General features: G+C 38.9%; 54 protein-coding genes, 4 pseudogenes and 1 other annotated feature (2 of these 59 only partly in view). Of the genes and pseudogenes, 15 read left to right on the forward strand and 43 right to left on the reverse strand.

Annotated features, from left to right (window positions below; genetic code table 11):
• From atzF to NQU59_RS13255, 4 genes are all read right to left on the reverse strand, one after another.
• Positions 1–639, reverse strand: partial view of an allophanate hydrolase gene (atzF, locus tag NQU59_RS13240; protein ID WP_257063760.1) — the beginning only. 1,188 nt of this gene lie to the left of the window's left edge; 639 of the gene's 1,827 nt are visible here — the first part of the coding sequence; the start codon lies at positions 637–639; its stop codon lies off the left edge, out of view.
• A 248-nt stretch (positions 640–887) separates the two neighbouring features.
• A complete protein-coding gene (locus tag NQU59_RS13245) occupies positions 888–1,244 on the reverse strand; it encodes a winged helix-turn-helix domain-containing protein (RefSeq protein WP_043970628.1) in 357 nt (118 codons plus the stop codon).
• Positions 1,245–1,302: 58 nt separating this feature from the next.
• A complete protein-coding gene (locus NQU59_RS13250; protein ID WP_026040171.1) occupies positions 1,303–2,412 on the reverse strand; it encodes an S-(hydroxymethyl)glutathione dehydrogenase/class III alcohol dehydrogenase in 1,110 nt (369 codons plus the stop codon).
• Positions 2,413–2,462: 50 nt separating this feature from the next.
• Entirely contained in the window at positions 2,463–2,738 is a 276-nt protein-coding gene (locus NQU59_RS13255; protein ID WP_043970625.1) for a metal/formaldehyde-sensitive transcriptional repressor, read from the reverse strand.
• A gap of 293 nt (positions 2,739–3,031) precedes the next feature.
• Here NQU59_RS13255 and NQU59_RS13260 point away from each other — a divergent pair, with 293 nt between their 5' ends.
• The gene (locus tag NQU59_RS13260; RefSeq protein ID WP_257066277.1) at positions 3,032–4,540 is read left to right on the forward strand and encodes a phospholipase D family protein; all 1,509 of its coding nucleotides are present in this window, start codon (positions 3,032–3,034) and stop codon (positions 4,538–4,540) included.
• 20 nt (positions 4,541–4,560) lie between these two features.
• Here NQU59_RS13260 and NQU59_RS13265 read toward each other — a convergent pair whose 3' ends face one another.
• The 4 genes from NQU59_RS13265 to NQU59_RS13280 all read right to left on the reverse strand — a co-directional run bounded on the left by NQU59_RS13265 (position 4,561) and on the right by NQU59_RS13280 (position 7,369).
• Positions 4,561–5,151, reverse strand: coding sequence for a uracil-DNA glycosylase family protein (locus NQU59_RS13265; protein ID WP_257063761.1), 591 nt, complete (start codon positions 5,149–5,151; stop codon positions 4,561–4,563).
• A gap of 404 nt (positions 5,152–5,555) precedes the next feature.
• Positions 5,556–6,775, reverse strand: a protein-coding gene (locus NQU59_RS13270; protein ID WP_107114716.1) for an IS3 family transposase whose coding sequence is annotated in 2 segments (ribosomal slippage) — positions 5,556–6,499 and positions 6,499–6,775 — 1,221 coding nt in all. Because the reading frame shifts where the segments join, the coding sequence is not laid out codon by codon here.
• Positions 6,384–6,500: a sequence feature (AL1L pseudoknot), on the reverse strand. Its footprint overlaps the gene before it by 117 nt.
• A gap of 172 nt (positions 6,776–6,947) precedes the next feature.
• Positions 6,948–7,166, reverse strand: a complete 219-nt coding sequence (locus tag NQU59_RS13275) for a hypothetical protein (protein ID WP_257063762.1) — start codon at positions 7,164–7,166, stop codon at positions 6,948–6,950.
• Positions 7,163–7,369, reverse strand: coding sequence for a hypothetical protein (locus NQU59_RS13280; protein ID WP_257063764.1), 207 nt, complete (start codon positions 7,367–7,369; stop codon positions 7,163–7,165). Before NQU59_RS13280 ends, NQU59_RS13275 begins: the two co-directional genes overlap by 4 nt.
• An 18-nt stretch (positions 7,370–7,387) precedes the next feature.
• Between NQU59_RS13280 and NQU59_RS13285 the strand changes: the two are divergent.
• Positions 7,388–8,338, forward strand: a pseudogene (locus tag NQU59_RS13285) (molybdenum cofactor biosysnthesis protein MoeA); the annotation flags it as partial.
• A gap of 173 nt (positions 8,339–8,511) precedes the next feature.
• On the opposite strand, the pseudogene NQU59_RS13290 reads toward NQU59_RS13285, so the two are convergent.
• Positions 8,512–8,640, reverse strand: a pseudogene (locus NQU59_RS13290) (glycoside hydrolase family protein); the annotation flags it as partial.
• 180 nt (positions 8,641–8,820) lie between these two features.
• On the opposite strand from NQU59_RS13290, the gene NQU59_RS13295 reads away from it, so the two are divergent.
• Positions 8,821–9,621 carry a GNAT family N-acetyltransferase gene (locus NQU59_RS13295; protein WP_257063765.1) on the forward strand — a complete coding sequence of 267 codons (801 nt, stop codon included), beginning with the start codon at positions 8,821–8,823 and terminating at the stop codon, positions 9,619–9,621.
• Between the two features lie 59 nt (positions 9,622–9,680).
• Here the strand turns inward: NQU59_RS13295 and bla are convergent, their stop codons facing one another.
• The 4 genes from bla to NQU59_RS13315 all read right to left on the reverse strand — a co-directional run bounded on the left by bla (position 9,681) and on the right by NQU59_RS13315 (position 14,198).
• Positions 9,681–10,538: a class A beta-lactamase gene (gene bla / locus NQU59_RS13300; RefSeq protein WP_257063766.1), complete on the reverse strand. Its 858-nt coding sequence runs from the start codon at positions 10,536–10,538 to the stop codon at positions 9,681–9,683.
• 205 nt (positions 10,539–10,743) lie between these two features.
• The gene (locus tag NQU59_RS13305; RefSeq protein ID WP_043970599.1) at positions 10,744–11,856 is read right to left on the reverse strand and encodes an OmpW/AlkL family protein; all 1,113 of its coding nucleotides are present in this window, start codon (positions 11,854–11,856) and stop codon (positions 10,744–10,746) included.
• A gap of 801 nt (positions 11,857–12,657) precedes the next feature.
• Entirely contained in the window at positions 12,658–12,918 is a 261-nt protein-coding gene (locus NQU59_RS13310) for a hypothetical protein (protein ID WP_005241707.1), read from the reverse strand.
• 182 nt (positions 12,919–13,100) lie between these two features.
• Positions 13,101–14,198, reverse strand: a complete 1,098-nt coding sequence (locus NQU59_RS13315) for an LLM class flavin-dependent oxidoreductase (RefSeq protein ID WP_005241708.1) — start codon at positions 14,196–14,198, stop codon at positions 13,101–13,103.
• 303 nt (positions 14,199–14,501) lie between these two features.
• Between NQU59_RS13315 and NQU59_RS13320 the strand changes: the two genes are divergently transcribed.
• A complete protein-coding gene (locus tag NQU59_RS13320; protein ID WP_257063767.1) occupies positions 14,502–14,987 on the forward strand; it encodes a DUF2867 domain-containing protein in 486 nt (161 codons plus the stop codon).
• 82 nt (positions 14,988–15,069) lie between these two features.
• Here NQU59_RS13320 and NQU59_RS13325 read toward each other — a convergent pair whose 3' ends face one another.
• The 12 genes from NQU59_RS13325 to NQU59_RS13380 form a co-directional block, all read right to left on the reverse strand.
• A complete protein-coding gene (locus NQU59_RS13325) occupies positions 15,070–17,400 on the reverse strand; it encodes a TonB-dependent receptor (RefSeq protein ID WP_257063768.1) in 2,331 nt (776 codons plus the stop codon).
• Between the two features lie 163 nt (positions 17,401–17,563).
• Positions 17,564–18,436 carry an MBL fold metallo-hydrolase gene (locus NQU59_RS13330; protein ID WP_005241714.1) on the reverse strand — a complete coding sequence of 291 codons (873 nt, stop codon included), beginning with the start codon at positions 18,434–18,436 and terminating at the stop codon, positions 17,564–17,566.
• On the reverse strand, positions 18,417–18,857 hold the full coding sequence (locus NQU59_RS13335) for a YeeE/YedE family protein (RefSeq protein WP_257063769.1): 441 nt from the start codon (positions 18,855–18,857) through the stop codon (positions 18,417–18,419). The genes NQU59_RS13330 and NQU59_RS13335 overlap by 20 nt, the downstream gene beginning before the upstream one ends.
• Entirely contained in the window at positions 18,857–19,273 is a 417-nt protein-coding gene (locus NQU59_RS13340; protein ID WP_010590017.1) for a YeeE/YedE family protein, read from the reverse strand. The genes NQU59_RS13335 and NQU59_RS13340 overlap by 1 nt, the downstream gene beginning before the upstream one ends.
• Positions 19,274–19,477: 204 nt before the next feature.
• Positions 19,478–20,230 carry a hypothetical protein gene (locus NQU59_RS13345; RefSeq protein WP_005241718.1) on the reverse strand — a complete coding sequence of 251 codons (753 nt, stop codon included), beginning with the start codon at positions 20,228–20,230 and terminating at the stop codon, positions 19,478–19,480.
• A gap of 4 nt (positions 20,231–20,234) precedes the next feature.
• Positions 20,235–20,489 (reverse strand): hypothetical protein, encoded by a 255-nt coding sequence (locus NQU59_RS13350; RefSeq protein ID WP_005241725.1) that lies wholly within the window; start codon positions 20,487–20,489, stop codon positions 20,235–20,237.
• A 78-nt stretch (positions 20,490–20,567) separates the two neighbouring features.
• The gene (locus NQU59_RS13355) at positions 20,568–21,044 is read right to left on the reverse strand and encodes a DUF6438 domain-containing protein (protein ID WP_005241726.1); all 477 of its coding nucleotides are present in this window, start codon (positions 21,042–21,044) and stop codon (positions 20,568–20,570) included.
• 148 nt (positions 21,045–21,192) lie between these two features.
• Entirely contained in the window at positions 21,193–21,897 is a 705-nt protein-coding gene (gene ispD / locus NQU59_RS13360) for a 2-C-methyl-D-erythritol 4-phosphate cytidylyltransferase (RefSeq protein WP_043970579.1), read from the reverse strand.
• The gene (gene ftsB / locus NQU59_RS13365) at positions 21,881–22,252 is read right to left on the reverse strand and encodes a cell division protein FtsB (protein ID WP_005241728.1); all 372 of its coding nucleotides are present in this window, start codon (positions 22,250–22,252) and stop codon (positions 21,881–21,883) included. Before ftsB ends, ispD begins: the two co-directional genes overlap by 17 nt.
• A 125-nt stretch (positions 22,253–22,377) precedes the next feature.
• Entirely contained in the window at positions 22,378–23,667 is a 1,290-nt protein-coding gene (gene eno, locus NQU59_RS13370; protein ID WP_005241729.1) for a phosphopyruvate hydratase, read from the reverse strand.
• 45 nt (positions 23,668–23,712) lie between these two features.
• On the reverse strand, positions 23,713–24,570 hold the full coding sequence (gene kdsA, locus NQU59_RS13375) for a 3-deoxy-8-phosphooctulonate synthase (RefSeq protein WP_005241730.1): 858 nt from the start codon (positions 24,568–24,570) through the stop codon (positions 23,713–23,715).
• A gap of 33 nt (positions 24,571–24,603) precedes the next feature.
• Positions 24,604–26,235, reverse strand: coding sequence for a CTP synthase (locus NQU59_RS13380; RefSeq protein ID WP_005241732.1), 1,632 nt, complete (start codon positions 26,233–26,235; stop codon positions 24,604–24,606).
• Between the two features lie 367 nt (positions 26,236–26,602).
• Here NQU59_RS13380 and NQU59_RS13385 point away from each other — a divergent pair, with 367 nt between their 5' ends.
• A complete protein-coding gene (locus NQU59_RS13385; protein WP_257063770.1) occupies positions 26,603–27,085 on the forward strand; it encodes an internalin in 483 nt (160 codons plus the stop codon).
• Between the two features lie 58 nt (positions 27,086–27,143).
• Here the strand turns inward: NQU59_RS13385 and NQU59_RS13390 are convergent, their stop codons facing one another.
• The 4 genes and pseudogenes from NQU59_RS13390 to NQU59_RS13405 all read right to left on the reverse strand — a co-directional run bounded on the left by NQU59_RS13390 (position 27,144) and on the right by NQU59_RS13405 (position 31,510).
• A complete protein-coding gene (locus tag NQU59_RS13390) occupies positions 27,144–28,229 on the reverse strand; it encodes a YheT family hydrolase (RefSeq protein ID WP_005241735.1) in 1,086 nt (361 codons plus the stop codon).
• Between the two features lie 15 nt (positions 28,230–28,244).
• Positions 28,245–28,965, reverse strand: a pseudogene (locus tag NQU59_RS13395) (SGNH/GDSL hydrolase family protein).
• 39 nt (positions 28,966–29,004) lie between these two features.
• Positions 29,005–29,412 carry a nuclear transport factor 2 family protein gene (locus NQU59_RS13400; protein ID WP_005241738.1) on the reverse strand — a complete coding sequence of 136 codons (408 nt, stop codon included), beginning with the start codon at positions 29,410–29,412 and terminating at the stop codon, positions 29,005–29,007.
• A 73-nt stretch (positions 29,413–29,485) separates the two neighbouring features.
• Positions 29,486–31,510: an NADPH-dependent 2,4-dienoyl-CoA reductase gene (locus NQU59_RS13405; RefSeq protein WP_005241746.1), complete on the reverse strand. Its 2,025-nt coding sequence runs from the start codon at positions 31,508–31,510 to the stop codon at positions 29,486–29,488.
• A gap of 124 nt (positions 31,511–31,634) precedes the next feature.
• Here NQU59_RS13405 and NQU59_RS13410 point away from each other — a divergent pair, with 124 nt between their 5' ends.
• Together NQU59_RS13410 and NQU59_RS13415 are read left to right on the forward strand one after the other, a co-directional pair.
• Entirely contained in the window at positions 31,635–32,195 is a 561-nt protein-coding gene (locus tag NQU59_RS13410) for a PadR family transcriptional regulator (RefSeq protein WP_043970570.1), read from the forward strand.
• Positions 32,195–33,100 (forward strand): alpha/beta fold hydrolase, encoded by a 906-nt coding sequence (locus NQU59_RS13415; RefSeq protein WP_257063774.1) that lies wholly within the window; start codon positions 32,195–32,197, stop codon positions 33,098–33,100. Before NQU59_RS13410 ends, NQU59_RS13415 begins: the two co-directional genes overlap by 1 nt.
• Before the next feature lie 199 nt (positions 33,101–33,299).
• Here NQU59_RS13415 and NQU59_RS13420 read toward each other — a convergent pair whose 3' ends face one another.
• The 3 genes from NQU59_RS13420 to NQU59_RS13430 all read right to left on the reverse strand — a co-directional run bounded on the left by NQU59_RS13420 (position 33,300) and on the right by NQU59_RS13430 (position 35,371).
• The gene (locus NQU59_RS13420) at positions 33,300–33,557 is read right to left on the reverse strand and encodes a hypothetical protein (RefSeq protein WP_257063775.1); all 258 of its coding nucleotides are present in this window, start codon (positions 33,555–33,557) and stop codon (positions 33,300–33,302) included.
• 230 nt (positions 33,558–33,787) lie between these two features.
• Positions 33,788–34,114: a polymorphic toxin-type HINT domain-containing protein gene (locus tag NQU59_RS13425; RefSeq protein WP_257063776.1), complete on the reverse strand. Its 327-nt coding sequence runs from the start codon at positions 34,112–34,114 to the stop codon at positions 33,788–33,790.
• 219 nt (positions 34,115–34,333) lie between these two features.
• Complete coding sequence (locus NQU59_RS13430; RefSeq protein ID WP_257063777.1) at positions 34,334–35,371, reverse strand: 3-deoxy-7-phosphoheptulonate synthase; 1,038 nt, start codon at positions 35,369–35,371, stop codon at positions 34,334–34,336.
• 617 nt (positions 35,372–35,988) lie between these two features.
• On the opposite strand from NQU59_RS13430, the gene NQU59_RS13435 reads away from it, so the two are divergent.
• Together NQU59_RS13435 and NQU59_RS13440 are read left to right on the forward strand one after the other, a co-directional pair.
• The gene (locus NQU59_RS13435; RefSeq protein WP_257063778.1) at positions 35,989–37,563 is read left to right on the forward strand and encodes an ATP-binding cassette domain-containing protein; all 1,575 of its coding nucleotides are present in this window, start codon (positions 35,989–35,991) and stop codon (positions 37,561–37,563) included.
• A gap of 208 nt (positions 37,564–37,771) precedes the next feature.
• Positions 37,772–38,979: pseudogene (locus NQU59_RS13440) on the forward strand (IS256-like element ISAba26 family transposase).
• A 10-nt stretch (positions 38,980–38,989) separates the two neighbouring features.
• On the opposite strand, the gene NQU59_RS13445 reads toward NQU59_RS13440, so the two are convergent.
• From NQU59_RS13445 to argC, 7 genes are all read right to left on the reverse strand, one after another.
• Positions 38,990–41,092, reverse strand: coding sequence for a TonB-dependent siderophore receptor (locus tag NQU59_RS13445; RefSeq protein WP_257063779.1), 2,103 nt, complete (start codon positions 41,090–41,092; stop codon positions 38,990–38,992).
• Positions 41,093–41,401: 309 nt separating this feature from the next.
• Complete coding sequence (locus tag NQU59_RS13450) at positions 41,402–41,764, reverse strand: YnfA family protein (RefSeq protein WP_257063781.1); 363 nt, start codon at positions 41,762–41,764, stop codon at positions 41,402–41,404.
• Positions 41,764–44,049, reverse strand: coding sequence for an ATP-dependent Clp protease ATP-binding subunit ClpA (clpA, locus tag NQU59_RS13455; protein WP_016652355.1), 2,286 nt, complete (start codon positions 44,047–44,049; stop codon positions 41,764–41,766). The genes NQU59_RS13450 and clpA overlap by 1 nt, the downstream gene beginning before the upstream one ends.
• Positions 44,050–44,137: 88 nt before the next feature.
• Complete coding sequence (locus NQU59_RS13460; protein WP_245106440.1) at positions 44,138–44,284, reverse strand: ATP-dependent Clp protease adaptor ClpS; 147 nt, start codon at positions 44,282–44,284, stop codon at positions 44,138–44,140.
• Between the two features lie 366 nt (positions 44,285–44,650).
• Entirely contained in the window at positions 44,651–45,064 is a 414-nt protein-coding gene (clpS, locus tag NQU59_RS13465) for an ATP-dependent Clp protease adapter ClpS (protein WP_168926869.1), read from the reverse strand.
• Between the two features lie 23 nt (positions 45,065–45,087).
• Positions 45,088–45,837, reverse strand: a complete 750-nt coding sequence (locus tag NQU59_RS13470) for a DUF6776 family protein (RefSeq protein WP_005241765.1) — start codon at positions 45,835–45,837, stop codon at positions 45,088–45,090.
• 81 nt (positions 45,838–45,918) lie between these two features.
• Positions 45,919–46,968 (reverse strand): N-acetyl-gamma-glutamyl-phosphate reductase, encoded by a 1,050-nt coding sequence (argC, locus tag NQU59_RS13475; protein ID WP_043969803.1) that lies wholly within the window; start codon positions 46,966–46,968, stop codon positions 45,919–45,921.
• 273 nt (positions 46,969–47,241) lie between these two features.
• Here argC and NQU59_RS13480 point away from each other — a divergent pair, with 273 nt between their 5' ends.
• The 3 genes from NQU59_RS13480 to NQU59_RS13490 all read left to right on the forward strand — a co-directional run bounded on the left by NQU59_RS13480 (position 47,242) and on the right by NQU59_RS13490 (position 51,127).
• Positions 47,242–48,759: a hypothetical protein gene (locus NQU59_RS13480; protein WP_257063783.1), complete on the forward strand. Its 1,518-nt coding sequence runs from the start codon at positions 47,242–47,244 to the stop codon at positions 48,757–48,759.
• Positions 48,760–48,903: 144 nt separating this feature from the next.
• Positions 48,904–50,388, forward strand: a complete 1,485-nt coding sequence (phoA, locus tag NQU59_RS13485; RefSeq protein ID WP_257063784.1) for an alkaline phosphatase — start codon at positions 48,904–48,906, stop codon at positions 50,386–50,388.
• A 127-nt stretch (positions 50,389–50,515) separates the two neighbouring features.
• Entirely contained in the window at positions 50,516–51,127 is a 612-nt protein-coding gene (locus NQU59_RS13490) for a CDP-alcohol phosphatidyltransferase family protein (RefSeq protein ID WP_043969800.1), read from the forward strand.
• Between the two features lie 17 nt (positions 51,128–51,144).
• Here the strand turns inward: NQU59_RS13490 and NQU59_RS13495 are convergent, their stop codons facing one another.
• Together NQU59_RS13495 and rpiA are read right to left on the reverse strand one after the other, a co-directional pair.
• Entirely contained in the window at positions 51,145–51,840 is a 696-nt protein-coding gene (locus NQU59_RS13495; protein ID WP_043969799.1) for a M48 family metallopeptidase, read from the reverse strand.
• Positions 51,840–52,511 carry a ribose-5-phosphate isomerase RpiA gene (gene rpiA, locus NQU59_RS13500; protein ID WP_005275181.1) on the reverse strand — a complete coding sequence of 224 codons (672 nt, stop codon included), beginning with the start codon at positions 52,509–52,511 and terminating at the stop codon, positions 51,840–51,842. Before rpiA ends, NQU59_RS13495 begins: the two co-directional genes overlap by 1 nt.
• A gap of 103 nt (positions 52,512–52,614) precedes the next feature.
• On the opposite strand from rpiA, the gene ilvA reads away from it, so the two are divergent.
• The 3 genes from ilvA to NQU59_RS13515 all read left to right on the forward strand — a co-directional run bounded on the left by ilvA (position 52,615) and on the right by NQU59_RS13515 (position 56,300).
• Positions 52,615–54,153 carry a threonine ammonia-lyase, biosynthetic gene (ilvA, locus tag NQU59_RS13505; RefSeq protein WP_257063785.1) on the forward strand — a complete coding sequence of 513 codons (1,539 nt, stop codon included), beginning with the start codon at positions 52,615–52,617 and terminating at the stop codon, positions 54,151–54,153.
• Between the two features lie 157 nt (positions 54,154–54,310).
• Positions 54,311–54,961 carry a potassium channel family protein gene (locus NQU59_RS13510; protein ID WP_257063786.1) on the forward strand — a complete coding sequence of 217 codons (651 nt, stop codon included), beginning with the start codon at positions 54,311–54,313 and terminating at the stop codon, positions 54,959–54,961.
• 1 nt (position 54,962) lies between these two features.
• Positions 54,963–56,300, forward strand: a complete 1,338-nt coding sequence (locus tag NQU59_RS13515; protein ID WP_257063787.1) for a TrkH family potassium uptake protein — start codon at positions 54,963–54,965, stop codon at positions 56,298–56,300.
• Here the strand turns inward: NQU59_RS13515 and NQU59_RS13520 are convergent.
• Positions 56,288–56,815, reverse strand: a complete 528-nt coding sequence (locus NQU59_RS13520; RefSeq protein ID WP_096911320.1) for a cysteine peptidase family C39 domain-containing protein — start codon at positions 56,813–56,815, stop codon at positions 56,288–56,290. The two genes, NQU59_RS13515 and NQU59_RS13520, sit on opposite strands and share 13 nt — an antisense overlap.
• Positions 56,816–57,671, reverse strand: partial view of a phospholipase A gene (locus NQU59_RS13525; RefSeq protein WP_005241783.1) — the 3' portion only. It continues 314 nt past the right edge of the window; 856 of the gene's 1,170 nt are visible here — the last part of the coding sequence; its start codon lies beyond the right edge, outside the window; its stop codon occupies positions 56,816–56,818.

Raw genomic sequence — 57,671 nt, forward strand, 5'->3', positions numbered from 1 at the left:
ATCGATACTTTTTACTGCGGGTAATAGGCCGCGATTGGAAAAACGACCTTTGGTCGGCTTTAAACCCACAATATTATTGAAGGCTGCAGGTACACGGCCTGATCCTGCAGTATCTGTACCCAGTGAAAATGGAACTAAACCACGTGCGACCACACTGGCTGAGCCCGAGCTTGACCCCCCACTGACATATTCAGGTTTGAAACTATTCGGTACTGCTCCAAAGGGTGAACGTGTTCCAACCAATCCTGTTGCAAATTGATCAAGGTTAGTTTTACCAATGACTATCGCACCCGCTTGTTTGAGTAGACGTACTGTTTCGGCATCTTGGGTGGCAACTGTAGTGAGTGCCTTACAAGCTGCTGTGGTGACAAAACCAGCCACATCAATATTGTCTTTAACGGCAAATGGTATACCGTAAAGCGGAAATTGTTTTTGCAGGTTATCCGTATCTTGGGTTCGTTGCGTTAAGGATTGGATTTGTTGTTGCAACAAATCGCTGCTTGCAACAGAAATCCAAGCAACATCATTAGGATCAATCGCTGCAACCAGTTCTTTTAAAATATCCAGCTGGATCTCTTGTTTTGAATACGCCGTTTGCCATTCAGAAATTGTCCAGCCTAAAGTTTTTAGTTCGCTCACTTTATGAATCCTATCTTGTATACAAGTTTGCATAGATAGAAGCAGAAAGTGTGCCAGTTTTATTTTTTATAAAATAATCAGAGACTTAATCGTTTAATTGGATTATTGATAACTTACATGGCTCAACACGGGTGACAAAACACGTACCACAATAATGCCTATGCCTTATAGGTCAGCACATTTTCCAGAAGTAAAATTGAGAGCAATAAATTGGGGGAGTTTCATTGAAGCTAATTATTTTTATAAAATTATTTATTTACTTTCAAATAATTAGATAATTCTTCGAACTCAGTCGCTACTGCCTGAATCGCTTGCTGTTCCATCGCTCTAAATTTTTTGAGCACGACTTGCCCCAATTCGGTCACCACTGCACCACCACCATGCGTTCCGCCTGTTTGGGTGTCGACTAGATTGGAATGAAAGCATTGATTCATGGTATCCACCAGTTGCCATGCACGGCGGTAACTCATATCCATGGATTTTGCGGCTTGAGAAATTGATCCTGTACGCTGAATTGCATCCAATAACTCTGCCTTACCCGGGCCAAAGGCAATCTGTTCATCAGATAGAATACGAACATGCAGTTTTAAGCGTGGTTTTGACATCAAGATCTACTCAAGATTTGATGATGTATCGCACACCATCAAATCTTATCTTTAAAATTTAGAAATGAATTACGGTACGAATCGACTTGCCTTCATGCATCAAGTCAAAGGCATCATTAATATCGTCCAACGGCATGGTATGTGTTACGAATGGTTCAAGTTGGATCTCACCCTTCATTGCGTCTTCTACCATTTTGGGTAATTGGCTACGACCCTTTACCCCACCAAAAGCAGTTCCCATCCATTTACGTCCTGTCACCAACTGGAATGGACGCGTTGAGATTTCCTGACCTGCACCAGCAACGCCAATAATCACAGATTGTCCCCAACCACGGTGTGCACATTCCAATGCAGAACGCATCACATTGGTATTGCCGATACATTCAAAAGAATGGTCAACCCCCCAACCCGTCATTTCAACAATTACTTGTTGAATCGGCTGCTCATACTCTTTTGGATTGAGGAAATCAGTGGCACCGAACTGTTTTGCCAACTCAAATTTATCTGGATTGGTATCCACTACGATAATACGTCCTGCTTTGGCTTGACGAGCGCCTTGTACCACAGCAAGGCCGATACCGCCTAAACCAAAGACAGCGACGCTATCGCCTTCCTGTACTTTCGCCGTATTATGTACTGCACCGATACCTGTAGTCACACCACAACCCAATAAACAGACTTGTTCATGATTGGCTTCAGGATTGATTTTTGCCAAAGAGACTTCTGCAACCACAGTATATTCACTAAAAGTTGAACAGCCCATATAGTGATAAATCGGTTGGCCATTATAAGAGAAACGCGTTGTACCGTCTGGCATCACACCTTTACCTTGAGTGGCACGAACCGCAACACAGAGATTGGTTTTACCCGATTTACAGAATAGGCATTCCTTACACTCAGCGGTATACAACGGAATGACATGGTCACCAACCGCAACACTGGTCACACCTTCACCGACCTGAACCACCACCCCAGCGCCTTCATGCCCCAATACTGCAGGAAAAACACCTTCAGGATCATCACCAGATAACGTAAAGGCATCGGTATGACACACACCTGTATGAGTAATTTTAATCAGAACTTCACCTGCTTTCGGTGCTTCAACATCAAGTTCTACAATTTGTAATGGTTCGCCTGCGGCAAAAGCCACGGCTGCACGGGATTTAATCACAATGATACTCCTTAGGGTCGGTTGATATTTCAGTTGCCCTATTTTTTTTACTTTAAATAAGATTTAAGAATTTTACTGACTTGAATCAGCTCTTGACTGCGATGCAACTCAGAAGATTCACCGACAACCAAAGTATCTTTTAAATGAATTTCGAGAAGTTCAGTCATCAAACCATTTAATGCACCACGAACTGCACAGATTTGCTGCAAAATATCAGCACATTCAGTGTCATTTTCCAAAGCACGTTCAACGCTCTGGACTTGACCTTGAATTCGCCTTACACGTGTGAGAATCTTTTTTTTATCCTCTAGTTGTTTAGGCATAATGTGACCAGATTGAATCCAAAAATATACTATACACCAGTATAGTAATTTAGCTCAATATTTACTGATTTATATTCCATAAAGCTTAGTTTACAGAAAGCTATTTACGGAGAAAAAAATGAAGAGTGCGATAAGAGTTTGATTATAATCAGATTTACATTTAAACCTTGGAAATGAATAATATTTAGATATATAAGAAAATCAATTCGCTACAAATTACTGTTGGGCTCGCACGTTTGATCAATAAAATGATAAACAAATCATACCATTTCAAGATCATCACACTTGCTATCATGTTCGGAATTAGTGGCTGTTCTTTGCCACCCAATCAGAAACATGATCGGAGTAACTCCTTGCACACTAAAACAAAGTGGATGAATGATCCACAAGCCGATCTCAATATTGAAAAGGGTTTAACAGCTTACTTAGCTTTAGATGATGCCTTTTTAAGTATTGCCTCTCGTATTCACTTAATTCGAAATGCCAAGCATACACTTGATTTACAATACTATATTTGGAATGACGATGCGATTGGCAACCTGATGTTGCATGAGCTGTTAAAAGCGGCTGATCGTGGGGTGAAAGTCCGTTTATTGATTGATGATCAAAATGGCATAAAACTGGATAAAACCCTAAAAGCCCTCGCCCAGCATCCAAATTTTGAAATCCGTATTTTTAATCCTTATAAATTTAGACACTTACGCGTTATTGATTATGTATTTAGACTGAAACAAATCAATCATCGTATGCATAATAAACTCACCATCGCCGATTACTCGATTGCAGTGACAGGTGGTCGTAATATCAGTAGCGAATATTTTGAAGCCAGTGATCAGTTCCAGTTTAGTGACATGGATATCTTATTCTACGGAAAAGTCGTTGATCGAGCGGAACAGGTGTTTGATGAGTTCTGGACAAATCAGCTGAGTTATTCGACTGAACAATTAATGGGCTCTGGTACACCTCAACAATTAGAGCATTTAAGAAATACTTATAAAGCTTTAGATCAAGTCGATACACCAACTGACGATAAACTCGAAGCCGCTCAAGATTATTTAAAACTACGTCTGCAAAACTATCCAATCCAATGGGCGAAAGCACATTTTGTGGCCGATCATCCCAATAAAGCCTTAGGGCAAGCAAAAGATCAGCAATTATTATATTCGCAAGTTCTCAACATTATGGGAAAACCAGAACAACATATGGAGTTGGTATCTGCTTATTTTGTTCCTACCAAACGGGGTACAGCATATTTAAAGCAACTTTCTCAAGATGGTATCAAGGTTCGTGTTCTAACCAATAGCTTGGTGGCCAATGATGTCGCCGTAGTGCATTCTTTTTATAGCCAATATCGCAAACCACTTTTACAAAGTGGCGTGCAGCTCTTTGAGTTTAAGCCGAATATTGAACGTAAAAAACGGACTTGGTATGAAATTGCCACTGGTAGTGTGATTCCGGTTAAAGGCAAGAATCGCTCTAGTCTGCATGCTAAATTCTTTGATGTAGACGGAAAAGTTTTTATTGGTTCATTTAACTTCGACCCCCGCTCCGCCCATTTAAATACAGAAGTTGGTTTAGTGGTTGAATCTGACCATTTACAAGACCAAATTACCGCCATGCTTGATCAGCATTTATTACAAGTGGCATATCAACTGAAACTTGATTCAAATGGCAACATTGTTTGGTATGAACATAAACAAAATGGTGAAGTGGTTGAGCATCATCATGACCCTGAAAGCACCAGATTCCAGCGTTTCACCATGCATGTTGTGTCTTATTTTCCAGTGGAATGGATGATGTAGCACATTATCCACTTATACAACTACACTAAACCAATTTGCTCAAAAAACTGTTGGTATGCTTCTGCTTTCTTATCAAGTGCTAAAGGATACGCCCGTGATGATGAAGGTAAGCGATATAGATTCAGCTCACGATCAGCAAAATTTACCTGTACAGATTGTCCAATCATAGGCTTATTTACTTGTTCTGGAAAATGCTGCATCAGCGTATCTGTTGCTTTATCCCCCGTTGTCATTATGGTGTGACACAGTGGTATTTGCTCGAGTAATTTAGATAGATTTGTAGGTGTGACAATTTCTAAAAACTTATCTGAGGCATTACCTTGCAAGCGTTTCACTTGGTAAGCGGTGTCAAAAATTCCAACGCCAATCTGGGTTAAGAACTCACGGATCAGTTGTTCTTTAAAGTTTCTATTGGGTAAATCTAAAAAGTGATCTTTATCTTTAAAAAAGATCAGACCAAAGATACGCCACATATCATTTTGATAGTTAGGATAGTAAAAATCCATCTTCCAGCGGCTTTGTGGCGGTGGAAAACTGCCCAGCATCAATAACTTCGTACTTGAAGGTAAAAATGGTTGTAATGGGTGTGTTTCTATTTCGATATCAGTCATTTATATAAATAGCCAATTTTAAAATTGAGTGAATCATGTTGTTTATTTTATAGAATTTTCCTGTTTTTTGCTTGGATCTTTTGTTGGTTAAAATTTCACCTTCACAAAATTTTCACAATATCATTTTTTCTTTGAGATTTGAGTTTGCCGATCTGACAGAGCTAAATGATAAAAATACCTGCTCCAAAAACGTAAAAACCGTTTAAAGAAGCGGTTTAAGTCGATCATCTCCCAAAAATTACTTTAATGATAAATCTCAACTTTATCGAGATAAAAAGCTAAATGTAAGTTCTTATGACAAAAGCTTAACTTATACTTTGACTGAGATCCATTTTGATCGGGACAATGGTTATCCTTGCACTATTTGAACCGTACCGGGTTTGTCGGAGACTTTTTTATTTAAGTTAGGCCACCTGACCTAACGGGTTAATCTTATCATAGTACATTGCTTCAAACTCAAAAGGCGATACATAACCCAGTGCACTGTGTACACGCTTTTTATTGAACCAATCTACCCAGTTTAGTGTCGCAAGTTGTACATCTGCTAAACCTTGCCAATCTGCTTTTAAATATTCAATCACCTCTGTTTTGTATAAGCCATTCACCGTTTCAGCCAGAGCATTATCGTATGAATCACCTGTCGTACCGACTGATGCTCGTAAATTTGCAGCATCTAAACGATTGGTATAGCGAATAGAAAGATATTGAACACCTCTATCGGAATGATGAATCACATTCTTTGGCATGCCTCGATCGTGCAATGCTTGCTCCAATGCATCGAGCACCATATCTGTATTCATCCGTGTAGATACTTTCCATCCAACAATTGCTCGTGAGAACACATCAATAATAAAGGCGGTATAGACCCAGCCTGAATGTGTTTGAATATACGTAAAGTCACTGACCCATAATTGGTCAGGTCGATCAGCACTAAAATTCCGTTTCACTAAATCATCTGCTCGTTTTTGATCATCTCGGCTACGGGTGGTTTGTTTATTCTTACCACGCCAAACACCTTGTATACCTAGCTTTTGCATCAATCGAGCAACTGTACAACGTGCAATAACATAACCCTCACGTTTCAATTTTTGCCAAACTTTACGTACACCATATCGACCTGAACTTTCTTTCCAAATACGTTTGATTTGCTCTGCATGATGTAAATCATGCAGAGCACGTTTCGCTCGATGTTCTGGGTTATCAACGAAATCTAAAGCCCGATAATAGGTCGAAGCTGCAATCGGTAAAATTCTACAAATCGCTTCAACACCATATAACGCCTTATTGTTATGGATAAAATCCACCATTATTTGTGTGGGCGGTCGAGCTCCGCCTGGGCGAAAAAAGCGGCTGCTTTACGTAGAATTTCATTGGCACGTTTTAATTCTTTAATTTCACGTTCCATTTGCTTCATTTTTTCTTGGTCAGATACCTGTTGTACTTTGGCGGGATTTTGTTGATCTAAGTATTTTTGATACCAAACACGAAGTGTTTCAGGAGTACAGCCAATTTTAGGAGCAATTGCGGAAACTGCTGCCCAATTCGATGGATAATCTTTTTCAGATTCAATTAGTAATTGAACCGCTCTTTCTCTAATTTCGGGGGTATAGTTTGGTTTTTTCATCGGAATAGTCTCTCAGAATATTGAGTCTCCGACAAACCCGGTACGGTTCAATTCTTATAAATGGAGATGAGTTTACATCAATGAACAAAGAGTCATTAGAAGATAATATCAAGATGTTACTAGCCTCATCAAGAACTGGTAATACCGTATATAATCTATTAAAGAAAGCACCTTAAGGTGCTTTTACTAATCTACGTACATCAAAAACAACCATTACTCCATAAAAAGCAAAAAATGCTAAGAAAGTAACGATGGAAAACAATCCTCCAGATACATATAATGCAATGTATGAATCTAAATGAAATATTGAAACTAATGCACTTATCACTTGTTCATAACGGTTCAAGAATAAGAGAACAAGGAAGAATAGAAACGCAGTACTTGCAATCATATTTCTTTTTTCTTCGGCATATTTTTTTCGTTTATCTGTATTTTTTTAATTTTCCCCGTTTCATCTAATTCTTTTGTAATTGACTCATCCCAGTACGCAACGATAGGAGCAATTACTTCAAAATTACGATAGTTTTTATTCTTTTGGTAATACTCAACCAATTCATAATCAACAAGACCACTACCACAGACTATTTGAGCCAAACTGTTTCTTATAGCTCTCTTCTCCAACAAGGAAGCATCATTAAACAAGGTGATCTGATCTTAGCTAAAAATGAGAAAATCTCACCAGAAAAGTTGATTGCTCTAAGACGGGCTGGAATTAAAGAACTAACAATTTATAGAGATCCACGAATTCTTGTTGTTAGCATGCATACTTTTGATGATGAGCATACACTTTGTGAAGAAAGCTTGTATGTTAAAGACTTATTAAAAACGTGGGGCTATAACCACGTTGAGATAAAACTGCTTAAACCACAGCGTTATGATTCAGCATTTAATAGCCTTAAGAAGCACGGAGATCCAACTTTAGATGATACATTAACTACTAATTGGGAGGATTATAATCAATTTTTTGAAGATCATATTCCTAATTTTGATGTGATGATTCTGTGTTCTCATAAGGACATTGGTGGTTCAGTATTTTCAATCGGTGGACTTGCTGCCTTTGATCCTAGCAGTATGACCTCAAATTTCCAAACACGTTCTATCCCTGCGAATGAAATGAGCATCATTAGGAGTATGCCTAGAACACCTCCTGTGCGTGAAACGGTTCAACTGTACGATGATCAGGGAAACCATAAAGGCTCAAGAGTCATCACCACAGAAGATAAGGCGACGATCATCAATTTACCTGGTGATATGCAAGATATTGCCTTACTTATGCATCTCATGGTGAAGTATGTTTTAAATAAGCATGATCCCGATTTTCTCAACAGAATATTTATTAAAGGTCGTACCAATCAAGAGATTGAAACTGATCAAAATAAAAGAAAATTGTTATGGGGTAAATATCAGTTGCAAGATGATGGTCAATATTCATTAGAAATCATTGAACAGCAGCACGCATATCAGATCGAACCTTTTCTTACTGCAAATTGTATTGTGATCGTCCCCTTTGCAGAGCAGCCGATTCAAGTAAATGATGTTATTTATTTCATGAAGATTAATTAACTATAATTTTAGAAATCAACTCTATGAAATGCATAAAAGCCCTCATCAGAGGGCTTTCACACATATGCCGACATGAATATTGTTATTGGTCATATGTGCTGTGCATCCAGATAAAAAGCACACAATGCAGGCGCTTAAGAGTAGTGAAATCACTGAGCGCCTGCAGTGATAAATTACTTTTTTATGAACAGCTCACATTCAGCTTCACAGCGGCGAACAAGCCCTTTCATAACTTTGCCGCCACCTTTGTTCCATTGTAGGAACTGATCAACAGCACCCACATAGTCTTTTGCATTCAGTTTTTAAGCGAGGTAGATCCTTTAAATTAAGTGAATTAAATTACATTTATGCTTGTCACAGTAGATGATTTCAGAATCAAACTACGCTATAAATTATAACAATGGTTAATTCAACCATCTGTTCTTAATAAGTTATTTATCATTTTTTGTTTTTATAATTTTTCCACTTGATAAGGTAATTTCATGTCAAAAAATAAAGATCTCCTCGAAGCCATAAATGGATACACACGTGCTTGGAAAGAACTATTCAATAGTTCTAATCCAGCAGATCAGTATGAAGAAACTGGTATTGCAATGCGTTGGGAAGACTCAAAATTCCCTTTTTCAAATGCAGCATTTTTAACAAATGAGATTAGTGACTCAACAATCCTAAAACAGCGATTAGAAACAGTCGTAGCTCGTATGAAAAAGAAAGAAAACGGCGGATTGCTTAATATATGTAATGATCTCATCACGGGTGAAGCAGCAACTTCCTTTGATCAAATACTTAAGGATGTTGGTCTAGCATATGTTATGCCGCTTAATGGGATGGCTGGAGATATTCTGCCGCTTGAACCGAAACCAATTAAAGGGCTAGAAATTAAAAGAGTAACCACAACGTCAGAATTTAATGACTTTTCAGATATGAACTGTTTAGCTTATGGATTTGACATTGCATGGGGGCGTACGGGATTAGGCAATGTATGGATTGATAACGCTTACTCTTTTGTCGGCTATGTTGATAACCAGCCTGTATGTGCTGCATCAACCGCTCAAATCGATAACGTGCTCTACCTTGCTTTGGTTGCAACACTCCCTAACGCTCAACGTAAAGGATATAGTGAAGCAATTGTACGACACGCATTAATTGAAGGTCATAAAGCAACAGGGTTAAAGCGTACATTACTGCATGCCACTCCTGCCGGTGCACCTGTTTATGAACGTATTGGCTATTATAAGTCTGCCAATATAAGTGCCTATCAATTAAACAGCTCAGATGAATAAAGTTGAGCTGAAAAGCCCTCCCCAAAGGGCTTTTTAGCTCAACAAACAAATGTTGTTCTTTATTTAAGCAAATGCTCTTTTACAATATGTTCACTTAATAGTTTAATCACCGCTGAACGCTCATCTAAAGAAGTTTCATTCTTTCTTACATAAATACTAATAAAAACAGGTGCATGATTTTCTGACCAAACCATAGAAGTTATTCCCCGAATGCCATAGTCACTGGCACCAGTACGATCTGCGATTTTCCATCCTTTAGGTAAAGCTGCTCTCAACATATTGTCTGCAACTTTATTTCCTATCATCCATTCTTTTAATTGTTCTTTCGAGCTTTTAGATAATACATCACCCATTAATAACTTTTTCATACTATCATTCATAGCATTAGGACTCGTTGTATCTCGAATATCACCTTCTGGATTAATAACCAGATCTGGCTCATATCTATCGGATCTCGTAACCTCATCACCAATGGAACGCATAAATGAAGTGAGACCCGCAGGCCCCCCGCCAGCCTCAATAGCAAAGTTCGCTGCCGTATTATCACTATATGCCGTTGTAATTTCACACGCTTGTTTGATCGTCAATTTTTTATTTACATAATCTTTGACAACGGGTGAGTATGTAACAAGATCTTTTTGTCGGATCGTTTTTGAATGATCTAACGTAAGTTTTTTTGCATCAACCTGAGCCAATACATGAGCGCAAGCAAGAGCTTTTACAGTACTGTCTAGAGGAAACCGTTTGTCTCCATTAATAGAAATCCTTTTATTCTCCATATCTAAAATAGATACACCAACCTGCCATCCCTTTTCTGATAGTGATTTAACCTGCTCTTCAAGAGTCGCAGCCATAGTAACTGACAGCGAAGAACCAAACAAAACAACAGCTATGGCAGATTTCAATAAAGATCTCATCTTGTATCCGTATATTATAAAATGAAGTAAATACCGCCAAGTATACCTTTAATTGATTGTTTGGCTTGCTTATACTTTATGAGCCCAATTATCTTAAAATTCAAAAACAGAAATGCTCAAAATCACAGATGATAATGAGCATTTATAGTTAAAAACTTTAGTTATATTTGTATTTTCGAAAAATCCTTGCAATAAAATACCTTTTTTAGAAACGATAACCTACACCAACATAGGTGATGAGCGGATCAATATCGATCTTAGTCGTTGCGTGAATTAACTTATTCCCTGTATTCTTGTTAACGACATTAATTGTTGCCTCGTTATTCAACTTGGCATACGAGACAGAGCCAACACCATACCAAGAATTATTAAAGTCATAAGTAAAACCAACCGAAACAATTGGTGCAATTGTATCATCGGCATCAACTTTAACAGTCATATCAGCACTGGATACTTTCCGGTCCAATGCAGCCCCTGCTTTTCCATCTAATACATTCTGAATCATATGTCCAGCCGAGATTAGATCAGATCGAATACCGCCATTTAGCTTAATTTGATTAAAATGGGCGTACATTAAACCAGCGCCAATATATGGTCTAAACTTGTCTACCCCACTTTTACCAAATTGATATTGTGCTTCTATTGCTGGTGTCCATGCACGAGCCGTTGCAGCATTAGATTTATTCCCTAAGTTAGTAATAGGAATTGCTTGACCTAATTCAATGCCATCAGGAAACAGGTATTTGACTAAATCTGCCGATGACATAGCTAGTCCACTTAATGGCGCAAATATTTCACCTTTGCCTTTAATATCAACCTTAGGAGGTACTCCACCGATTAGCTGTAAGGACACATTGTCATTTATATAATAATTAAACATAAGACCCAATGTATCTACGTCATCAACTTCTAGGCCTGCATCTTTTTGCTGCCAGTTTTCTAATCCATTAATTCTTGCGGTGCCCGAAACTTCAGCTAAAACATTCCCATTGCCATCAGTTAGTTGGTTTTGGATATCAGGCTGTGCCAGAAACTCGGTAAGAGTCTCTTTTAAATTCCAGACCTCTCCTCCTAAATCCGTCATAGTTGCATTAGGGTCAACCGAGTTCAAGAAACTATTCGTTGAAATGCTTCCAACTTTGGCTACAGTTCCATTTTTAACATTCGTATTAATATTAAAAGGATTTGCTTTACCCTGAGGCATAACATGCAACCAGCCTGCTGAAACAGAGAACCGCTTGAATTCCTGAGCATAAGTTAGGTGAGTTAAAGTCATTAAAGTCGTTGCTATTGCAATTTTTATTGCTGTTTTTTTCATCCTGAAATTCCACATTACCTGATTTAGTAATATGTATTCTGAATATAACCATAAACATATTTTTATCAAATATTAAATTTTACTTCCTGATAAAAGGTGATTAATCACTTAACTATGTGAACCAGTTAACAAATAAGCATATCATTGTTTATTGTTTTTAAAGCTACATATTAGATTATTTTAATTATCTGTATTACAATCAAAAATAATAAGAATCATAAAATTCCAGAATAATGAATAAAAAATCAGTTCATCAATACCACCATATGAACCAAAACAAACAACACTCTATGCTAAAAATAGAAGATTTAAATAAAATCCCATACTACATAAAATCTATAATTATTAATTTAAAATCAATTAATTTAAGAATAAAACAAAATAACCCACATATTACCAAGACATAAAATAAAGTAAAAAACAGGATAAAAATACAATAACGTCTTACATCATACCTCACCCCAAAATGCGCACAACAAGATAACACTTTATAATAAGTTTCACATTAACACCAAAGCAAAAATAATTTAACGTTAATAGCAACCCTAAAATTAATTCAAAAGTTAAAAATATAATACTTTTTAGTTAAAAATACTAAAAAGTATTTAATAAAATAACATTAAACAAAGCAATAATTTTAAAAACCTAATTTTTTTAATTCAAAGTTTTTCAGTTAGATTAGTTTTTCTATACAAAAAAGACTATTTAAAATAAATAATTTAACCTAAAAAACGCCAATCACTAAAATTAGCGTTTTATCAATCTAAACTTTTAAGAGTTAAATCAACCAGACCTTCATCTCTAAGTATTGAACTGTGCCTGTGTCATTTCTCCCAAATAGCTGATGGAGATTGCAAATAAATTCTCAGGCTGGCTCGTAGGATCATTCTTTTTGATCCACTCTGCTCCGATGACATTAAACTCATTTAATTTTGACTTCGAGACGGGTGGAAGGAATGTTTCCAAGGGTAATTGAATACTAAAATTCCGAGTACTGCCGTTATTGCTCTTATCACTAAAGGTATAACCAATTAAGTACCAATGATATTTCTGTTCAGACATTTGTTATTCTCAAGTTTAATTATTGAGGTTTTTTATAGCATAAAAACCAAGAAATCTATACTAAAACGCATCTCTGTAATAAGTTTTTTCATATAAATAAAGGACTCACCACAAATTGTGACAATCTTTGGATGCTTAAAGACTGTCACGATATCAAACAGCGATCGAGAATATAGCTTCAACTATATATGAGCATTCAGCAAGCCTTTATCTTTCAAAATTGGCAAGACATGGTCTCTAAAATATGGAAACTCTTGAGTGTAATTAAGAAAAGATAAAGTACATCCTGAAAAACCTGTTTCCTGTAACTGTATTAACCCTGCTGCAACTTGTTCAGCAGTACCAACTAATGGAAAACCGCCATGACCAACAGCAATGCGTTGACGCAGTTGTTCTCGTAAATCGGCGGGAAACGATTTACAAAAGGAGAATAAGGTATCTATTAAATTTTGTACTGCATCATGATCAGCATGATTCAGTTGTCGATCCCACTCGGCTTTGGCTTGTTCTTCCGTAGGGCGACAAATTACATGCGCAAAGGTCAGCACCTTGATGTTTCGGCCTAAATGCCCAGCTTCTTTTTTGAGTTCTTGAATCTCAGTCACTGAACGCGCCAAGTCAGATGCAGGTGTAAATAAAAAATCTGAGTTCTTTACCGCAAACTCACGGCCTTCTTTAGAACCTGCGGCATTAAAAATCGGTGGAAATATTTGTGGATTCGGTTTGCCATACGTACCTTGAGTTTGGAAAAATTTCCCATCCCAATTAAACGGCTCAGTGCTTTGCCATGTTTTTTTAATTAACTCGTACCACTCTTGTGCATAACCATATCGCGTTTCATGGTCATCTGGTAATTTTAAACCCATTGCATCATATTCAGGCTTGTTCCAACCCGCGACAATATTTAATCCAACTCGATTGTCACTGACTTGCGCCATAGTCGCGATTTGCTTTGCCACTACAATTGGATGATTCAGCGCCGTATGTAGTGTTGCAAAAATTTGAATATTTTTAGTTTTGGCCAATAAAGCCGATGTCCAGGTCACCGTTTCTAATACTGTTCCATGAAAATCCTTTTTACCACCATGACCAATAAAACGAGCAGTAGATAACATGAAATCAATTCCCGCCTCATCTGCCATTTCTGCCAATTTTAAATTTTGGCTCCAGCTGGCATCCCAGCCATCATCTAAGGTTGAAGGAGTTAGCCCTCCAGAACAATTAGCAGCAAAGATACCGAGTTTAAAATGATCAGATAAATTGAAGTTATGTTGAAGCATGTTGTTTCCTTTTTCATATAAATAGTAAAGGGGTACAAAATTTATTTATCAAGTAAAGTTCGTCGTTATAGAAATCATCACAACTTCCACGATCGTATTGCTTAACCAATTATGTGAAATGTGATTAAAAATTTAAGCAAATAAAGATAGTCTAGCAAATAATATAATGAGTGAATAACTTTTTATATTGTTAACCTTTCTCATCAATACCAGATTTCGCATATTTTCTTGATTGACACCTCTTTAAAATTTAACCTATAAATTAAAATCGTTTTCATGTAATTATAAGATCTAGGGATAACAATGCAAAATCAAAAAGACGTTGACTCTTTGGTTGCACCATTAGAAGCGCTAAATTTTCTGCATCAAGATTATCAATACATCAATAAACAATTCAATGCTCTTCAAGCCTATCACTTTATGACGAGGAATCCACCATTTTGGCTACGCATCGCCTTTAGGATCAGAGATGTCTTAAGCTTAAAACTAGCAGGTGTACAACCTATTCAAGGTTTTGGCTCGCCCAAGGCACAAACTGTTAAAGTGAATGATCAGTTGGATTTTTTTGATGTAATCAAAATCACAGAGACAGAATTATTTTTACAGTCAGCAGATAAACACCTACGTGTATTAGTGGCTTTGCAAATTCATGAGCATGATGACATCAAGAATAAGCTGAGCGTTACAACCAGTGTGGTGACTTATAATTTTTTTGGAAAGGTCTATATGCTGCCTGTTTCTTTGGTTCACGGACTGATTGTCAGGAACTCATTCAGAAATTTAAATTAAGCAGTTGAATGGGCTATCACTAAAAGCGAACCTTCAATATCGCTTTTAGTGAACCGACTCGAAGTTTGTAGCTCAGAAAGAACTATATTTTCATGTTAATCCCCAGTTGAAAACCTCGTCCAGGTAAGGGAGCAATATATTTCAACGGTGAATTATGCGGTCTCGCTTCTTCGTTGAGTAAATTTGAACCGTTGAGGAACACATCAATATCTGAATTTTTTAATTTTAGATGCTTACTAATCTGCATATCGACCATATTAAATGCTGGCAATGGTACTTCTTCTGACACATTCTTACCCAGATATTTAGGTTGATCATAATAAATACTCGACAAACGTGCTGCCCAATCTCGTCTGCTCCATTCTACGTTGGCACCATAACGATTAGTGGGCATGTTTGGTAGATAATTACCATCATTAAATAAACTGGTCCGACTTGGATTTAGATTCTTATTTTTCACCAAATCAGCAAATGCACCCACTGTAAACACACCCCATTGCTGAGTATTGATTTTTTGCTTGAGATCAACTTCAAAGCCTGTAATTTCAGTATCGGTTTGGGTCCAGTATTTGAGAGGGAGTCGATTGGCCGTCTGCATGCCAGAGTGCGTGAGATAGAAATAGTTCTCATATTTCATCTTATATACTGTCGCTTCCAGATTAAAATCTTTATAGCTAAATAAGCCCATAAGCTCGGTATTTTTAGATTTTTCTGGTTCTAGTTTTTGATTGCCTTGCTCATTGATCATAATGGAATAATGATTACCGCTGGCATAAAGCTCATTAAGCTCAGGTGCACGCTCAGACACCGAATATCTGAGTTTCGCTCCAAAATAGTCATTGATTTTAAGATAGGAACCAAAACTATAACTTTCCAAATCAAAACGGGTGTCTTGTAGCTTGCTATTGGCTGAATTACGTGCAACCTTAAAATCACTATCTTTGATTGAATGATCAACACTTTCTTGGCGATAACCTGCATCAAAAGAGAGTCGTTCCAAATCAATCTTCTCTTGAATAAAGATGGCTTGGGTCTTGGTATTGACATTAGGAAGATAACGTAGCTTGCCCTGTCCTTCGACGCTTCGGTTGCTCTGACTCACACCTAGTAAACCATTCACATAGCGACTAGGTTGATGTCTCAATACAATCTCGGCTTGTTTGGTATCAAAGCGGTAATCATTTGCAAGCTGCGTACCGAGATATTCCCCCGAACGATTGATCACCTGATTCGCTTTCATATCGATACCCTTTAGAAATGGGATATCAAAATTAAACTGGCTATCTAGGCTATATTTTCTTTGATCGGTTTTGACGCCAGCGGGCAAACTATCCTCATAAGAAGATTGAAATGACTTATTTTCTAAAGAAAAACCAGGTACACCATAGGCATTTTTCTTCGAATCCGCGCTCAGGCCAATATAACCATTTTCCAAGAAATAGGTACTGCCAATCGCATAATGCTGATTTTCTAAATAACTGTTGCCTAATTTTCGCTTGTAATTAGGGGTCACATCTTGATTAATCCTGTTTTCTTTAAATTTAGGTGTATCAGGCTTATATTCAGGATTGACTGGATTGGTATAAGTCTTACCACTCCAAACAGATGTCGGTTTATCGGTATAAAATGAAAACTGGCCATCCGCCCAATCTGGATTTTCAGTCATAAATTGATCGATATATTTTTGTGACGCGGTGTTATAGATCTGCTGTATACGAGCATCCTTTTGGCACGCATCTGCCAAGGCTGAACTTACCCCACCCGTTGCAGGAAAAATTCCACTATTACATTGTTCAGCTTTGCTATTCCCCGGAATTTTATACGACGAAATGTCCTGTTTAGAAAATAAGAAGTTGGTTGAAAAATTACTTTGGTTATTTAAATTCAGCTTAAAACCATGGGCATCTGTATTATTCCAACCTTTTCTCACTGCCAGTTCAAGATTGCTATTTTTGTCTGGCATATCTTTACTGATCAAACCGGTCTCGACATTGACACTTCCTCCAATCGCATTGCCGCCGTATCGAACACTATCTGATGATTTATTAATGTGAATGGCTTGGCTGAACAATGGGTCAAATGGAATACTGATATTGCCAGTCATGGCATTCATGCCATAAATCGACTGCCCGTCTTCAAGAATCTGTACACGATTCCCGCTTAAACTTCGAATAACAGGTGCGCCTGCGTTGGGGCCAAAAGCACTATTTTGTACGCCTGACACCTGCTTAAGTGTATCCCCTAAAGTTTGATATTGTGAATTGTGATTCTCTACAACGGTATTGTTCCCGATTGAAAGATCTGTTTCTGCTTTTAAACTAATCTTTGGCAAAATTACAGGACTATCCTGCTCATTTGCAGAGGCTTGATGATGAATAAATAAAATGGCGATTGCTAAGACTTTGTGACGCACGTTGAACTCCTCAATTCTAATTGTTATGTTATAACATAACAATTAATTGTTCAAACAAAACCTAAGCTCCATTTTTTCTGCTAAATATAGAATGTATGCAGAAATTTGATAGAGAAAAGCCCAGATGACTCAAAAAAATCTGAGCAATCTGGGCTTTTCTCTCTTAGTGACTAAAGTAGTTTAACGGCAGTTTTAGATAGCGAATGCCATTCGATTCCGGTTCTGGGAAGCGCCCTGCATCCATGTTAATTTGAATTGCAGGCAGAATAAGCTTGGGCATCGACAATGTCGCATCACGGCTTTGACGCATCTGTACAAAGTCCTGTTTAAGGGTTTTCATATTGATATGAATATTATGCTGCTTTTGCGTGCTAATACTGGTTTCATACACATATTCATCTCGACCTTCAGGCTTATAGTCATGACATAAAAAAACACGCGTTCGATCAGGAAGTTGATAAAGCTTTTGTACAGAATCAAATAACTGATCAGCACTTCCTTTGGGAAAGTCACAGCGCGCCGTTCCATAATCTGGCATGAATAAAGTATCACCAACGAAAATAGCATCACCAATGATATAACTTAAGCATGCAGGAGTATGTCCTGGTGTTGGTATGTTATATGCATCTAAGTTTCCGATACTGAAGTGCTCATTGTCCTTGAATAAATAATCAAACACTTGATGCGTATTAAAATATTTAAGATCAAAATGATAAATTGCACTAAAGGTATCCTGAACAATCGCAATTTTCTCACTCATGGCAATCTTGCCACCGAGCTTTGATTTTAGATATTGGGATGCGGTTAAATGATCTGCATGAACATGCGTTTCCAGTATCCATTCAACTGTGAACGCTTGAGATTGAATGTAGGTAATAATCTGATCTGCATGTTGTGTGGAAGTCGAAGCCGAGGCAGCATCATAATCCAAAACACTGTCAATAATTGCACAATACTTTGTTTCAGGATCATGCACAACATAACTAAATGTATTGCTCTGTTCATCAAAAAAGGCTTTAACTGTTGGATGTTGCATCGCATTTCTCCTGTTGTTTCGACCATAAACGATGGATTAACATCCCGATCAACATTGCGCTAATAAAATACCACACTTCAGAATATCCAAGTCCAATCAGAGTCATCGCGGGTGCTGGACAAATGCCTGAAATCCCCCAACCGATCCCAAACAAGATAGCGCCAATAATCAATTTCTTATCAATTTGATGATTGCCAGGGAATGAAATGGTTTCACCAGATAATGTTTTGGGATTGCGTAAGGCTCTTTGAAATGGAATGAATGCAACTGCAATTGCACCAATCATCACAAACATCAAGCTAATATCCCATGCACCAAAAATATCTAGAAAACTTAATACTTTCTCAGGATTTGACATGCCTGAAATCAATAGACCCAATGCAAATATACTGCCAAAAATAAATGCAAATAGATTTTTCATTATGCGGCCCCCAGAATATGACGTACTAGATACACCGTAACAAATCCAGCAAACATAAATGTGATTGTGGCAACCATCGAACGTGGAGATAATCGGCTAATCCCACAAATGCCATGCCCACTGGTACAACCTGAGCCTAAGCGAGTCCCAAAACCCACCAACAGCCCAGCAATAATCAAAGCTAAGGGAGACGACTGCATAATAATTTCAGGTTGCACAAACATTTGGTAAATAAATGGTGTAATGATTAAACCCAGTAAGAACCAAAACGCAGAACCTCTGAATAAAGTTGTAGGTTGTAAGAGCTGTGCTAGTAGGCCACTGATCCCAGCAATACGACCATTGACGTATAAATAGCCAACAGCAGCTAATCCAATCAACGCACCACCAATTAAAGCTAACAGAATACTTGTCATCATCCACCCACCAATCAATATATATATTTATAATATATTATTTTAAATAATATTGAAATTAATCTATTCAATATCCGCGTTTGAATCGTAATTTTTGCAAAAATGACACATATTGGTCAATATTTTCTAAAATCAAGTAATTTAATTTGAGTATTGGGCATAAAACATAATGCAAACAAGCACTGTATTTCTTGAAAAGATTGACTATTCGAACTCAGAAAGTACTCTTTCTGCAAACCAAACAGGAAATACTGTCACGATAGGATTGATTTTTAGTCGATCAGCCTGTTCAATTTCTGCTAAAAAAGCTGCTTTTTCACCATTTGAAGAATTGTCAAATATAAAAGCTCTATCACTCGCTTCAATGGCTTGCATAAGTAAGTTCATGCTGCGGTAATAACGATCACGAATTTTCGGTTCTGGTACAGCATGTCCACCGGTACTCACCCGATACTGTACCCGTGCAATATTGATTTCAGGATCAATCGTTGAAACATAATACAGATAAGTTTTAAACCCTTGCTCCTGAGCCATTCTCAGAAATTCAACTTTACTGATATGCGACATAACAGTTTCAAAGGTAAAACTAATTTTTAACCTTAGAAATTCTAAACGAATAAAGTCGATAATTCGTGCAGCGAGATATGAATCAATATCCTGAATAGCAAAAACAATATGATGCTCACCTAGCAATTCAGGTTCTTGGCTTAATAAATCACAGATTTTTTGATTCAGTTTCTTCTTTTTGGTTTTTAAAAAAGCAATCAGCTTTAGTGCATCTAGAGACTCGTTATAAATCTTTAAGTCCAAGCTATGAGTCTGATTTAAGTTTTTTTCGAGTTCATCTGCATTTAGATATGCCCCAATATGGCGGGGCAATAAATATTCCTTAATCGTACTTTTACCAGAACCATTTGGGCCGGCAAACATGCGAATTCTAGGCGTAGACTGTTGCATTAACTTATACAACAGCCTTCTTTTTTTTACGTTTCAACAGAGTACGAGATGGATAAATAACGGTATAAGCGCCTGATATATCCTTGATCACTTCGGTTTCACCAGTTGAATGCTGCTTTAACAGTTGATGACCTTTGGCATAGACCACAGTAGAAGATTCACTTGCCTCTTCAAACGCATTACGGAATGCTTCTACAGCAAGCTTAGGAAGAAGGTTTTCCTCTTGCCTACTCATTTTCATGATTGTAAAAGCTGTCATTAAAGACTCCTCCGCCTGATTGCGCTTATACCTATACTAGCATAAATGTTAGTTTTGTCTATTTTTACAGCAACCAGTTTAACGAACGAGATCTTCAATACCAATCAACTTTGGTAATTTCTCAATCACCTTGTTTAACTCAGCGTTTGCAGGTGAAATACAGCCCGTATAGTGGCTTAACTTAGTGACTGTACCATCTGGACGTTTCCAAGCAAAATAAGCACTTTGCTGATCACTGGCAGTTTCAGCACAGCCGGTCGTTTTTACATTTGCACCTGTTGCCGGGCGATAGGTTTTTAACTCTTGTTGCAGCTTGTTATAAACAGAAGGATCAACGGTTAAGTCCTGGGTACCTGTTACTTTGGTATATTGTTTGCCATCAAAATGAACAGCCCCTTCAGGTGTAATTTCAACAGAATAAATTGGGCATGTACCGAAACAAGGACTAGTCGAATAACGAATGCTTTCTTGTACAGTATCCTGAGGTTGTTGAGGTGTCGTTGCGCAACCAACTAAAGAAAAAGTGAAAAGGCCCGCAAGTAATAATTTTTTCATCGGTTGATCCGTTATAAAGTATGTTATTCAAATTTAACAAATAGTAGAAATTTTGTCATTTAGATTGATGTAAAAAAATGGAAAAATCACTTAAATCTACTTAGGCTATTTTGAATTAAACAAAAAATAAGAGCCACTCTTAGGCTAATTAAGCATGGTTTTGAGATTGAAGAATTAATCGTGCCAGCTCTAAATCATCAGCATAGGTAATTTTGATATTATCAGAACGACCTTGTACCACCTGTACAGGTTCATCCACATGTTCTAAGGCACTCGCTTCATCTGTTATCGTAATATCATGGGTTAAAGCTTTTTCAATCGCATTTTTTAGTACACCGAGTCTCGCCATTTGTGGCGTTTGTGCTTGCCATAATAATTCACGGCTTACAGTTTTTTTGATCTGGTTTTCACTGACCACCTGCTTTAAGGTATCGCGAACTGGAATAGCCAAAATTGCACTTTGATTTGAAGCTTCTGCTGTCTGAACCAACCGAGTAAGACATTCTTTCGTCACACATGGTCGCGCAGCGTCATGGACCAATACCCAATCCTCTTCATGGGCAATTTCAGATAAATAGATCAAGGCATTTAAAACAGAATGTACGCGCTCGGCACCACCTAAACAAAAATGCAGTTTATCTAGATGCTGAAAAGACAGGGTTTTTGCAAAATTATCTTGTACACCAATGGCAAGTACGCAACCTGCTAAATCTAGCGAATTCAGTCGATTGACGGTGTGCTCAAGTACTGTATGATCTTGAATATACTGATATTGTTTCAATTCAGTTTGTGAAAAACGACTGCCCGAACCTGCTGCTGGTACAACCGCCCACAGCCTAGTCTGGGTTTTCATTAGTTGCAGTGTCTTCTTTTGCGTTTGGATCAATATAAATTGGTTTGTAGTGGGTACTAATGGTACTCATTTGCACAAACGTCTCATTAGGTTTGATTAAACCCAAATCTAAACGTGCATGTTCTTCAATGGCTTCGCTACCATTTTTTAAATCAAAAACTTCTGCGGCTAAAATACGATTCCGCTCTTTTAGTTCAGTATTAATTTCTGCTTGTTGCTTAATTTGCTGAGTTAATGCTTGATGAGGGAAATACCCTCCCTCACCCAGCCAAAATTGATACTGTAAGCTTGCCACCAAAGCGATGACAAGCACCAGAATCAACTTACTCGAGGTCGATCGAAACATCTCTATCATGAAAAATTCCTTACATCCTTCTAAGAGGAAGATCACTTGCAAATTCTATAGGATTATGAATTTGCAAAGTTTCTCTCTTTTGTAAAGAAAGATGATCAGACGTATTCAACATAGAGAAATTGACCTTATTTTAGACCTTTGAATTCAGCTTTACCGCGGTAAGCTGCTTTCGTTAATTCTTCGATACGAAGTAATTGGTTATATTTCGCTACGCGGTCAGAACGGCAAAGCGAACCAGTCTTGATTTGACCCGCTGCTGTACCTACTGCCAAGTCTGCAATAGTTGAATCTTCAGTTTCACCAGAACGATGTGAGATTACAGTGCTATAACCATTTGCTTTCGCAAGATAGATTGCATCTAGCGTTTCAGTCAACGTACCAATCTGATTATATTTGATCAGAATCGAGTTACCAACTTTCTCATTAATACCACGTTGTAAAATCTTAGGATTGGTTACGAATAAATCGTCGCCAACCAATTGGATTTTGTCACCGAGGATTGAGGTTAAGTAGCTCCAACCTTCCCAGTCAGACTCATCCAAACCATCTTCAATCGAAATGATTGGGTATTGGTTTACAAGACCTGCCAAATAGTCAGAGAACTGGTTGCTTGTGAATGCTTTATTGCCTTCACCTGCAAGCACATATTGACCATTTTTGTAGAATTCTGAAGATGCGCAGTCAAGTGCCAGCATAATATCAGAACCAGCTTTGTAACCCGTTTGGCCAATCGCTTCAAGAATAACAGTGATTGCTTCTTCGTTTGAACGCAAGTTTGGTGCAAAACCACCTTCATCACCTACAGCAGTATTTAAACCTTTTTTGTTTAAAACTGATTTTAGCGAATGGAAGATTTCAGCACCTGCACGTAATGCTTCAGCAAAAGACGTGAAGCCTACAGGCTCAATCATGAACTCTTGAATATCAACATTATTGTCTGCATGCGAACCACCATTGATGATGTTCATCATTGGTACAGGCATGGTCAAAGTCGTTTGACCGCGAAGATCAGCGATATATTGGAAAAGAGGAATTTTCTTTTCATCTGCGGCAGCGCGAGCAGCAGCCAATGAAACGGCTAAAGTTGCGTTAGCACCTAATTTTTCTTTATTTTCAGTACCATCAAGTGCAATCATCGTATTATCGATGTCTTTTTGTTCGAATACTGATTTGCCCACTAAAGCATCACGGATAATCGTATTTACGTTATTAACCGCAGTTTTAACACCTTTGCCCAAATAACGTGCTTTATCGCCATCACGAAGTTCTAAAGCTTCACGAGAACCAGTTGAAGCACCAGATGGTGCACATGCACGACCAACAACCCCAGATTCTAAAATAACGTCTGCTTCGATGGTTGGGTTACCACGAGAGTCCAAAATTTCACGTGCGCGGATGTCAACGATTTGGCTCATGAACAATTCCTCTGTTGAATGAAAAACAAAATGCAAGTTACTGCATCAATGGGTGTCTAACTTCTTGAATCCTTTAACTAAAGTATCCAATTCTTTTAATTGTGCCAAGAATGGCTCAAGCTGAGATAAACGCAATGCACATGGTCCATCACATTTTGCAATTTCTGGTTCTGGATGTGCTTCCAAGAATAACCCAGCTAAACCTGTCGCCATACCTGCACGCGCTAAAGTCGTGATTTGAGCACGACGACCACCTGCAGAATCTGCACGCCCACCTGGGGTTTGCAATGCATGAGTGACATCAAAGAATACTGGCACATTCATTTCTTTCATGATATCAAAGCCAAGCATATCAACAACCAAGTTGTTATAGCCGAATGCTGAACCACGTTCACAAAGAATGAGTTTGTCATTCCCAGCTTCCAAACACTTATGCAAAATATGACGCATTTCATGTGGCGCTAAAAACTGTGCTTTTTTGATATTGATAATGGCTTGAGTTTTTGCCATTGCTTCAACAAGATCAGTCTGACGACTTAAGAAGGCAGGAAGTTGGATAATGTCGGCAACTTCAGCAACAGGCGCTGCTTGGTAAGGCTCATGAACGTCTGTGATAATCGGCACATTAAAATGCTTTTTAATCTCAGCAAGCCACTCAATTCCCTTTTCAAGACCTGGGCCACGGTAAGAGTTTAGGCTTGAGCGGTTTGCTTTATCAAAGCTCGCCTTAAATACATAAGGAATATCCAAGCGCTTGCAAATATCAACATAAGTTTCAGCAATTTCAAATGCCAAATCTTTTGACTCTAATACGTTCATTCCGCCAAATAATACAAATGGCAAATGATTTGCCATTTGTATATCGCCTAAACGTACAACTTCTTGTGGTTTTAATTGTGACATTTAAACTTTCCCAGTTTATTTAAAACTCATTACTTACTTTTGGTGCTGATTTTTAGCAGCCCCGATAAAACTAGCAAATAATGGGTGTCCATCGCGTGGTGAACTTGTAAATTCTGGGTGGAATTGTACAGCAATAAACCAAGGATGTTCAGGAATTTCTACAGTTTCAACTAAATGTTGTACTGACGAATAGCCTGAAATTTTCATACCTGCTTGTTCAAGTGCTGGAATAAAACGATCATTCATTTCATAGCGATGACGATGACGCTCAGTAATTTCGGCTTTACCATAAACCTCACGCGTCTTCGTGCCTTCAACCAATTCAGATTTTTGTGCACCTAAACGCATGGTTCCGCCCAGATCGGACTCAAGGCTACGCTGTTGTAATTCACCACGCTCATCTAACCATTCAGTGATTAAACCAATCAATGGATATTTGGTTGAGCGGTTAAATTCTGTTGAGCTTGCTTCAGGCATTGCTGCAACATTACGTGCATACTCAATCACAGCGAGTTGCATACCTAAACAAATACCAAGGAATGGGATCTTGTTTTCACGGGCATATTGAATAGCTTTCATTTTGCCTTCAGTACCACGCTCACCAAACCCGCCTGGAACCAAGATCGCATCAGCAGTACTTAAAATGCTAATGTCTTGCTGCTCAAGCTCTTCAGCATTGACATAATCAATCTGAACTTTGACACGGTTTTGAATACCAGCATGTAAAAGTGCTTCATTCACAGATTTATAAGCATCTGGAAGTTCAACATATTTACCCACCATCGCAACACGAACTGTGTATTCAGGGTTCAATAATGCTTCAACTACATTATCCCAATCTTCAAGATTTGCTTCTGGAAGATCATTAAAACCAAAACGTTCACAGATCAAGTCATCAACATTCTGTTCGTAGAATGTACGTGGAATTTGATAAATTGTTTTTGCATCTTTACATACTACAACAGCACGTGCTTCCACGTTTGTGAATAATGCAATCTTACGTTTCGTATCAACATCGACATCATATTCAGTACGGCAGATCAAGATATCTGGCTGAATCCCGATTGAAAGAAGCTCTTTCACTGAGTGCTGAGTTGGCTTGGTTTTGAGCTCCGCCGCTGATTTGATATATGGCAATAAAGTCAAATGCATAAGCATAGTACGTTTATGACCAAGTTCCACCATCAATTGACGTACTGATTCCATAAATGGAAGTGATTCGATATCACCAACCGTACCACCAATCTCAACGATTGCAACGTCGTAGCCTTCACCTGCACGAAGGACGCGTTCTTTAATGTTGTCTGTAATATGTGGAATAACTTGAACCGTACCACCTAAGTAATCACCACGACGTTCTTTATTTAAAACGTCCTGATATACGCGACCACTGGTAAAGTTATTCAGTTTGGTCATTTTCGCACGACGTAAGAAACGTTCGTAATATCCCAAATCTAAGTCAGTTTCAGCACCATCCTCTGTGACGAAAACTTCACCGTGCTGAAATGGGCTCATGGTACCTGGATCGACATTAATGTATGGATCCATTTTTACCATTGTGACTTTTAAGCCACGAGCTTCCAAAAGTGCAGCAACAGAAGCAGCAGAAATACCTTTACCTAGTGATGAAACCACACCACCAGTGACAAAAATAAAATGGGTCATTGAGTTTCTCGTACAATCGAGCCGAAATCGGCCTACAATGTTGGGCAATTTTACTGTACTCTGCCCCTATAAAGCAAAGTCAAACCGCATCAATTCAAAGAACTATAAACAACTGGTTATTCTATCAGCATTTTCGATAAAAATTTACGGGTTTTGTGGATTTTTCATACAGATATTCAGTCGAGTGATTCAAATGCATGAAAAAGTATGGCAAAAATCTACTTTTCCCGCTTACAACGTCTCAACCTCTATCTGCTAATTTGCAAGCTTTTATAAAATATAAACAAACACAACATTACACAGTGATTTCTTCACCTTGATTTGCTGTTATAATTGTTGCGTCCTTATTTAATATGTTGTTTTAGCAATGGCGAATAAAAAACTTTTAATTTGTGCAGCATTTGCGACTGGTCTTTTATTAACTGCTTGTGTCAAAAAAGAAGAACCTAAAAACGAAGAGCAGCAAGAACAGGCAGCAACCGAGAGCCAAACTCAGCCTGAACCTGCAAAAATCCAAGAGTTTGAATCTTTAGAAAGTGTTGATAAACACGAAGCTCCAGCACCTGTTGTTGAAACAACGCGTGAACAAACTCCAAATACTACCACTGAAGTTCGTCGTGAAACTCGTCCAGCTCAAACAGAAAATCCAACTGCGACTGAGACTCCACGCACTGAAGAACCAAAACCAACTAAAACAGAGCAGCCAAAAACTGAACAAACTGTAAAAGCTGAGCAAAAACCTGCGAAGACTGAACAAGTAAAAGCACCAAAATCTTCAGCACCAGCTCAAAGTGAAGATGATGCTGTCGCTGCTGCAATTGCTGCTGCAACCCCTGCGTTAAACAATTAATCTTTTAATTGCAAAAAAGGCCAGTTCATTTCGACTGGCTTTTTTTATCTTAATCAATTTAGTAATTCTTAAAAAAATCAGCCATCAAGCGTGAAGCCCAAGACTTCACACTGAAACTTTCATAAAAACCGCAATGACTTCCCTTTTTCGTCGTCACAACCGCAATATTTTCCATTTGCTGAATTGCACCTTTATAAGGTTCCAAGTTTTTGATTGAACAGACAGGATCATCTTCAGCATTCAAAATCATCAAGGGAACTTTAATATTCTCGAAGACATAAATTGGATTAATTGCCTGACAATAACTTTGATAATCCTGAAACCCAGCCATTTCAAAATATTCTTTTTCAAAGTCTTCCAAGCTTGTTGTTGCCAACACCTTATTTACCGAAGCGACCTGCTGCCAAGTTTTTTGATAAGGGTAAATGAAATATTTAAATAACTTTTTGGTCATCATTTTACTGTAAAAAGGATGTACATTTTTAAAACCTATTTCGGTGTTATAGCCTGGGCACATTGCAAACGCAGCTTTAAATGGTGTATCCGATCCTTGCTCACCTAAATAGCGTACCAAGAGCCCCGTTCCCGCAGAAGAGCCAACGGCATATAAGTTTGATGATGGAAACAAATCTTGGATATGAGCTAGTTGCTCTTTGAGGTCACTGGTCGAACCAAACAGTGAAATCTGCGGTACGGGCATTGGTAAACCCGCATGACCACGGCGCAAACATAGTGCGATTCGCCAACCGGTATATTCATGTAAGTCTTTAACCAATTCGCGCATACTCTCGGGAGTGCCCGTAATGGTATGCATAATCACAACGGTGGGCGTGTCTGCTGGTAGATCATAACCATACCAAGCAATGGCAGTGATACCACCATCCTGCATTTTAAGTTGCTCAATACGATCATATTCAAGTTTAACCGTTTTCTTCCGAATCACATCGAAATAAAGGAGATGTACATGTGTATTACTGAGCCATGGGGTCGGGCGATATTTCTGCTTTAACTGCGGCAACTTTTCTAAAACATCTTTAATTTTCCCTTTCGGGTCATAATAGATTTTAGGCTGCTCTGCACCAAGTACCGAATCAAATAGTTCTGAACCTAAGACTCTAATTTTATTTAAAGTAGATAAACTCATATTCAACCGCCACCTCTAAGGATGAGTAAATGTTTGTCGCACTAAAGCTGCGACTTGTTGCCCCCAAATGGCATAGATTTCTTTGCCTGGATGAAAACCATCACTTGCCATTGGCAAATCCAATGCCTGAAAAGTTTCAAGATCATATTGAATAAATTGAAACTGTGGCTGTGGTGCCAACCACTGTTGTAATGCCTGATTCATCTGTTCTGCATATCGCCCAAACAACCAAGCCAATGGATTAGGCAACGCTGGAAAATGCTGCATCGGCGGCACACCCGATACAATGATGAGTTTAGGTTGAAATTGGCTCTGTATATAGGTGAATAGCTGTTTTTGTTGTTTAATCCACGATTTAACAGAGGTCAGTTTAGTCACATCATTGACACCAATTGAAGTGATTACAACATCATAGCACTGCTGTTCTAACTGTTGCACTGCCTGAAAAACCTGCTGTGTGGTATCACCTGTTTTAGCGTGTAGTTTCCATTGCAACAAATAGTCCTGCTGCAACTGGGAAATAATCGCTCCAGATAAAGCATCTTGCTGCGTTTCAACGCCAACCCCAGCCGCCGCTGAATCGCCAAGGATAAGTAATGAAAGTGGTTTACCATTGCCAACAGAACCCTCCCGATCACCACTGGCTTCTAAAAGACGAGGTGTATTCTTCCGAACTTTCATACCTTGTATAAGAAGTATAGGAAGTAATGCAAAAGTTGAAAAGCTTTAACCACATTACAAGAGTCTCAATATTACTTAGGCTATTTTAGCGAGATTAGCTTGGCTGATATTTTGCAAATCTCGCACCCATTTTCTCAGCCAACGCAGCTAAACCACTCATTGGGCGAATCATCACTTCAAAATCAATGATTTTCCCTTGTTGGTTAAATCGAACCATATCAATGCCTTTGAGCGATTTTCCGCTAACATCGGCACTAAACTCCAACACCACATTTTCCCCATCCTCAGTATAGAATTCGCGGTGATAGGTGAAATTTTCAAAAACCTGAATGACATTGGTCAAAATAAAGAAAACCACATGCTTTCCTTCATAAGGCTTATAAGCAACGGGAGAACGGAATACGACATCTTCAGCCAACAAATCATTTAAATTCGATAAGTCACCTGTTTTAATCATGTGATGCCAGTTTTCCAAAGCCTGTTTTGTTGTTTCGAGTGTCATTGTTATTTTTCCTTGTGATTTAATGGATCGGTTGATGAGCACCCCCTCCTGAAAAAGAATGCTCATCAAGATTTTATAATATGGCTGCTAACTCAGCACCTTGGCGAATTGCCCGTTTGGCATCTAATTCACCCGCTTCTTTCGCACCGCCAATCAGATGAACATTTTTACCGTCTGCTTTCAGTTGGTCGAACATTGCGGTATACGATTCTTGACCGGCACAAATCACCACATTATCGACCTCAAGCACTCGACTTTGACCATCAACGGTAATATGCAAGCCTTGGTCATCCACCTTGTCGTAACTGGCACCTGCAATCATTTTTACATCACGATGCTTTAAGCCAGTACGGTGAATCCAACCAGTTGTTTTACCTAAACCAGCACCTACCGCAGCAGTCTTACGCTGTAATAAATAAATTTCTCGTTCTGACTTTTCCAACGTTGCTGGTTTTAAGCCACCGACATGCTCATAGGCTGTATCAATCCCCCATTCAGCATAGAATTTTTGAGGATTTAAACTACCACTGTCACCTTCATGCGTTAAATATTCTGCGGTATCAAAGCCAATACCACCTGCACCAATAATGGCAACACGTTTACCAACAGGTACACGTTCTTTCAATACTTGGATATAGCTCAACACTTTTGGATGATCAATGCCGTCAATATGGAGTTGACGTGGTGTTACCCCAGTTGCAACCACAATCTCGTCATAGTTTGCCCGACTCAGCTCTTCATAAGTCGCAGTATGGTTAAGTACTAATTCAATATTGGGCTGTAATTCAATTTGACGTTTAAAGTAGCGTAAGGTCTCGTAGAACTCTTCTTTGCCTGGAATGGTCTTCGCAATATTGAATTGACCGCCAATTTGATTGCTTGCATCGAAGACTTTGACTTTATGCCCACGGCTTGCAGCGTATACTGCAAAACTTAAACCCGCAGGGCCAGCACCAATCACTGCAATATTTTTTATCGCATTGGTTTCTTTAAAAATAAGCTCTGTTTCATAGCAAGCACGCGGATTCACTAAGCAGGTTGCAATTTTCATTGAGAAAATATGATCTAAACAGGCTTGGTTACAACCAATACAGGTATTAATTTCATCACTGCGACCTTCACTTGCTTTTAATACAAACTCAGGATCAGCTAGCATTGGACGTGCCATAGACACCATATCAGCCTGCCCAGAAGCCAATACATGTTCGGCCATTTCAGGTGTATTGATACGGTTCGAAGTAATCAAAGGTACTGAAACTTCACCTTTGAGTTTCTCCGTCACCCAAGTAAATGCCGCACGAGGTACTTTGGTTGCAATCGTTGGGATACGCGCTTCATGCCAACCGATCCCTGTATTAATAATGGTTGCACCAGCTTTTTCTATTTCTTTAGCCAACTGAATGACTTCTTCTAAACTTGAACCACCCTCAACCAAATCCAGCATTGATAGGCGATAAATAATGATGAAGTTTTCACCCACTAAATCACGGGTACGCTTTACGATTTCAATCGGAAAGCGAATACGATTTTCATAGCTACCACCCCACTCATCATCACGATGATTGGTACGTGCCGCAATAAACTCATTGATCAGATAGCCTTCCGACCCCATGATTTCGACACCATCATAACCTGCGTATTGTGCCAGCTTGGCGCAGTTAGCAAAGTCATCAATTGTTTGCTGTACTTCAGCTGAACTTAATGCTTTAGGCTTAATTGGATTAATCGGTGCTTGAATCGCAGAAGGTGCAACAATCTCAGGCTGATAAGAATAACGACCTGTATGTAAAATCTGCATCGCGATTTTACCACCCGCATCATGTACCGCTTGGGTGATCACCTTATGTTTTTCTGCTTCTGCAATGCTGTCTAGCTTCGATGCATGAGCAAAGGTAAGACCTGCATCATTGGGAGAAATACCACCCGTGACAATTAATCCTACATCCCCTTTGGCACGCTCAGCATAAAATGCAGCCATACGCTCATAACCTTGTGGTGCTTCTTCCAAGCCAACATGCATAGACCCCATAAGCACACGGTTTTTTAAAGTGGTAAAGCCTAAATCAAGTGGCTTTAATAAATGTGGATAAGCTGACATGTTTTCTCCTTTGGCTCGCACTCTGCTAGCTAATGCAACTTGTTGCATAAGGTTATAAACAAGATTTGATTTTTATGCAACATATTGCATAATTCTGGTGAGTCATTTTTTATTATGGAACATCATGTCACTCGCCCATGTTTTATTGACCAGTCTACTCGAAAAACCAAGTACAGGTTTCGAGTTGGCTCGTCGCTTTGACCGTTCAATGGGCTTCTTTTGGAATGCGACTCATCAGCAAATCTATCGAGAACTCAATGGGATGCTGAAAAAAGGATGGATTTCTACATTAGAAGAACAAGCTGCGAATAGCCGAAAAAAAACTTACCAAGTTGAGCAACTTGGAAGAATAGAACTCGCTGCATGGATTGAACAACAAAGCGAACCCGCGCAATTACGCGATGACCTTATGGTGAGGTTAAGAGCGGAAGCTCAACTTGACGGTAATATCATTCTGCCGGAATTGGAACGTCATTTATCGATACATAAGGAAAAATTAAGCCTTTATCAAGCCATCCATGATAAAGATTTTAAAAATAGTGAACCAACCAACCGTGTCTTATTCATTCATAAAATGATTCTCGAACTTGGTATCATTACAGAAAGTGAATGGATAAAATGGTTGGAACAAATGATTCCTCAGCTGAGAAAGTTTGAGGAAACGGACAAGATTGGAGAAAAATAATGCCATTTTATACCATGCCGGATCAGGAAAAATTATTTGTACGACGTGTCGGCGAAGGTGAACCTGTCTTGGTTTTATCGGGGTTGGGAATGCAAAGTTGGCAATGGCTCCCGTTCTTGTTTGCCAATCGTAAACAATATGAATTTATTATCCCTGATTGGCGTGGTTTCGGTGGTTCAAAAAATTGTGCCATCCCGGACTTGGATGCCATTTCAAGCCACTGGAATGATGTAGATGCACTGATCAAACAATTAAAGCTGGACCAATTTATTTTGATGGGTTATTCCATGGGCGCAACGACGGCAATGCATGGCATGAAACATGGCGGTTTAGCAGAAAAACTTAAGGCCTACTTGCATATTGATCAAACCCCTAAAATTGCGGTCGATGAATCTTGGCAATATGGTTTATTTGGTACCAAAAACTCTCAATTTAAAAAGCTGCTACTTGAGATTCAAACCTTATTGCTCAACTATAAACATGCCCAAAAGCTTGAAGATTTACCGAATGATATTCGCTACGATCTTGTAAGCTTATGGGGGGCATTCATTGAACTTCAAGGAAGTAATAATTATAGCCCCAAGATCTTTAAGCTTGCACTAAACCGCCCATTTTTACAGAAATATTTACTACCAATTCAACGCCTTGACTACTTACTTTGGTATGTCGAAAATTATCTCAACCATGATGAAGACTATCGTGAGGCTATCAGCCAGCTGAATTGCCCAACCACTTTCTTTATTGGTCGCGACTCTACACTCTACCCAGAAACTGGACAAACCCTGATTGCCGAAAGCTTAGCGAATGCCACTGCAATTTATTTTGAACGCTCTGGGCATACACCACTGATTACCGAACCTAGAAAATTTAGCCAGGAAATTGGTAAGTTTTTGCAAGAAGCTTAATATTTCTTAGGCTATTTTAGGGCAAATTGTATTTGCCCTAAAATGAGATTCAATTTGGATTATTCCATCCAAATTATTTCAACCTATACTTATTCTAAATTTTTCCATAAATTTCTATTTCTTCATTCTTAGACGCTGAACTTTTTAAGATAGTGATTTACTCAGCTTGTTTAGGCTAAGTGCAGACTTGATAAAATCTTTAGCCTTGTACCCAAATGCCATATTCACCGACAAAATAAGTATGGGTATTCACAATTTTCAGATTATAAACCGTCGTGGTTACATAACCCTCCCCCTCATCCCATTGGATAGTTTCTGGATTTACCCAATCACCCTGACTAAAACCATGAAAATGGGCATTGGCTCGGTCTTCTTCTGGAAGCTGCTCAAGCAAGTCTTCTTTCCAGTGTGTATTTTTATTATATAATTTCCTTAAATTCGGATTATCTTTAATCATCTCATTCCAAGAAATGATATTACCCGTAAATAAATCAACAGCAAATCCATAAAAACTAGATTCTGAACCGTAATTCGGTACCATGCCTATATTTTTATCAGAAGCTGTATAAATCTCAGCATGTGGTTTTGTATCATAACCATCAAAATTTAGACTATATTTATTTCCATTTTTATCTACAACTACATCCTGATTAGTAATTTGATCAGCAGCAACCCATCCTTTCCCTTCTACCCAAAATGGATGTTCAGGAATAACAGTAAATTGTACTGATGGCAGTACAATACCACTAAGATTAAATTTTTTAATACCTCTTTTCTAATTTTCCTTCTTTCAAAGAAATCTAAGTTAGGATCAATCCAGTAATCAAACTCCATGAAAATCACAGACTGATTTTCTGTTTTTATGACTTTCATTACAACTTGATAACTTTGCTGTCCTGTCACAGTATCAGCACTGAGTACCCGATCTCCGATTTGAATATCTTGTATTTGAACTAACCCACTCTCTGTATGCACCAATGTACCGCCAACGAAACCAACTGCATCCTTTTTCATTTTTCCCCCATTTTTATAAAAACTTTATCAATGATTACGCGAACTAATGCTATATCTCATATTACAGCAACAAATTTTCAATATGGCTTCATTTCTTCATATTGACTTTTAATGATTGGTTATTTTTGGCAAAAATTATATGTTAATACAGAGAAAAATCAAATAGCTCTAATAAAAAACCCATGTAAATCATGGGTTTTTTATTGTCTTAGCGTGTAATCAATTTCTCATCTGTTCAGCAACATCCAATAAGGCTTGAGCTGTTTTATCCCAACCCAGGCAACCATCCGTAACCGACTGGCCATAAGTCATATCACAGGAAATTTTTTGATTACCATCAACCAGATGGCTTTCAATCATCACACCACGCACTTTAGATTCCGCACGTTCTGCAATAATTTGCTGTAAAACCTGTGGTTGCAGTAGTGGATCTTTACCGCTGTTACCATGACTACAATCAATCACCAATGCCGGCAATTGCTTATGCTTGAAATGCATCGCTTGAATCGAAGCCAAATCATAGTTGGTACCCTGATTTGAGCCACGTAAAATTAAATGTGGTAATGGATTACCTTCACTATGCAAAATTGCAGGTAGACCTTGTTGAGTCATCCCCAAGAATTGATGGCCATGCAGTGCTGATTGAATTGCATCCAAAGCAATCTGAATCGAGCCATCTGTACCATTCTTGAAGCCAATGCTGTATGGCATATGGCTTGCTATTTCACGATGAATTTGTGATTCACTGGTACGTGCTCCAATTGCCCCCCAAGCCAATAGGTCGTCAAAATAACCTGTCGCCATTGGGCTTAAAATTTCACTGGCAATCGGTAAGCCTTTTTCAATCAGTTGTAAGTAAAGCTGACGCGATTTTTCTAAACCGAGTTGTAAGTCTGATGATCCATCTAAATTTGGATCGTATAAGAAACCTTTCCAACCCACCGTGGTACGCGGTTTTTCGATATATGCACGCATAACAAGGAAAATCTGATCTTTAACCTGTTCTTGTAATTGTTGGAGGCGATCAGCATATTCTAGTACTGCGATAGGATCATGAATTGAGCAAGGACCTGTAATCACCATCAAGCGATGATCATGTCCTGATAAAATATTCTGAATCGTTTGACGATGTTTTGAAATTTGCTGCGCTAAAGTTGCAGACAAGGGATACTGCGCTTTGAGTTGTGATGGCAAGCTAAGCATTGATTCTTTTGTATGTGTTTGTGGTTGTGTCAAAGCAGTATTTAAAGCATTCATTTTCAATTCCTTTGGACTGGCCTTCTTCGCAGTCCTATCATTTATTTGAGCAAGTGTGATCTAAGCGATGTTGATTTTTTTGCAAAGTAAAACCAAGAAATCTTGCTAAAATATGAATAGTTAAATGTGTACATGGTATTTCTCCTAAAATCTTGATTGTTAAAGCATAAAAAAACCTGATCGGTGTTGCCGATCAGGTATTAACTGGTTGGGCAACCTTTTTGCTGCCCGAAACGCATCAGGCAACGATCAATATTGCCAAAAGTAAAAGTATGCGTTGGTGTTTACAGTATGCTTTAACATATTTATTTCAAATATCTAAAAAACGGTGTCTAACTATTAAATTACGCACTATTTCAGCATTTGACAAGCACTTTTTATATTTTTTTAATCCTATCTTCAAAACCTTAAAGTTTGACCTTTCGCCAGTTCCCCCATAGAATAGTGTAAAAATAAACCAATTTGAGATTACGCCAATGAAGTAAGTTCTATTTCCATCATCAAAGTTCATTTTTCTTTTTGATGTGCAAAATAGACTTAGCTATCGTTTAGCGCTTCCTTATTCTAAAACTTATCTCGATTTCTCTATTTTGCATATCCTGTTTATGAGGTTTCTTATGACTCAACAGGCATGTATTATTTCCAACCTATCCCTTGAATTAGCCCAGCAAAAACTGTTTGATCGGCTTAGCTTTCAACTTCCATTACATCAGTTCACAGGACTGGTCGGACGCAATGGTCAAGGCAAATCAGTATTGATGTCTCTTCTGCATGAACAGACAAAATTCAAGCTACCCTATTCAGGCCAAATTTCTTGGCAATGCCCACATCAATATTTAACTCAGCTTCAGCGCGTACAAGCAGATACTATCGCTCAAGCTTTACATATTGAAGATTTAAACGGATGCTTTGAGCGAATCCAGCAAGGTACGGCAACTTTTACAGATTATGATCAGGTTGAAGGGCTTTGGCATTTACCCACAGAATGGCAGCAGCTTTTGCAAAGTGCAGGCTTACCTATAAATCTTGATACACCCATTCAGCATTTAAGCGAGGGTCAAAAAACCAAACTCGCGCTATGCCGTTTATTTTTACTCAAAGATCATTATCTGCTGCTCGATGAACCAAGCAATCACTTAGATAACCAAGGACGTGAATGGCTGATCCAACAAATGTCTCAACACCGAATGGGTGGACTGATCATTAGTCATGACCGACAATTATTGGCACATGTACAAGGCATTCTTGCTTTAAATCAGTTAGGTTTACACTATTACGGTGGTAATTATACGCTTTATCAACAGCAGCATCAGTTACAGGTCGAAGCCTTATCCCAAGCTGTTCAGCAAGAAAAACGCGAGTTAAAACAACTAAAAGAGCAACAGCATCAAAGCCAGATGAAAGCGCAGAAACGTCAAAAAGCTGGTGAAAAGTTAAGAGCCTCTGGATCTCAAGCCCCCATCTTACTAGATGCCAAGAAAGAACAATCCGAGCAATCTCTTTCTCACCTCAGAAAACAACAGAGCAAACAGCTTGCAGATGCCAAAGATGAGTTACAGCAAAAGCAAACGCAACTGGAACATCTTAAATCACAATTTTTTGAGTTTACCCAAAAGACGGTTAAATCAGGTGAGATTTTACGCTGCCAGCAATTACAACTTGCTTACGCAAAAACACAACCAATTGATCTAGCGCTATCGACTGGTGAAAAATTGCATTTAAGTGGCGCAAATGGTACCGGTAAGTCCACTTTACTCAAAACCCTTCAAGGCTTAATCCCGCCACTTGCAGGAGAGATTTATTGCAAAGTAAGCTCTGTTTATCTGGATCAGAATCTTTCATTACTCAATGAAAGTCTATCTGCCGTTGAATATTTATGTGGTATTAACCCCGATCTGACTGAGCAACAAGCACGCACCCTCTTGGGCAACTTACAAATTCGTAGAGATAAAGCCCTTAGCTCTATAAGAAATTTAAGTGGTGGTGAACGCTTAAAAGTCGCTTTGCTTGCGTTGAAACAACAAGCTGTTGAACTATTACTTTTAGATGAACCAGAAAACCATCTTGATATTGAATCTCGCGAGTTACTCGCTCAAGCTATTCACTCATTTCATGGTGCAGTGATATTGGTATCCCATGATGAAAATTTTGTTGGAGAGTGTGGGATTACAGCATCGTATCTGTTGGGATAATTTTTAATTTTTTAAAATTCAGGCATGGCAAAATAATGTTCATGCCTGAATGAAACAGTCACTTCAAACGACCTGATTGTTTTAAGATTTAAATAGCATCATCAAAACTTATAATTAAGGGTTGCCATAAAATGGGACTGTTCTAAATTTTGTGTAAGTACTTAATTTTCATTTATCCTTCAGAGGATAATTACAAAAGGTACTTCACATGGATGAAGCAACAATCAAAAGTATGGCTGCCGAATTGGCTAAAGGTCTAAAAACACCAGAAGACTTAAACCAAATGACAGCAGTCTTTAAAAAATTCATGATTGAAACTGCACTCAATACTGAACTTTCAGACCATCTCGGTTATGAAAAGCATCAGTCCAGGAAAGGCTCAAATAGCCGTAATGGGTTTAGTTCTAAAACCATTACAACTCAAGATGGACAACTGGCTTTAGATATTCCCCGTGATCGAGAAGGTTCATTTGAGCCACAAATTATCAAAAGCACCAAACACGCATCACCAGTATGGATGACCAAATCCTCTCACTGTATGCAAAAGGAATGACTAATAGGGAAATTGTAGCCTTCTTCAAAGAAATGTACGATGCCGATGTCTCAGCATCTCTCATCAGCAAAGTTACCGATGCTGTGATTGAGCAAGTGACTGAGTGGCAAAATAGAGCCTTAGATAGCCTTTATCCTGTTGTCTATCTTGACTGTATTGTTGTCAAAGTCCGTCAGCACTCCAATGTGATTAACAAGTCCGTATACCTTGCTTTAGGCATCAATATGGATGGACAAAAAGAATTACTGGGTATGTGGATTGCTCAGACAGAAGGTGCCAAATTCTGGCTGTCAGTCATGACAGAGCTAAAAAATCGAGGAGTACAGGATATTCTTGTTGCCTGTGTAGATGGATTAAAAGGCTTTCCTGACGCGATAGCCTCCGTTTACCCTCATACTGATATTCAACTGTGTATCGTGCATGTTGTACGCAATAGCCTGAGATTTGTAAGCTGGAAAGACTACAAGGCTGTTACCTCGGGTCTGAAAGCGATTTATCAGGCAAGTACAGAGGAAAATGCTTTAAAGTCCCTAGACATCTTCTGTGATCAATGGAATCACCAGTATCCCAAAATTGGAGAATCCTGGCGGGCCAATTGGGAAAATATCCGAACGATCTTTAGCTATCCAGCCGAAATACGTCATGCAATTTATACAACAAATGCGATTGAGTCGTTGAATAGCGTAATACGCCATTCAACGAAGAAGAGGAAAATCTTTTCATCTGATGACTCAGTAAAGAAGGTCATTTACTTAGCAACATCAAATGCTGCGAAGAAATGGACGATGCCAATTCAAAATTGGCGTTTAGCAATGAATTGGTTTACGATTCAGTTCGATGATCGATTAAAAGATCATTTATAAAAAATGGAACTTACACAAAATAATTTACAGGCTCCATAAAATTACGTAGCTCCCCCCAAGTATTGATTGCCGTTCTTTTATAGACTGTATTTCCGACATTATCAACATTGACCGCAATACTGAGATCTGGATTGATCTGATATTTCCCCATTAGATTCAATAAAGCATAGTCATCTTGTCGATTAAACTGAGTTGCTACGCCGCGTGCACGTGTATCAAAAATTTCACTTTGCCAATTCACCCCAGCCCCTAATGTCAATTTATCCCATTGATAGGTTGTGAACAATTTCAGCGTCTGTCGTGGAAGTGAACTTCCTGTAGCTGTTGTTAAGGTTTTTCCATCCCGATCTTTTGCATCTGTGTAAGTATATCCACCAGAAATATGCCAATAAGGGCTCAATTCACCAGCAACCGATAACTCTATGCCCTTTACCTTAGCGCCATTCACTGCAATATAAGCAAATTCACCATCAGTAGTAAACTTCTCACCATCTCTAACAGCAAAGTTATCTTGCTTGGTTTCGAAGTAAGCAAGGTTGGTATTTAAGCGTTGATTAAAGAATTCTGCTTTTAAGCCTATTTCTACACTATTTCCCTCTTCTGGGTCTAAGAATTGGCCTGTAACATTTTTTCGAGTAGATGGATTAAAAATAGAGGTATAGCTTGTATATGCAGAGATCTGATCATTTATATCTAAAATCAAACCTACATAAGGCGTATAAATATGACTTTGTTTTTGTTCAGCCCCTGTACTTTTGCGCTCCCAACTACTCAAACGTGAGCCTAAAATCAGTTTTACTGGATCTGCTAACTGTAGTTTGGCCGAGGCAAACCCACCAATCTGATATTCATCGGTTATCGTCCGCCCTATAGGAGTCAAATTGATATAGTCTCCCACATCACCATGGTAGTCTTGGATCGGTCTAGATGAAAATTGCCAAACTTTATAAGCAGGATCATTGGCATTTACTTTGTATCCATTAATCCCAAAACTTAATTCATGCTCACGACCAAGTGCTTGAAACCGCCCCGAAACAAAACTATCAATTGCATGAACTTCCGGTGTATTTATAAACTTACTCCCATGAATACTCATTTCTCCCGGCTTTAAGATAATAGGGTTACCATCCCCGTCAGTACCGTTGACGACACCATTTTCATCTTGATAATTTAGAGTATAGCCTGCTATGTTTTTAATTTGATCGCTGTCTGTCTTGGCATAACTATAGTTAATCGCCCCTTTCCAATCTGGACTAAATTGATGTTCTAAGCCCAGTACAACATATAAATTATCTACTTTAAGATTTGAATCGTGAGTGGCTGGATTATCCCTTGGTCCAAATGTGGTTTGTTTCAAACCATCCCCACTCACAAATGGAAAACCATGTTGTGCGGCATTGTAAATTTTATTTTGTTGCATACTCAGCGCGGTTGTTAGTGTCGTCTGATCGCTGAGATCATAATCTACCGTGCCATACAGTAAAGTAAAATCTTTATGATAACGGTCTTGCTGATTACCTCCTGACGAATGTGCCGCAACCAATCGTCCTTTCAAAGTTTTATCTGTATTTAATCCACCCGATACATCAAATTGACTACGGTATCGATCCCAACTTCCCGCCTGAACTTTAATCGAGCCTTGTGTATTTTCAGTCGCGCGTTTACGGATATAATTAATACTGGCACTTGGATTACCTGAACCACCCAACAGACCTGTAGCACCTTTTAAAATTTCGATACGGTCATAAATGGCCGTGTCCTCCAAACCAATGTTATAAGCTCCACCAAAAGATGCCGCACTGGTTGGAATACCATCGCGCATAAAATTATTGAGCTTAAAACCACGAGCGTAATAATCTGAAAAGCCAGCACCTTCTTGTCCATGCTGACTTTTACTTACCCCAGGTGTTTCCTCTAAAACTCTGCTTATATCTGTTAGATTTTGATCCTCTATCTGCTGCTGCGTCAGCACTGTTAAGCTCTGTGGAGTATCTTTTAAATTTAAATCGAGTTTAGTTGAGCTTCGACTTGATTGAACAGTATAGCTCTCATGATTGTCTTCAGCTTTAACCGTTATTGTAGGCAATGTATTGGTTGTGTCGGCTGCCCACACATCTGAACCAATTACCAAGGAAATCGCTGATACTAAAATTCTGGGAGAAAATACACTTCTGTTGGAAACTAAGGATTCCATGAACACACTCGATTGTAAAAAATGAAAATAAAAATCATTATCAATCGTAGCAGTATTCTGTCAGCCTGATTTTCATAACAGGCCGTAAAAGTAGCCTCTTTGTGCCTAAATTCGGCTTATCATGGCCTCGCTTATTTAATTTGAATAATAAGCATAACCTAGTGCTTGGATGTTGTTTTACTTTTCTTGTTCAAAAATTAAGCATGGTATATACCATGCTTAATGAAACTAACGCACTAAACCTTGCGGTTGCAAAATGATTAGACCTGCGCCACACAAAACAACGAAACCACCTAAAACATCCCAACGTGTTAGCATGATTTGATCAACATAACGTAGCCACAATAATGCAGTAAATATATAAATTCCCCCATAAGCCGCATAAATACGACCTGATGCCGCAGGGTGCAAAGTCAGCAACCACACAAAGACCGCCAAGCTTAGTGCTGTGGGAATCCATAACCAATTTGACTTGCCTTGATTCAAAATTAAATAAGGGAAATAACAACCAAGAATTTCAGCAATTGCTGTGACGAAAAATAACCCAAATACTTTAAGTACTTGGGTTATCGAGAAAGATAGTTCAAACATTAAGCAGGTTCAGCACTCGGGTTAATATGATCTTCAAAGACTTCCAATTTTAAGCCGACTTCTTTGCCATTTTCTGTTTTTACAGAAACTGCCACATTACCACCATGCTCAGCAAGTTCACCAAACAAAATCATCTCAGCAAGCGGCTTTTTCAAATGTTCCTGAATCAGACGTTGCATTGGACGAGCCCCCATGAGACGGTCGTAGCCATTGGCTGATAACCAGTCACGTGCACTTTGATCAACATCAAGTACCACCTGTTTTTCATCAAGCTGTGCTTGTAACTCAGTCAAGAATTTGTCTACCACTGAATCGATGATCGTGGTCGGAAGTGCTTTAAATTGAATCACGCCATCCAAACGGTTACGGAATTCAGGCGAGAATGCACGTTTCATTGCATCTTGGTTATCTGCACTATGATCTTGCTCAGTGAAACCAATACTTGCACGGACAATACTCTCTGCGCCAATATTGGTGGTGAGCACAATAATCACATTTCTGAAGTCAGATTTGCGACCATTATTATCAGTCAAAGCACCATGATCCATGACTTGTAATAACAAGTTAAATACATCTGGGTGCGCCTTCTCGATTTCATCTAATAACAAGACACAATGCGGATTTTTATGAATCGCGTCGGTCAGTAAACCACCTTGATCATAACCAACATAACCCGGAGGCGCACCGATCAAACGAGAAACTGCATGACGTTCCATATACTCAGACATATCAAAACGAACCAGCTCTACACCTAACAACTTGGCAAGCTGTTTGGTCACTTCGGTTTTACCCACACCTGTTGGGCCAGCAAACACAAAGCTGCCGACTGGTTTATCTGGTGCTTTTAAACCTGCCCGTGATAATTTGATCGCTGAAGCAAGCGCTGTAATCGCCTCATCCTGACCAAACACCACACGTTTCAGATCACGTTCCAGATTTTCAAGTACCGACTTGTCATCTTTAGATACTGTTTTCGGTGGAATACGGGCAATCTTGGAAACAATATCTTCAATATTTTCAACTGAAATCGTTGTGCCATCAATCTCAGCTTTTAAACGGCGTTGAGCCCCAGCCTCATCAATGACATCAATTGCTTTGTCTGGCAAGAAGCGATCATTGATAAATTTAGCTGATAACTCAACTGCAGCAACCAATGCTTTGTCATCATATTCGACATGATGGAAATCTTCGAACTTGTTTTTCAAACCACGCAAAATTTCAATCGTTTCATTAATGCTTGGTTCATTCACATCAATCTTTTGGAAACGGCGAGACAAGGCATGGTCTTTTTCGAATACCTGACGATATTCCTGGAAAGTTGTTGAACCGATGCAACGCAAGGTCCCATTCGCCAAAGCAGGTTTAATTAAATTCGATGCGTCCATTGTGCTACCCATACTCGAACCAGCACCAATGATCATATGAATTTCATCGATAAATAAAATCGCATTTGGATTTTTTTTCAACGCATTCAAAAGCTGTTTTAAACGCTTTTCAAAGTCACCACGATATTTAGTCCCTGCAACCAAGGCACCAATGTCTAAACTATAAACTTCTGCATTCGCCAATGGTTTTGGTGCTTTACCATTCACAATCAGCCATGCCAAACCTTCAGCAATCGAAGTTTTGCCTACACCAGGGTCACCCACTAAAAGTGGATTGTTTTTACGACGACGGCATAAGATTTGTGCTGCACGCTCAATTTCTTTCTCACGACCAATTAACGGATCCGTTTTGCCCTTTTGCGCTTCGACATTTAAGTTCAGCGTGTATTGTTCAAGTGGTCCAGCATTTGCTGAAGCTGCACTTTCGCCTTCAATATCTTCGACTTCTTCTTCTACTTGAATTTCGTCTTTTCGAGTGCCATGAGACAAGTATTGAGTCAAAGTTAAACGGTTAATTTGATGGCGTTTAAGCAAATAAACCGCAAATGAATCTCGTTCTGAATACATCGCAACTAAAACGTCAGCACCTTCAACCGTACGGTCACCGCCACTTGATTGAACATGGAAGATGGCACGCTGTAAAATTCGATCAAAACTCTCTGTTGGATGAGGGGCTTGTTCGCTATTATCACCAAGTTTTGGGGTATGTTGCTCTACATATTCCTCTAATTCTTTACGTAAAGTAACGATATCCGCGCCACATGCTTTTAATGCATTCACAGCAGAATCATTATCTAGCAAGGCAAGCAACAAATGTTCAACTGTCAGAAACTCATGTCTCTTTTGACGAGCCATGCTAACAGCCAAACGTAACGATACTTCTAATTGACGACTGAGCATGTAACCCCCTTATATCTTGGGCTTTCTCAAAAAAAAAGACACTTCTTTTAGTGAAAAAGCTGATTATTGACTTGATCCGCTGAGCTTCTCAAAGCGTAATTGAATATACGTCTACAAGCCTCTTTGCTTCATAATCTACTGTTAGCATTAGTTGAGTATCTTGGTCAAGATTCAAAACCAAGTATTGTTGTAAAAATTCAATTACAAAGAGAATAGGACTAATCCAATTGTTCAAAAAGACAGCGAAATAGTTATTAATTTATGAAACCACATTAAACCTATGAAAAATTGTAATACTTTATAGCCTTGCCTAAAGCCTAACAAATCATACATAGGTTTAACCTAGAAATACTCAGTATATTGTTTCATGTTTTTAGCATAAAACAATATATGCTTTGAACCATCTTTATCTCGAAAGCTGAAATGAAAGTGATATTTCTTAACACTTTCACGCATAACATCTAAGCTATATTATGACGCAAGGTCTTGCGCATGAGGAATAATATTCCGCAAGTGCGTTGCTTTTCTTAACGCTTTTACTCGCAACTTAGTTGCTCGTCTTGCGCATGAGGAATAATATTCCGCAAGTGCGTTGCTTTTCTTAACGCTGCTCAGGTTCGATCTGACATAGCAAAGGATGGCCTTGCGAACGGGCATAGTTATTCACTTGATTGGCTTTGGTCTCAGCAATATCCCGTGGGTAAATACCTGCTGTTCCTTTACCTTCGTAATGAACCGTAAGCATCACTTGACTGGCCTGATCAAAGTTCAGCCCAAAATAGCTTTGCAAAACTTCAATGACAAAATCCATTGGTGTGTAATCATCATTCATTAACACAACCGCATATAAGGGCGGGCGTTTTAACTCTGGCGGGGCAGTTTGTACCACTACCTCACCGTCATGATCCTCTTGCGAATCACTTAAACGTGGATTTAAGTGCCAATCGACATAACCTGATTGATGAAAAGAGTTTTTCACTTCACTTAAATTCATTTGGCGTTTGTATCTTCGCATATTGAGTTCTTAATCTAAAAAAATTATTGAGCATTCGCTTCTGCTTGCGGGATTTCTGATACAAAAGCTGAACTTACATCCACAGGCTTACCACGCTGCCAGCTAAAACGTTTGATTACAGGTGTACCCGATCCTGTCAAACGTACTTCAATGAATTGAGGTGTAAAACCTTTAGGCATTGTCCAACGCCCAGTCAAACGCTCAAAATCTTCAAAGTTAAAGTTTCTGTCTTCTAAAGGTACGACTAAAACTTCAGTATCTTTAATCAGACGTAATTCAACCGAACCAGATGCACGGCGTTTATTTGGGCTAACTTGAACAAGATCAATCTGATATTCAAATGCATTTTCAGGTAATGATTTAATCGCCATATTTTGTATGGTTAAACTGACACCACCACGCTGCCTCAAGATATCACGATAAATCGTATTCATTCCTTCAAACTGGGTTTTATCTGCATTGGCTTGGTTCACAGCCTTGAACAAGTCATCTGCATTACTCACAGCCATATCTCGCTCTTGAACAGCCGCATTCAAACTTTTGCTAACTGAATCTAAAGCGGTTTTTTGCTTCTGAACAACATCAACCAACTGCTCAGCATCTGCATCATATCCCACTACAGTTAAACCTTGACGGTGACCAACAGTATAACCAAGCATAAAACTGCTACCGATCAAAATCGTAGCGCCAATAATCAAAGGTAAATTCGTTTTTAAGAATTTATTTTTTTCAACGGAACTGTCTGGTGAAGTAGTCGGTTCAACGTTTTCCATCATCATCTCTATCGTTATGATCTGCATCAAAGCACACATTAAAATCGAAATTTAAATGTGTGTGAAGTAAAAAAGAGTTTTTTATGGTAATAAACCAATACCTTCCAAGCCTGCTGCTTCATCAAAACCAAACATTAAGTTCATATTTTGAACCGCCTGACCTGCTGCACCTTTCACCAAGTTATCTTGCGCAACCAGAATGATCAGTTTATTTGGTTGTGGGCGATAGAGAGCGATTCTGAGTTCATTGGCACCACGAACACTACGTGTTTCTGGTGAACTATTCGCAGGCATAACATCTACAAATCTTTCATTTTTATAAAAATCTTCATAATGAGTTTGTAAATCAATTTGCTGACCTTGCTCAGTTAAGTCCACATAAATTGTACTCAGCATACCGCGAATCATAGGCACTAAATGCGGAACAAAAATAAGCTGATCAAACTGTCCTTTTTGCCCAGAAATATTTTCCAGCGCTTCAACAATTTCTGGATGATGGCGATGCCCAGCAACACCATACGCTTTAAAATTATCAGCATTCTCACTGTAAATCATACCAAGGCTTGCTTTACGACCTGCACCAGATACGCCTGATTTTGCATCCACAATAATACTTTGTGTATTAATAAGCGGACTTGATGTTTTAAGTAATGGTGCCAGACCCAGTTGCACTGTGGTTGGATAGCATCCTGGATTACCAATAACTTGTGCTTGTTTGATTTTTTCGCGATTTAATTCAGTTAAACCATATACAGAATCTTTTAACATAGCTGGACAACTATGTTGCATACCATACCATTTTTCAAACTGGGCCAAGTTTTGTAAACGGAAATCAGCTGCAAGATCAATCACTTTAGTACCAGCAGCGACCAGTTTTTCTGCATGTTGCATTGCAACACCATGTGGAGTAGCAAAAAATACAACATCACATTGCGCTAATTGATCTAAATCCAGATCTGAAAACTCAAGTGTTGTATGTCCGCGCAAACTCGGAAACATATCTGCAACGCGCTTTCCTGCTTCTGTACGAGAAGTGAGAATACGAACCTGAACTTGTGAATGTCTTAACAAAAGACGTAATAGCTCAACCCCAGTGTATCCAGTTCCACCAACAATACCAACAGAAATCACGTGTGACACCTCAAGCGTTCATTTAGGTAAATAGTATGGCAGTTTGCCGAATTTTACACAATCTTCAAGTGCCTAACTTTTAAGAAAATAAAAATGTTATCTAGCCACATTAATCAGCCATAAGCCGACACATGAAGATCAATAACTACATTATATTTGAAGTGATTTTACCATTGGTCAAGAAATACTATTGAATCATTTCACTATTCGAATAGAATAAAAAATTGCGGTAATAATAAATTTCATGGATGCAAAATTTTTTGGAGAGCTGGAATGCCTTCTTTGATGTCAAAACAAAGATTACATCATCATATCTGCTTAGGACTAAGCACCCTTCTACTCAGCTCTGCGTTAATTGGCTGTGGAAGTGGTGAAAGTAGTGCAAAAGTAGAAACAACACCAACAGTTACTGAACCCAAACCCAAAAGCTTCAATATCATTGCTGCAGTTGAAATGCGAGATGTTGTGCTTAGAATCTTTGATAATTTTGATAATACTCTTGTTCTGGAACAAAACTTAAGTACAACGTCGGACATTAATATCACTCTACCGCGTGTTCTAAATAAAGAACGGTTATACCGCATTGAGATCTCAACGACTCCGAATTCATTGGTGTTCAACTTTCAAAATAGTCAATATCAAAATGTTTCTATGACATTGCATAGTCTGGTTGAAGTCAATACCAATAGTCTTACGCAAACGATTTATATTAATCCAGGTTCAGAAGCAATTTATCAACGTGCCTTGGTTCGTTCTGGCTCTCTGCCAACAGATATCAATATCAACCCAACAAAAGTGAGTGCTTCTCAATTAAATCTGGCCACTGCCGATGTAAATTCAGCTTTAACTAGTGCGTTTTATCAATTAGATATCCCAAATCTAAGCTCTTCCTCTGTTCTAAAAGTATTTTCCCCCCAAGATGCCACATTAAACCTGAATTCATACGTGAACACCTATCTCAGTTTTGGTTTTATTCAGCAATGGGCAAATCTTTATCCCAACAATAACTTTGCTGAATTTACCAAAAATCTGGCAGTAGATTTAAGAGACGGTTATCTTGATGCGAAAAAATTACGCGGCGATCAAAGTACGCTTACGTCATTAGTCACTGCAACTCCGAACAATATTGATCCCTCCAAGAACAATCTCTTATTCATTGCCGCAAATCAGAAAAATGCCAGAGACACTTTTGCTGCTTCATTAAAACAGGCAGTATTACAACTGGCCGATAGTTATCGTCAAGCAGCCTTAAACCCACAAGGTTATAGCTTCCTGCAACAAAAATCCTATGCTGGTAATGGCCCTATAAATAATACGGCAGATGCTTTCCGCGTTGTTGGTGCTGGTGATTACCGCCGTGCTGTTGGATTCACTGATACAACTGAAACATGCAATGGCTCTATTTACCCGTGTAAACAAGGTATTACAGGAATTAATATTGTCAGTGCTAGCTTACCATCCATTGAATATTTGATTGGCAATTACAAAGACCCAAACAGTAACTGTCAACTTAATATCCGTGGTGATGGCCAGTTAGAGTTAGTAAAAGATGGGCAAACTTTTAGCTCAAAACTGGATGGTGATAGTACAGATAACTTGTTACAGGTTGATAAAGCCAATTCTGAATATTTATTAAATAGTAGCTCAACACAACCCAACAACAGTACGCTTCAGTACAATTTCATTCAATTAAGAATCAAGCAGAATCAAGTCCTCAGTGCAAGCGCAGGCTTGGATAGCCGTAAAGCCCCAGATCAACTCCAGACAACTCAATTACAATGTAATTTCTAATATCTACACGTTATTCAGGCTATGGAAGCTAAGCTTCATAGCCTGAATGAGCAATAAATTAAAGAAATTCAAAATATAATTTTAACCAAAATTTCACATTTAATTATTACTATCATTTTCAACTATTTTTCAAGTTGAAATCACGTGAAATTTAAACTATTACTTTTACCTGCTGTTATTTCTCTCTTGGTCGCTTGCGGCAATGATCACGACTCTTCTTCTAAGCAACCTCAACCAACACCACAACCGCCTCCAACCACAGAGCTGCCAACACCATCACCCAATACACAACTTGGTGAATTACTTGAAGCTGGCGCCAGTGGGGATATCCGTCAATTTGGTGGTGCAACCCGTTTAAAGAAAGAGCGAACACAAGCGGTGAAAGATTCTTTAAGCGACAAAACTGTAAAAAATATCATTTTATTTATTGGAGATGGGACGAGCGATTCAGAAATCACTGCTGCACGTAATTATGCGGAAGGTGCGGCTGGTTATTTTAAAGGCTTAGATGTATTACCATTCACAGGGAGTTATACAACCTATGCACTCGATAAAAATGGCAATATTGATTATGTAACAGATTCAGCCGCTTCTGCAACAGCATGGGCTTCAGGGATTAAAACCTATAATAATGCGCTCGGTTTAGATATCTACAAAAAGCATCATGCTACAATTTTAGAACTGGCCAAAAAAGCAGGATTTGCAACAGGTAATGTCACGACAACTGAATTGCAGGATGCCACACCCGCTGCTTTAGTTGCTCACATCAGTTCACGTAAATGCTATGGTCCAAATGAAACCTCAGCAAATTGTACCGATAGTGCGCTTGAAAATGGCGGTCTCGGTTCAATTACCGAACAACTTTTATCAGCCCGTGCAGATGTAACTTTAGGCGGTGGTAGAAAAAGTTTTTATCAAGTTGCCAAAGCAGGCCCTTTCCAAGGCAAAACATTACTTGAACGTGCCAAATTAGAAAACTATCGGATTGTTGAAGATCTTAACTCACTTAAAGCAGTCAATTTTGCTGATCAAAACCAACCTCTTCTAGGTTTATTTGCTGACGGTAATCTCCCTGTCATTTGGAGTGGCCCGAACACACAACTGAATGGTCATAAAAAAGAAGCGGAAAGCTGTAGAGACAATACTGCATTTACCACTTCAACTCCTCGTTTAGCACAAATGACCGAGAAAGCGCTTGAGCTCCTAAAACCCAATCCCAAAGGCTTCTTCTTACAAGTTGAAAGTGGTTCAATTGATAAACGGAACCATGCAGCAGATCCGTGTGGCCAAATTGGTGAAACTGTACAGCTGGATGAGGCTATTCAAGTTGCACTTAAATTCGCCAAAGCGTATGGTGACACCTTGATTATTGTTACTGGTGATCATGCACATACCAGCCAGATCATTCCAATTAAAGGTGAGAGCCCAGGTCAAACAGCAGCATTAAAAACCAAAGATGGTGTTACAATGGCAATCAATTATGGCACAGCACCAGAAGGTTCAAGTCAACATCATACTGGATCCCAAGTGCGTATTGCTGCTTATGGACCTCGTGCTGCTAATGTATCAGGATTACTTGATCAAACAGATTTGTTCTTCATCATGAAAGATGCTTTAGGTATTCAATAATATTGAACATGTCTTTGAACAACAGCCTCTCGTTAGGCTGTTGTTTTTTATATAATATGTTACTTTTAGTCTTATTAATTATTATCGCCTGCTATACTTTCAGCACATCTTTTATGCTGCTTATTTAATGCCTTTAAAACATCAAATCCCGACTTTACTTATCTATTCCAGATTGGTGCTGGGTTTTCTTATTGTTGCTGTCACCCTACTTCAGCCTAACTTCTATGCTATTTTTACCGTGATCTTTCTGACGCTCGGACTGCTGAGTGATATTTTTGATGGCATCATTGCCAGACGCCTAGGCATATCAAGCGAAAAATTACGCCGATTAGACTCTAACATTGACCAAGTTTTTTTTATTTGTGCAATTGCTTCAATTTATTTACAACAACCCGATTTTTTTAAACAATATTTCTGGCCCATCATTATTCTGACGCTATTTGAAGTTGCAATTTACCTTGTGAGTTTTATTAAGTTCCGTAAAGAAGTGGCCACCCATAGCCTCGGCGCAAAAATTTGGACCTTATTTCTCTTCGCTTTGTTGGTACAAGTCACGCTCACAGGACAAGGCCAAATTTTATTCTGGATCGTTTTTTGGTTAGGTGTTTTAACCCGAACTGAAATCATTGCCATCATTCTAGTCCTCAAACAATGGCAAAATGATGTTCCTAGCCTCAAACAAGCTTTACGTATCAGAAAAGGTTTAAGCGTCCAGCAGAATCGTCTTTTTAATGGTTAAACCATTTATATAGAACATTAATCTTTTTTAAAGTACCAAGCAGGCAATTGAATTTGTTTTAACTGCTTTCGATGCGCAAGATAACAGGGATCATGCTTTTCAACTTCACCCCAGAAAGCTGCACTATGATCAAAATGTTTGGTATGCGCTAACTCATGCACACAAACAGATCGTACAATATGTTCAGGCATAAGCACCAATGCAGCATTTAACATGATGTCGTGTTTGCAACTACAACTACCCCAACGCGTTTTCGGTCTCCGGATATTGCATTGCTGATATGACAGGCTGATTTGCTGACTCACTTGAGTCAAATATTCAGGTAAAAACTGCTTTGCATAAGCCAAGACAGCTGCCTGCAAAGCCTGCTCTGGCTGCCCATCATTTATCCAGACCAGATGCTGATCAAAATCAAATTTAAACAGAGGCCGCTGCTGTTGCAGGATAATTTGGAAAGGTTGCGAATGGAAAAATAGCGCTAATTGTTCAGGAAATACTGCAACCTGATTTAATTGCTGTTGTTGTTTAGCCCATGTCTCGACCAACCATTGTTCTGATTGATGCAAAAATTGCTGAATCTGTCGTTTACTACAGAATAAAGGAACGGTTAAACGAATACCTGTCGGCTCGACACGCAAGCGCAAATTTCTTGCTCTTGCATGCCGAACGACTTTAATGTCAGGTAATCGCGTTTCCAATGAAACAGATTGCATTACTGCGCTGTACGTTCTTCAATACCACTGTCAGTTGCAACAACTGCAATTGTTGCTGGATTCAATGCAAAAATACCATTGGTCACAACACCAGGAATATTATTCAAGGTTCTTTCTAGTTCAAGTGCATTTAAAATATTTAAATTAAAAACATCTAAAATCACATTGCCATTATCAGTCACCACACCTTCGCGATAAACTGGGTCACCACCTAAAGCCACAATCTTACGTGCTACTGCAGAACGTGCCATAGGAATCACTTCAACAGGAAGCGGAAAATCACGTCCTAATTGATCAACCCATTTTGAGTCATCCACGATACAGACGAATTTTTTCGCAATAGATGCAACAATTTTTTCACGGGTTAAGGCAGCACCACCACCTTTAATCATATGCATATGGCGATCGATTTCATCTGCACCATCTACATAAGCATCCAAGCCACCGACCGAGTTCATATCTACAACTTCGATACCCAACTTCTTTAAACGCTCAGCAGTTGCATTTGAACTGGCAACAGCCGCTTCTAATTGCAATTCAGGCAATAAATCAATTAAAAAATTAACGGTACTTCCTGTTCCTACGCCCAAAATGCCGCCTTTAGGCAAATGTTTCAAAGCTGCTTTGGCGGCAGCTTGTTTTTTTTCATCTTGGCTTGCATATAGACTCATGACTTCACTCAACTATTTTGACATTTGCTATAAAAAACAGCGCAAATGCACGGGGGTTTGCTACAATGATTGTCTATTTTAAACTGTTATAGGGAAGAAGAACATGCTGTCTCGTGTGGTACGACAAATTTTACAAGCAACGGTTTATGATGTTGCAATTGAAACACCGCTTGAAGCAGCTCCACGAATTAGTCAAAGAATTAATAATAACATTCGATTTAAGCGTGAAGATTTACAACCTGTATTCTCTTTTAAGCTACGCGGTGCGTACAACCGCATTAGCCAACTTCCTAAAGATCAACTCGAGCGTGGTGTAATTTGTGCATCTGCGGGTAACCATGCACAAGGCGTTGCATTATCTGGGAAGAAACTGGGTATTCACGCTATTATTGTGATGCCAAGCACGACACCGGACATTAAAGTCCAAGCGGTGAAAAGCTTGGGTGGTCAAGTGGTACTGCATGGCGATAGCTTCGATGTTGCCAACAAATATGCGAAACAACGTGCCGAAGATGAAGGTTTGGTTTTTATTCCGCCTTATGACGATGAATTGGTTATTGCAGGTCAAGGTACCATCGCCAATGAATTAATCCGTCAATGGCGCGATGTTGAATACGTTTTTGTTGCCGTTGGTGGTGGAGGTCTGATCGCAGGCGTCGCAGCGTATTTGGGTGAAGTGGCTCCACATGTAAAAGTGATTGGAGTTGAATACGAAGAATCTGCTTGTTTAAAAGCAGCACTTGAAGTCAATGAACGTGTCGTGTTACAGCATGTCGGTTTATTTGCAGATGGTACCGCAGTCGCACAAATTGGCGAATTACCTTTCGACATCATTCGCTTACGTAAATCAGATAATTCAGGCCCTATTGTTGATCCTGAGATCGTCACCGTCAATACCGATGAAATCTGTGCAGCGATCAAAGACACCTTTGATGAAAATCGCAGTATCGTTGAACCATCAGGTGCGATGGCCTTGGCTGGGATCAAAAAATATGTCGCTGAGCATCAAGTAACAGGCAAAAATATGGTGTCCATTGTTTGTGGCGCCAACATGAACTTTGACCGCCTACGTTATATTGCGGAGCGTACTGAGCTTGGTGAACGTCGTGAAGCCATTTATGCAGTGACAATTCCTGAGCAAAAAGGTGCTTTCTTAAACTTCTGTCGAGCACTTCAAGGTCGCAATATTACAGAATTTAACTATCGCGCCAGTCATAGTAACCTTGCACAAGTCTTTGTCGGGATTAGTCTCAAAGGTGGTGAAACCGAACGACATGAAATTCATGAAATACTGAAACAACAATATGAAGTAGATGATCTCTCTGATGATGAAGTCGCCAAACTGCATATTCGCTACCTCATTGGTGGTCATGCCAATATTGAAAATGAGCGTTTGTTCCGTGTCGAGTTCCCTGAACGTCCAGGTGCACTGCTTACTTTCTTGGAGCGCTTAGGCCCTACACACAATATTACCCTGTTCCATTACCGCAATCATGGTGCAGCTGAAGGTCGCGTTCTGGTCGGACTAGAAGCAACTGATGCGAAACAGAATCCAGATGGTTTGGTCGAAACTTTGGAGAAAATCACCTATCCATATGCTGAGATCAGCGACAATATTGGATATCAGCGCTTTCTTAAATAAAATACGATAAAATAAAGCCGATGAAGATGTCGGCTTTATTTTTAATTGATGATTTTGATGTTCTCCATACTGCTGCAAACAAAATCATTACAAATAGAAAATTATTACAACTTAAAATGGATAAAAACAGATTTTTATCATTTAGTTAAGGACAGTTATGGCACAGTTTGCAGTCATTGGTTTAGGTAGTTTTGGGGCAACTGTTGCATTGGAACTCACCAAACTTAATCATGACGTCATTGGACTTGATACCCTCAAACGCAATGTCGAAAATTTGGCTGATCGGATTACCCATGCAGTAATTGCCGATGCCACCGATGAACATGTTTTGGAAGAACTGAATATCCAGAATTGTGATGCAGTTGTGGTTGCCATTGGTGAAGATATTGAAGCCAGTATTCTATGTGTTTTAAATCTAAAAAATCTTGGCGTTGAAAAAATTTTGGTCAAAGCCAAGACCAAGGCTCATCACACCATCCTTTCTCATTTAAATGTCAGTAAAATTATACATCCTGAAGAAGATATGGGCGTTCGTGTAGCGCAAGCCTTAAATTATCCAATGGTGAGTCGTTATATGGCACTGGATGATGATCACTATATTGTAAAAGTCCCTGTTAATGAAAAACTCAACCAAGTCAATTTATCAGGCATCTTAAAACAAGAACCGAATATCAAATTGTTATTACTCAAGAGAGATCAACAGATTCTCTATGAAACAGATGCCAATTTCACGCTAAAAACGGATGATGTTCTGATTCTAGAAGGCTCTCTCAGTCATCTTAGAAAATTTTCAGGATGCTTTGTATAATATGGCATTTAAAATAAACCCCCAGAAGACATTTAACCTAAGCCCACCTTCTTTGCTCGCGATTGGTTTTTTGAGTTTTATTATTATTGGTACAATTTTACTTAAACTTCCCATCGCAAATAAAGGCAATGTCAGCTGGATGGATGCTCTGTTTACAGCTACTTCAGCTGTAACTATTACTGGTTTATCCGTAGTAAACCTGAATGATTCTTTCAATCATTTTGGACAGTTCATTATTTTATTACTGATTCAGTCGGGTGGCTTGGGCTTTATGACCTTTGCCATTTTAGCTGCACTAAGTTTAGCCCCCAAATTGGGTCTGAAACAGCAAATGATGGCCCAAGATAGCCTAGGACAAACCAGCCTGTCTAAAGTTACTTTTGTTGCCAAAGGCGTAGTACTCTATACCGTGTTCTTTGAACTGATTGGGGTCATTATTCTGACCGCCTCCTTTGCCCCCATCTATGGTTTTGCTCGAGGATTGTACTATGCCGTCTTTTATAGTGTCTCGGCCTTCAATAACGCTGGGTTTTCATTATTTGAAAACAGCCTCATCAGCTTTCAAAGTCATTATCTGATTTGTTTAACCATCAGCATTCTATACACATTGGGCGGGATTGGCTTTTTAGTCTTGATCGATGTAAAACAAAATAAGCGTTGGAGCAAACTGACACCAAACAGCAAATTAATCCTGAGTACTATCGCAATTTTAAATCTGGTCGCTTTTGTACTCATCTGGCTTTTGGAGTCAAACAACCCTCTCACACTCGGCTCAATGAGTTTAGGCGAACAGGCCATGAATGCCTGGTTTCAAGCCACCGTACCACGCTCTTCAGGATTTAATACCATCGACACTGGTTCGATGGAACACAGTACTGCCTTACTGACCATGCTTTTGATGTTTATTGGTGGTGGATCACTCAGTACTGCTGGCGGGATTAAAGTTGGTACTTTCGTCATTTTATTGCTGTGTGTAATTTCTTTTTTAAGGCGCAATGAAGAAATTCGTATTTTTAATCACTCCGTCTCTCAAGAAACGACATATAAAGCACTTGCTGTTGCAGCGATTACCGGTATGTTGGTCTTTGTAGGTTGCTTTATTCTTTTTCTGCTTGAACCCAAGCTCGATGTACTCGATCTGATGTTTGAAGTGGTGTCTGCTGCCTGTACAGTTGGCCTGTCACGTGGCGTAACAGGCCAACTGCATGACGGTAGCTTATTTGTCCTGAGCCTACTAATGTTTACAGGTCGATTAGGACCACTGACACTGGCCTATTTAATTGCGACCCCCAAAAAGAGTCGCTTAAAACATGCCAATGCCAATATTCAAATCGGATGATGATCTAGCGGTTGCTCAATCACTATCGCTTGTCGACAAATACCTTCGGCTTGGCGTTGCTGCTCAAACTGGGCTTTAGACATCACATCAAAATGATCACAGAAACTAATCTCCTGTTTATCAATTGAATAAATCAGAGATTGGTTTCCAATGCCCTGTAAAGTGTCATAAAACACAATAACAAAGTTACCCTCTTCAAAAGCCTGCTGAATTCCGGCATAAGCTAAAGCCGCATTCACCGGAATCTGCAAAGCTTGTGCATCGAGATAACTCTGCTTTTCATTTTCATCAATATAGGGATCGGGATCTGTATAAAAAGACACATTAAAGCCCAGTCTTTTCAACGCCACAGCCAAAGCAATGGTAAAGGTTCCCTCTTTTCGATCATGGCGACATAGTTGGATCAGGTCAGCAATATCAATATGGCTATGATATTGCTTTAAGATTAACCACGTTGCAAATACCCCACAATTTGCTTCAAGCTGTAATAAAGGTTCTGGAATATTTAAACTCATTTAGTACCAATTCATTAATGAGACACCCAAGCCGACATAGGTTGCTCGGTGGTTATAATCAATCAGACTTTCGCCATAGCCATCAAATATTTGTAAATGACCACGCAATTTATCTTTAATAGGAAAAGCCCAGTCAAACTGCACTGCACCATGCGAACGATCGCCACCTTTTAATGAATGGCGCAGCATCAAGGAAAAGTCGTTATCACCTTTACGATAGAATGCAGTTAAATCACCACGACCAATATAATCCTTAATATCTGGATTATTATCATCTTTGGCTTCTTCCTCTATGCGGTACCAAGGGCGAACCATCAAGGCAAAATTATCTTTCTCGAAGCCTAGATTAAAAATCACTCGGTTCCAGCTACGAGAGAGTGGATCTGAACGTCCATTAGATTGATGGTTCAATGTCACACCAAGCAAACGTGCATTCAGACCTAAAATTTCATAATTGGTTCGAAACATCAAACTTGCTTCAGGCTCATAATTAGTCTCACGGAACGGGCGAGATTCTTTCGAATTATACACCTGCCAACGTGAAGACTGAGTATAACCCAACCAAAGATCACCATTGTCACCAAAGATATTTTCCCAAGCTTTGGTCTTAAACGAAAGCTGAAATTTAGCCTCACTTGAGGTGAGATCCTGCTTTTGTTTTACCGTGTTTTCAGGATTTGGACTACTTGGAAACTCATTTTTATCGCTAGTCCAAAATACTGGCAGCAAGTAAACTGGTTGATACGCACGGATATTCCAGACACCCAGTTTACTCTCCTCTGAAAGCTCCCAACGACGATCTAACAAAGACACATTCGGATCAAATTTAGGTGCTGCCCCTAAAATATTTAAATCA

Origin of the sequence: Acinetobacter colistiniresistens (assembly GCF_024582815.1) — a bacterium.
Classification (GTDB): Bacteria; Pseudomonadota; Gammaproteobacteria; order Pseudomonadales; family Moraxellaceae; genus Acinetobacter.

Bases quoted from the DNA above. Each gene is read 5' to 3' on its own strand.
- NQU59_RS13245 (WP_043970628.1), bottom strand. From the start codon at position 1,244: ATGTCAAAACCACGCTTAAAACTGCATGTTCGTATTCTATCTGATGAA.
- NQU59_RS13255 (WP_043970625.1), bottom strand. From the start codon at position 2,738: ATGCCTAAACAACTAGAGGATAAAAAAAAGATTCTCACACGTGTAAGG.
- NQU59_RS13260 (WP_257066277.1), top strand. From the start codon at position 3,032: ATGTTCGGAATTAGTGGCTGTTCTTTGCCACCCAATCAGAAACATGAT.
- NQU59_RS13265 (WP_257063761.1), bottom strand. From the start codon at position 5,151: ATGACTGATATCGAAATAGAAACACACCCATTACAACCATTTTTACCT.
- NQU59_RS13275 (WP_257063762.1), bottom strand. From the start codon at position 7,166: ATGATTGCAAGTACTGCGTTTCTATTCTTCCTTGTTCTCTTATTCTTG.
- NQU59_RS13295 (WP_257063765.1), top strand. From the start codon at position 8,821: ATGTCAAAAAATAAAGATCTCCTCGAAGCCATAAATGGATACACACGT.
- bla (WP_257063766.1), bottom strand. From the start codon at position 10,538: ATGAGATCTTTATTGAAATCTGCCATAGCTGTTGTTTTGTTTGGTTCT.
- NQU59_RS13305 (WP_043970599.1), bottom strand. From the start codon at position 11,856: ATGAAAAAAACAGCAATAAAAATTGCAATAGCAACGACTTTAATGACT.
- NQU59_RS13310 (WP_005241707.1), bottom strand. From the start codon at position 12,918: ATGTCTGAACAGAAATATCATTGGTACTTAATTGGTTATACCTTTAGT.
- NQU59_RS13315 (WP_005241708.1), bottom strand. From the start codon at position 14,198: ATGCTTCAACATAACTTCAATTTATCTGATCATTTTAAACTCGGTATC.
- NQU59_RS13320 (WP_257063767.1), top strand. From the start codon at position 14,502: ATGCAAAATCAAAAAGACGTTGACTCTTTGGTTGCACCATTAGAAGCG.
- NQU59_RS13330 (WP_005241714.1), bottom strand. From the start codon at position 18,436: ATGCAACATCCAACAGTTAAAGCCTTTTTTGATGAACAGAGCAATACA.
- NQU59_RS13335 (WP_257063769.1), bottom strand. From the start codon at position 18,857: ATGAAAAATCTATTTGCATTTATTTTTGGCAGTATATTTGCATTGGGT.
- NQU59_RS13340 (WP_010590017.1), bottom strand. From the start codon at position 19,273: ATGACAAGTATTCTGTTAGCTTTAATTGGTGGTGCGTTGATTGGATTA.
- NQU59_RS13345 (WP_005241718.1), bottom strand. From the start codon at position 20,230: ATGCAACAGTCTACGCCTAGAATTCGCATGTTTGCCGGCCCAAATGGT.
- NQU59_RS13350 (WP_005241725.1), bottom strand. From the start codon at position 20,489: ATGACAGCTTTTACAATCATGAAAATGAGTAGGCAAGAGGAAAACCTT.
- NQU59_RS13355 (WP_005241726.1), bottom strand. From the start codon at position 21,044: ATGAAAAAATTATTACTTGCGGGCCTTTTCACTTTTTCTTTAGTTGGT.
- ispD (WP_043970579.1), bottom strand. From the start codon at position 21,897: ATGAAAACCCAGACTAGGCTGTGGGCGGTTGTACCAGCAGCAGGTTCG.
- ftsB (WP_005241728.1), bottom strand. From the start codon at position 22,252: ATGATAGAGATGTTTCGATCGACCTCGAGTAAGTTGATTCTGGTGCTT.
- eno (WP_005241729.1), bottom strand. From the start codon at position 23,667: ATGAGCCAAATCGTTGACATCCGCGCACGTGAAATTTTGGACTCTCGT.
- kdsA (WP_005241730.1), bottom strand. From the start codon at position 24,570: ATGTCACAATTAAAACCACAAGAAGTTGTACGTTTAGGCGATATACAA.
- NQU59_RS13380 (WP_005241732.1), bottom strand. From the start codon at position 26,235: ATGACCCATTTTATTTTTGTCACTGGTGGTGTGGTTTCATCACTAGGT.
- NQU59_RS13385 (WP_257063770.1), top strand. From the start codon at position 26,603: ATGGCGAATAAAAAACTTTTAATTTGTGCAGCATTTGCGACTGGTCTT.
- NQU59_RS13390 (WP_005241735.1), bottom strand. From the start codon at position 28,229: ATGAGTTTATCTACTTTAAATAAAATTAGAGTCTTAGGTTCAGAACTA.
- NQU59_RS13400 (WP_005241738.1), bottom strand. From the start codon at position 29,412: ATGACACTCGAAACAACAAAACAGGCTTTGGAAAACTGGCATCACATG.
- NQU59_RS13405 (WP_005241746.1), bottom strand. From the start codon at position 31,510: ATGTCAGCTTATCCACATTTATTAAAGCCACTTGATTTAGGCTTTACC.
- NQU59_RS13410 (WP_043970570.1), top strand. From the start codon at position 31,635: ATGTCACTCGCCCATGTTTTATTGACCAGTCTACTCGAAAAACCAAGT.
- NQU59_RS13415 (WP_257063774.1), top strand. From the start codon at position 32,195: ATGCCATTTTATACCATGCCGGATCAGGAAAAATTATTTGTACGACGT.
- NQU59_RS13420 (WP_257063775.1), bottom strand. From the start codon at position 33,557: ATGATTAAAGATAATCCGAATTTAAGGAAATTATATAATAAAAATACA.
- NQU59_RS13425 (WP_257063776.1), bottom strand. From the start codon at position 34,114: ATGAAAAAGGATGCAGTTGGTTTCGTTGGCGGTACATTGGTGCATACA.
- NQU59_RS13430 (WP_257063777.1), bottom strand. From the start codon at position 35,371: ATGAATGCTTTAAATACTGCTTTGACACAACCACAAACACATACAAAA.
- NQU59_RS13435 (WP_257063778.1), top strand. From the start codon at position 35,989: ATGACTCAACAGGCATGTATTATTTCCAACCTATCCCTTGAATTAGCC.
- NQU59_RS13450 (WP_257063781.1), bottom strand. From the start codon at position 41,764: ATGTTTGAACTATCTTTCTCGATAACCCAAGTACTTAAAGTATTTGGG.
- clpA (WP_016652355.1), bottom strand. From the start codon at position 44,049: ATGCTCAGTCGTCAATTAGAAGTATCGTTACGTTTGGCTGTTAGCATG.
- clpS (WP_168926869.1), bottom strand. From the start codon at position 45,064: ATGCGAAGATACAAACGCCAAATGAATTTAAGTGAAGTGAAAAACTCT.
- NQU59_RS13470 (WP_005241765.1), bottom strand. From the start codon at position 45,837: ATGGAAAACGTTGAACCGACTACTTCACCAGACAGTTCCGTTGAAAAA.
- NQU59_RS13480 (WP_257063783.1), top strand. From the start codon at position 47,242: ATGCCTTCTTTGATGTCAAAACAAAGATTACATCATCATATCTGCTTA.
- NQU59_RS13490 (WP_043969800.1), top strand. From the start codon at position 50,516: ATGCCTTTAAAACATCAAATCCCGACTTTACTTATCTATTCCAGATTG.
- NQU59_RS13495 (WP_043969799.1), bottom strand. From the start codon at position 51,840: ATGCAATCTGTTTCATTGGAAACGCGATTACCTGACATTAAAGTCGTT.
- rpiA (WP_005275181.1), bottom strand. From the start codon at position 52,511: ATGAGTCTATATGCAAGCCAAGATGAAAAAAAACAAGCTGCCGCCAAA.
- ilvA (WP_257063785.1), top strand. From the start codon at position 52,615: ATGCTGTCTCGTGTGGTACGACAAATTTTACAAGCAACGGTTTATGAT.
- NQU59_RS13510 (WP_257063786.1), top strand. From the start codon at position 54,311: ATGGCACAGTTTGCAGTCATTGGTTTAGGTAGTTTTGGGGCAACTGTT.
- NQU59_RS13515 (WP_257063787.1), top strand. From the start codon at position 54,963: ATGGCATTTAAAATAAACCCCCAGAAGACATTTAACCTAAGCCCACCT.
- NQU59_RS13520 (WP_096911320.1), bottom strand. From the start codon at position 56,815: ATGAGTTTAAATATTCCAGAACCTTTATTACAGCTTGAAGCAAATTGT.